This window comes from Halobellus sp., from assembly GCF_042218505.1.
Classification (GTDB): Archaea; Halobacteriota; Halobacteria; order Halobacteriales; family Haloferacaceae; genus Haloquadratum.
Genome location: NZ_JBDGQZ010000003.1, coordinates 1 through 56,417 on the forward strand (window position 1 = coordinate 1; position 56,417 = coordinate 56,417).

General features: G+C 65.3%; 55 protein-coding genes and 1 pseudogene (1 of these 56 running past the window's edge). 20 read left to right on the forward strand and 36 right to left on the reverse strand.

What is annotated here, in order from left to right; all coding sequences use genetic code 11:
- Window positions 1-305: 305 nt before the first annotated feature.
- From ABEI27_RS00500 to ABEI27_RS00530, 7 genes are all read left to right on the forward strand, one after another.
- On the forward strand, window positions 306-467 hold the full coding sequence (locus ABEI27_RS00500; RefSeq protein WP_375797458.1) for a hypothetical protein: 162 nt from the start codon (window positions 306-308) through the stop codon (window positions 465-467).
- A gap of 100 nt (window positions 468-567) precedes the next feature.
- Window positions 568-1,110, forward strand: a complete 543-nt coding sequence (locus ABEI27_RS00505) for a CDP-2,3-bis-(O-geranylgeranyl)-sn-glycerol synthase (protein WP_375797459.1) — start codon at window positions 568-570, stop codon at window positions 1,108-1,110.
- A gap of 351 nt (window positions 1,111-1,461) precedes the next feature.
- Window positions 1,462-1,989, forward strand: a complete 528-nt coding sequence (gene pyrE, locus ABEI27_RS00510; protein WP_375797460.1) for an orotate phosphoribosyltransferase — start codon at window positions 1,462-1,464, stop codon at window positions 1,987-1,989.
- Between the two features lie 108 nt (window positions 1,990-2,097).
- Window positions 2,098-2,817 carry a phosphoribosyltransferase family protein gene (locus tag ABEI27_RS00515; RefSeq protein ID WP_375797461.1) on the forward strand — a complete coding sequence of 240 codons (720 nt, stop codon included), beginning with the start codon at window positions 2,098-2,100 and terminating at the stop codon, window positions 2,815-2,817.
- 72 nt (window positions 2,818-2,889) lie between these two features.
- The gene (locus ABEI27_RS00520) at window positions 2,890-4,302 is read left to right on the forward strand and encodes an NCS2 family permease (protein ID WP_375797462.1); all 1,413 of its coding nucleotides are present in this window, start codon (window positions 2,890-2,892) and stop codon (window positions 4,300-4,302) included.
- Window positions 4,303-4,372: 70 nt separating this feature from the next.
- Window positions 4,373-5,764, forward strand: a complete 1,392-nt coding sequence (locus tag ABEI27_RS00525; RefSeq protein WP_375797463.1) for an aryl-sulfate sulfotransferase — start codon at window positions 4,373-4,375, stop codon at window positions 5,762-5,764.
- Between the two features lie 74 nt (window positions 5,765-5,838).
- Window positions 5,839-6,093, forward strand: a complete 255-nt coding sequence (locus ABEI27_RS00530; RefSeq protein WP_375797464.1) for a glutathione S-transferase N-terminal domain-containing protein — start codon at window positions 5,839-5,841, stop codon at window positions 6,091-6,093.
- Between the two features lie 39 nt (window positions 6,094-6,132).
- On the opposite strand, the gene ABEI27_RS00535 is transcribed toward ABEI27_RS00530, so the two are convergent.
- From ABEI27_RS00535 to ABEI27_RS00550, 4 genes are all read right to left on the reverse strand, one after another.
- Complete coding sequence (locus ABEI27_RS00535) at window positions 6,133-7,110, reverse strand: transcriptional regulator (protein WP_375797465.1); 978 nt, start codon at window positions 7,108-7,110, stop codon at window positions 6,133-6,135.
- 148 nt (window positions 7,111-7,258) lie between these two features.
- Complete coding sequence (locus tag ABEI27_RS00540; protein ID WP_375797466.1) at window positions 7,259-8,794, reverse strand: ATP-binding protein; 1,536 nt, start codon at window positions 8,792-8,794, stop codon at window positions 7,259-7,261.
- A gap of 140 nt (window positions 8,795-8,934) precedes the next feature.
- Window positions 8,935-10,080: a methionine synthase gene (locus ABEI27_RS00545; protein WP_375797467.1), complete on the reverse strand. Its 1,146-nt coding sequence runs from the start codon at window positions 10,078-10,080 to the stop codon at window positions 8,935-8,937.
- 73 nt (window positions 10,081-10,153) lie between these two features.
- Window positions 10,154-11,677 carry a phytoene desaturase family protein gene (locus ABEI27_RS00550; RefSeq protein ID WP_375797468.1) on the reverse strand — a complete coding sequence of 508 codons (1,524 nt, stop codon included), beginning with the start codon at window positions 11,675-11,677 and terminating at the stop codon, window positions 10,154-10,156.
- A 101-nt stretch (window positions 11,678-11,778) separates the two neighbouring features.
- On the opposite strand from ABEI27_RS00550, the gene ABEI27_RS00555 reads away from it, so the two are divergent.
- Together ABEI27_RS00555 and ABEI27_RS00560 are read left to right on the forward strand one after the other, a co-directional pair.
- Window positions 11,779-12,843 carry a Brp/Blh family beta-carotene 15,15'-dioxygenase gene (locus ABEI27_RS00555; protein ID WP_375797469.1) on the forward strand — a complete coding sequence of 355 codons (1,065 nt, stop codon included), beginning with the start codon at window positions 11,779-11,781 and terminating at the stop codon, window positions 12,841-12,843.
- Between the two features lie 64 nt (window positions 12,844-12,907).
- Complete coding sequence (locus ABEI27_RS00560) at window positions 12,908-13,534, forward strand: hypothetical protein (RefSeq protein WP_375797470.1); 627 nt, start codon at window positions 12,908-12,910, stop codon at window positions 13,532-13,534.
- Window positions 13,535-13,631: 97 nt separating this feature from the next.
- Here ABEI27_RS00560 and ABEI27_RS00565 read toward each other — a convergent pair whose 3' ends face one another.
- On the reverse strand, window positions 13,632-14,246 hold the full coding sequence (locus tag ABEI27_RS00565; RefSeq protein ID WP_375797471.1) for a hypothetical protein: 615 nt from the start codon (window positions 14,244-14,246) through the stop codon (window positions 13,632-13,634).
- 143 nt (window positions 14,247-14,389) lie between these two features.
- On the opposite strand from ABEI27_RS00565, the gene ABEI27_RS00570 reads away from it, so the two are divergent.
- Window positions 14,390-15,661 (forward strand): anion permease, encoded by a 1,272-nt coding sequence (locus ABEI27_RS00570; protein ID WP_375797472.1) that lies wholly within the window; start codon window positions 14,390-14,392, stop codon window positions 15,659-15,661.
- On the opposite strand, the pseudogene ABEI27_RS00575 reads toward ABEI27_RS00570, so the two are convergent.
- Window positions 15,643-16,545, reverse strand: a pseudogene (locus ABEI27_RS00575) (hemolysin family protein); the annotation flags it as partial. The gene ABEI27_RS00570 and the pseudogene ABEI27_RS00575 sit on opposite strands and share 19 nt — an antisense overlap.
- A gap of 175 nt (window positions 16,546-16,720) precedes the next feature.
- Between ABEI27_RS00575 and ABEI27_RS00580 the strand changes: the two are divergent.
- A complete protein-coding gene (locus ABEI27_RS00580) occupies window positions 16,721-19,621 on the forward strand; it encodes a PAS domain S-box protein (protein WP_375797473.1) in 2,901 nt (966 codons plus the stop codon).
- A gap of 727 nt (window positions 19,622-20,348) precedes the next feature.
- Window positions 20,349-20,588, forward strand: a complete 240-nt coding sequence (locus ABEI27_RS00585) for a hypothetical protein (RefSeq protein WP_375797474.1) — start codon at window positions 20,349-20,351, stop codon at window positions 20,586-20,588.
- 528 nt (window positions 20,589-21,116) lie between these two features.
- On the opposite strand, the gene ABEI27_RS00590 is transcribed toward ABEI27_RS00585, so the two are convergent.
- The 13 genes from ABEI27_RS00590 to ABEI27_RS00650 all read right to left on the reverse strand — a co-directional run bounded on the left by ABEI27_RS00590 (window position 21,117) and on the right by ABEI27_RS00650 (window position 32,196).
- Window positions 21,117-21,923 (reverse strand): ABC transporter permease, encoded by an 807-nt coding sequence (locus ABEI27_RS00590; RefSeq protein WP_375797475.1) that lies wholly within the window; start codon window positions 21,921-21,923, stop codon window positions 21,117-21,119.
- Window positions 21,907-22,800, reverse strand: coding sequence for an ABC transporter permease (locus ABEI27_RS00595; protein WP_375797476.1), 894 nt, complete (start codon window positions 22,798-22,800; stop codon window positions 21,907-21,909). Before ABEI27_RS00595 ends, ABEI27_RS00590 begins: the two co-directional genes overlap by 17 nt.
- Window positions 22,791-23,900 (reverse strand): ABC transporter ATP-binding protein, encoded by a 1,110-nt coding sequence (locus ABEI27_RS00600; RefSeq protein WP_375797477.1) that lies wholly within the window; start codon window positions 23,898-23,900, stop codon window positions 22,791-22,793. Before ABEI27_RS00600 ends, ABEI27_RS00595 begins: the two co-directional genes overlap by 10 nt.
- Window positions 23,901-24,995, reverse strand: coding sequence for an extracellular solute-binding protein (locus ABEI27_RS00605; RefSeq protein ID WP_375797478.1), 1,095 nt, complete (start codon window positions 24,993-24,995; stop codon window positions 23,901-23,903). It abuts the gene before it with no gap.
- Window positions 24,996-25,191: 196 nt separating this feature from the next.
- A complete protein-coding gene (locus tag ABEI27_RS00610) occupies window positions 25,192-25,800 on the reverse strand; it encodes a translation initiation factor IF-2 subunit beta (RefSeq protein ID WP_375797479.1) in 609 nt (202 codons plus the stop codon).
- Between the two features lie 69 nt (window positions 25,801-25,869).
- Entirely contained in the window at window positions 25,870-26,031 is a 162-nt protein-coding gene (locus tag ABEI27_RS00615; RefSeq protein ID WP_375797480.1) for a hypothetical protein, read from the reverse strand.
- 220 nt (window positions 26,032-26,251) lie between these two features.
- The gene (locus ABEI27_RS00620) at window positions 26,252-27,343 is read right to left on the reverse strand and encodes a deoxyhypusine synthase (protein ID WP_375797481.1); all 1,092 of its coding nucleotides are present in this window, start codon (window positions 27,341-27,343) and stop codon (window positions 26,252-26,254) included.
- A gap of 66 nt (window positions 27,344-27,409) precedes the next feature.
- Window positions 27,410-28,201, reverse strand: coding sequence for a Nif3-like dinuclear metal center hexameric protein (locus ABEI27_RS00625; RefSeq protein WP_375797482.1), 792 nt, complete (start codon window positions 28,199-28,201; stop codon window positions 27,410-27,412).
- Window positions 28,202-28,281: 80 nt separating this feature from the next.
- A complete protein-coding gene (locus ABEI27_RS00630; RefSeq protein WP_375797483.1) occupies window positions 28,282-29,136 on the reverse strand; it encodes an arginase family protein in 855 nt (284 codons plus the stop codon).
- Between the two features lie 6 nt (window positions 29,137-29,142).
- On the reverse strand, window positions 29,143-29,517 hold the full coding sequence (locus ABEI27_RS00635; protein WP_375797484.1) for a translation initiation factor IF-5A: 375 nt from the start codon (window positions 29,515-29,517) through the stop codon (window positions 29,143-29,145).
- 102 nt (window positions 29,518-29,619) lie between these two features.
- The gene (locus tag ABEI27_RS00640) at window positions 29,620-30,054 is read right to left on the reverse strand and encodes a DUF5518 domain-containing protein (RefSeq protein WP_375797485.1); all 435 of its coding nucleotides are present in this window, start codon (window positions 30,052-30,054) and stop codon (window positions 29,620-29,622) included.
- A gap of 83 nt (window positions 30,055-30,137) precedes the next feature.
- On the reverse strand, window positions 30,138-31,820 hold the full coding sequence (locus ABEI27_RS00645; RefSeq protein WP_375797486.1) for an ABC1 kinase family protein: 1,683 nt from the start codon (window positions 31,818-31,820) through the stop codon (window positions 30,138-30,140).
- Between the two features lie 7 nt (window positions 31,821-31,827).
- The gene (locus ABEI27_RS00650; protein ID WP_375797487.1) at window positions 31,828-32,196 is read right to left on the reverse strand and encodes an Hsp20/alpha crystallin family protein; all 369 of its coding nucleotides are present in this window, start codon (window positions 32,194-32,196) and stop codon (window positions 31,828-31,830) included.
- Window positions 32,197-32,385: 189 nt separating this feature from the next.
- Between ABEI27_RS00650 and glp the strand changes: the two genes are divergently transcribed.
- Window positions 32,386-33,669, forward strand: a complete 1,284-nt coding sequence (gene glp, locus ABEI27_RS00655; RefSeq protein ID WP_375797488.1) for a gephyrin-like molybdotransferase Glp — start codon at window positions 32,386-32,388, stop codon at window positions 33,667-33,669.
- The gene (locus ABEI27_RS00660; protein ID WP_375797489.1) at window positions 33,666-35,567 is read left to right on the forward strand and encodes a molybdopterin biosynthesis protein; all 1,902 of its coding nucleotides are present in this window, start codon (window positions 33,666-33,668) and stop codon (window positions 35,565-35,567) included. The genes glp and ABEI27_RS00660 overlap by 4 nt, the downstream gene beginning before the upstream one ends.
- Before the next feature lie 14 nt (window positions 35,568-35,581).
- Here ABEI27_RS00660 and ABEI27_RS00665 read toward each other — a convergent pair whose 3' ends face one another.
- From ABEI27_RS00665 to ABEI27_RS00695, 7 genes are all read right to left on the reverse strand, one after another.
- Window positions 35,582-36,298 carry an HAD family hydrolase gene (locus ABEI27_RS00665; RefSeq protein WP_375797490.1) on the reverse strand — a complete coding sequence of 239 codons (717 nt, stop codon included), beginning with the start codon at window positions 36,296-36,298 and terminating at the stop codon, window positions 35,582-35,584.
- Between the two features lie 247 nt (window positions 36,299-36,545).
- Window positions 36,546-36,917, reverse strand: a complete 372-nt coding sequence (lwrS, locus tag ABEI27_RS00670; protein WP_375797491.1) for an LWR-salt protein — start codon at window positions 36,915-36,917, stop codon at window positions 36,546-36,548.
- A 1-nt stretch (window position 36,918) separates the two neighbouring features.
- Complete coding sequence (locus ABEI27_RS00675; protein WP_375797492.1) at window positions 36,919-37,194, reverse strand: 4a-hydroxytetrahydrobiopterin dehydratase; 276 nt, start codon at window positions 37,192-37,194, stop codon at window positions 36,919-36,921.
- 84 nt (window positions 37,195-37,278) lie between these two features.
- Window positions 37,279-38,634 (reverse strand): glutamyl-tRNA reductase, encoded by a 1,356-nt coding sequence (gene hemA, locus ABEI27_RS00680; protein WP_375797493.1) that lies wholly within the window; start codon window positions 38,632-38,634, stop codon window positions 37,279-37,281.
- Window positions 38,619-39,353 (reverse strand): bifunctional precorrin-2 dehydrogenase/sirohydrochlorin ferrochelatase, encoded by a 735-nt coding sequence (locus tag ABEI27_RS00685; RefSeq protein ID WP_375797494.1) that lies wholly within the window; start codon window positions 39,351-39,353, stop codon window positions 38,619-38,621. The genes hemA and ABEI27_RS00685 overlap by 16 nt, the downstream gene beginning before the upstream one ends.
- Before the next feature lie 33 nt (window positions 39,354-39,386).
- Window positions 39,387-40,457 carry an Lrp/AsnC family transcriptional regulator gene (locus ABEI27_RS00690; RefSeq protein ID WP_375797495.1) on the reverse strand — a complete coding sequence of 357 codons (1,071 nt, stop codon included), beginning with the start codon at window positions 40,455-40,457 and terminating at the stop codon, window positions 39,387-39,389.
- Between the two features lie 209 nt (window positions 40,458-40,666).
- On the reverse strand, window positions 40,667-41,065 hold the full coding sequence (locus tag ABEI27_RS00695; protein ID WP_375797496.1) for a DUF5778 family protein: 399 nt from the start codon (window positions 41,063-41,065) through the stop codon (window positions 40,667-40,669).
- Window positions 41,066-41,167: 102 nt separating this feature from the next.
- Here ABEI27_RS00695 and ABEI27_RS00700 point away from each other — a divergent pair, with 102 nt between their 5' ends.
- The gene (locus tag ABEI27_RS00700) at window positions 41,168-42,076 is read left to right on the forward strand and encodes an MBL fold metallo-hydrolase (protein ID WP_375797497.1); all 909 of its coding nucleotides are present in this window, start codon (window positions 41,168-41,170) and stop codon (window positions 42,074-42,076) included.
- Window positions 42,077-42,253: 177 nt separating this feature from the next.
- Here the strand turns inward: ABEI27_RS00700 and ABEI27_RS00705 are convergent, their stop codons facing one another.
- Window positions 42,254-44,194, reverse strand: coding sequence for an aldehyde ferredoxin oxidoreductase family protein (locus tag ABEI27_RS00705; RefSeq protein WP_375797498.1), 1,941 nt, complete (start codon window positions 44,192-44,194; stop codon window positions 42,254-42,256).
- 220 nt (window positions 44,195-44,414) lie between these two features.
- Between ABEI27_RS00705 and ABEI27_RS00710 the strand changes: the two genes are divergently transcribed.
- Window positions 44,415-45,512, forward strand: a complete 1,098-nt coding sequence (locus tag ABEI27_RS00710) for an archaeosine biosynthesis radical SAM protein RaSEA (RefSeq protein WP_375797499.1) — start codon at window positions 44,415-44,417, stop codon at window positions 45,510-45,512.
- Between the two features lie 345 nt (window positions 45,513-45,857).
- On the opposite strand, the gene ABEI27_RS00715 is transcribed toward ABEI27_RS00710, so the two are convergent.
- The 3 genes from ABEI27_RS00715 to purS all read right to left on the reverse strand — a co-directional run bounded on the left by ABEI27_RS00715 (window position 45,858) and on the right by purS (window position 47,324).
- Window positions 45,858-46,253, reverse strand: a complete 396-nt coding sequence (locus tag ABEI27_RS00715) for a hypothetical protein (protein ID WP_375797500.1) — start codon at window positions 46,251-46,253, stop codon at window positions 45,858-45,860.
- Window positions 46,254-46,342: 89 nt separating this feature from the next.
- Window positions 46,343-47,020, reverse strand: a complete 678-nt coding sequence (purQ, locus tag ABEI27_RS00720; protein ID WP_375797501.1) for a phosphoribosylformylglycinamidine synthase I — start codon at window positions 47,018-47,020, stop codon at window positions 46,343-46,345.
- Window positions 47,021-47,069: 49 nt separating this feature from the next.
- On the reverse strand, window positions 47,070-47,324 hold the full coding sequence (gene purS / locus ABEI27_RS00725) for a phosphoribosylformylglycinamidine synthase subunit PurS (protein WP_375797502.1): 255 nt from the start codon (window positions 47,322-47,324) through the stop codon (window positions 47,070-47,072).
- A gap of 51 nt (window positions 47,325-47,375) precedes the next feature.
- Between purS and ABEI27_RS00730 the strand changes: the two genes are divergently transcribed.
- Window positions 47,376-47,507, forward strand: coding sequence for a hypothetical protein (locus tag ABEI27_RS00730; protein ID WP_375797503.1), 132 nt, complete (start codon window positions 47,376-47,378; stop codon window positions 47,505-47,507).
- Here the strand turns inward: ABEI27_RS00730 and ABEI27_RS00735 are convergent.
- Window positions 47,489-48,547 carry a phosphoribosylaminoimidazolesuccinocarboxamide synthase gene (locus ABEI27_RS00735; protein WP_375797504.1) on the reverse strand — a complete coding sequence of 353 codons (1,059 nt, stop codon included), beginning with the start codon at window positions 48,545-48,547 and terminating at the stop codon, window positions 47,489-47,491. The two genes, ABEI27_RS00730 and ABEI27_RS00735, sit on opposite strands and share 19 nt — an antisense overlap.
- A gap of 172 nt (window positions 48,548-48,719) precedes the next feature.
- Here ABEI27_RS00735 and cofH point away from each other — a divergent pair, with 172 nt between their 5' ends.
- Window positions 48,720-50,138 carry a 7,8-didemethyl-8-hydroxy-5-deazariboflavin synthase subunit CofH gene (gene cofH, locus ABEI27_RS00740; RefSeq protein WP_375797505.1) on the forward strand — a complete coding sequence of 473 codons (1,419 nt, stop codon included), beginning with the start codon at window positions 48,720-48,722 and terminating at the stop codon, window positions 50,136-50,138.
- Between the two features lie 72 nt (window positions 50,139-50,210).
- Window positions 50,211-50,759, forward strand: a complete 549-nt coding sequence (locus tag ABEI27_RS00745; protein ID WP_375797506.1) for a metal-dependent hydrolase — start codon at window positions 50,211-50,213, stop codon at window positions 50,757-50,759.
- A gap of 29 nt (window positions 50,760-50,788) precedes the next feature.
- Here the strand turns inward: ABEI27_RS00745 and cofG are convergent, their stop codons facing one another.
- The 5 genes from cofG to ABEI27_RS00770 form a co-directional block, all read right to left on the reverse strand.
- Complete coding sequence (gene cofG, locus ABEI27_RS00750) at window positions 50,789-51,979, reverse strand: 7,8-didemethyl-8-hydroxy-5-deazariboflavin synthase subunit CofG (RefSeq protein ID WP_375797507.1); 1,191 nt, start codon at window positions 51,977-51,979, stop codon at window positions 50,789-50,791.
- A gap of 209 nt (window positions 51,980-52,188) precedes the next feature.
- Complete coding sequence (gene cofC, locus ABEI27_RS00755; RefSeq protein WP_375797508.1) at window positions 52,189-52,893, reverse strand: 2-phospho-L-lactate guanylyltransferase; 705 nt, start codon at window positions 52,891-52,893, stop codon at window positions 52,189-52,191.
- A 25-nt stretch (window positions 52,894-52,918) separates the two neighbouring features.
- A complete protein-coding gene (locus ABEI27_RS00760; RefSeq protein ID WP_375797509.1) occupies window positions 52,919-53,704 on the reverse strand; it encodes a hypothetical protein in 786 nt (261 codons plus the stop codon).
- On the reverse strand, window positions 53,673-54,854 hold the full coding sequence (locus ABEI27_RS00765) for a tubulin/FtsZ family protein (RefSeq protein WP_375797510.1): 1,182 nt from the start codon (window positions 54,852-54,854) through the stop codon (window positions 53,673-53,675). The genes ABEI27_RS00760 and ABEI27_RS00765 overlap by 32 nt, the downstream gene beginning before the upstream one ends.
- A 218-nt stretch (window positions 54,855-55,072) precedes the next feature.
- Window positions 55,073-56,002 carry a complex I NDUFA9 subunit family protein gene (locus tag ABEI27_RS00770; protein ID WP_375797511.1) on the reverse strand — a complete coding sequence of 310 codons (930 nt, stop codon included), beginning with the start codon at window positions 56,000-56,002 and terminating at the stop codon, window positions 55,073-55,075.
- A 173-nt stretch (window positions 56,003-56,175) separates the two neighbouring features.
- Here ABEI27_RS00770 and tmk point away from each other — a divergent pair, with 173 nt between their 5' ends.
- On the forward strand, window positions 56,176-56,417 hold the start of the coding sequence (tmk, locus tag ABEI27_RS00775) for a dTMP kinase (protein WP_375797512.1). It continues 355 nt past the right edge of the window; 242 of the gene's 597 nt are visible here — the first part of the coding sequence; its start codon is at window positions 56,176-56,178; its stop codon lies off the right edge, out of view.

The window sequence follows — 56,417 nt, forward strand, 5'->3', positions numbered from 1 at the left end:
CGGAACACTCGTCACTCACGAGAAGGCGGGGGTATGCGCTCGTATCTCTATCATCCGGCCTCAGTGAAACTGAACGGAGTGATGCGCTGTACTCGCCGGGCACGAACCTACAGCCCAACCGCCGATCGAGCGTTGGGATATCTACCACGTCGAACCCTCCACCGACGACACGGTGTGGCTATTGGCTAAAACGGGTGGGTTGATTTGGAGTAGCACTACGATCCGCGCCGAGCGTCGCTCGTGGGGTGATTCCAGAGCCGTACCGCGGCCTGAACACTTTTGCGTGACCCCAACCAATCGTCGCTATGCCCGTGATGTCGACCGACGACTTCTCTATCCACACCGACGGGTGCGACCGATACGGCGATGGGATGCCGATATCGGACCTCCCCGACGAGGTCGATACGCTCGACGACCTCGACTGCCAGTGCTGGGACGGCTTCGAGACGCTCGAGGAGGCGACCTGACGTGATTTCCACTTCGATTGCATCGACGATCGACGCAGGACCGGCGGACGCGACGCACGAATCGTAGACACTTTTGTGCCCGCCCACTGGACGCGGTACTATGCTGCTCGAGTTGGTGACCGTTGCATTCTGGGCGATGTTGCCCGCGTACGTTCCTAACAACGTCGCCGTCCTCGCCGGCGGCGGCGCGCCGATCGACGGCGGTCGGACGCTGGGCGGCCGTCGCCTTCTCGGCGATGGGAAGACCTGGCGCGGGACGGCAGTGGGGACCCTTGCGGGCCTCGTCCTCGCGCAGGTGCTGACCGTCTTCGCGCCGGTCATCGTCCGAATGACTGGGGTTGCTCTCCCGACGTTTCCGATCACGGCGGCGCTCGGTCTCGCGTTCGGCGCGATGCTCGGCGACATCACGGCCTCGTTTCTCAAGCGCCGGACCGGTCGTGAACGCGGCGTGTCCTTTCCCGTCGTCGATCAACTCGACTTCGTCGCTGGCGCGCTGGGGTGCGCCGCGCTCTTCGACTTCGCGTGGTTCAGCGCGACTTTCTCGCCCCCCGTGCTCGGTGTCATCGTCGTCCTCACCCCGGTGTTGCACGTCGGCACCAACGTCGTTGCGTACGTGCTCGGGCTGAAGGGGGAGCCTTACTAACCCACTTTTTTTGGAGTCCTCGGCCGCGCTGAGCGCGGCCTCGAACCCCCCGGCAAAAACCTGGAGAGAAAAAGGCCGCTCGGCTCGCGGAGCGAGCCTCACGGTCTGACACCTAGCGACTCCGCCCCGTTTCCGCTACTGCACCGCCCCGCCTCCGCTACCACATCACGACCGGACCGCGGCCGCTCGGTCGTTCAGGCGCGACTACCCGGTCGTTCCGGCCTAACTGCCTGATCATTCAGGCGCGACTGCCTGATCTCTCTGTCGTGGCTTCGTGGTTTGAAGCCCGGCTATCTTCGTCGTCGGGGCAAATCGTCCCGTTTAAACGCCTCCCACGCGCTCTTGTGGCTAATGACGAACGACGAACTCATCGCCGCGCTCCGCGACGCGGACGCCGTCAAGTTCGGGGAGTTCGAACTCTCACACGGAGGCACCTCTGAGTACTACGTGGACAAGTATCTCTTCGAGACCGACCCACATTGCCTCGACCTCATCGCCGAGGCGTTCGCAACGGAGGTCCACGAAGAGAAACTCGCCGGCGTGGCGCTCGGTGCCGTCCCGCTCGTCGCCGTCACGAGCGTCGAGACAGGGAAGCCCTACGTCATCGCGCGGAAGCAGGCCAAAGAGTACGGGACCGGTAACCGCATCGAAGGCCGGCTCGAAGACGGCGAAGAGGTAGTCGTTCTGGAGGACATCGCCACGACCGGAAAGAGCGCGCTCGACGCGGTCGAAGCGCTGCGCGAGGCGGGGGCGGTCGTGAACCGCGCCCTCGTCGTCGTCGATCGACAGGAGGGCGCAGCGGACCGACTCGCCGAGGCTAACGTCGAACTCGACGCGCTCGTCACTGCCGACGACCTGCTTGCCAAGGAGTCGGACTAATTGGCCGGGGGATAGCGTCGATCGGGCGCTATCTGACCACGTTCGTGGTTATTTGCTGGTAAATATGTATCGACATATTCATACTTGCGTACCATCGCACATCGTGATATGAACAGAGCGGAGAAAGCGGCCCTCCAACTGCAGGCGGTCGCCGTCCTTCGGATGCTCAAAGAGACCCGGACGTACGACGAACTCGCCGAGCTCACCGGGCTTCCCTCCGGCGATCTCAATCGGTACGTCAACGGGCACGTCCTTCCGGGCATCGAACGCGCCCGCGAGGTTGTCGACGGTGTCGGCCACGACGCCCTCGCTTCGGAACTGCGTGCCCGCGTCGAGTTCGACGGCGAGGGGTACGTGGACAACTCCGGCATCGTCTTCGATCAGTCCTTTCTCGATCTCGTCGCCCCGGTCGCCGCCAACGCCCTCGGTTTCGAGCGCCCGGACGTCGTTCTGACTGCTGCAACCGACGGCATCACGCTCGGTGCAGCGATGGCCGGCTACTTCGACGCCCGCGTCGCGTACGCGAAGAAGTCGAAGGAGACGGCCGTCGAGGAGTTCGTCGAATCGCGCCAGCGCCTCGCATCCGGGATCGAACTCACCTACTACCTCCCGGGCCGCGCTCTGACCCGCGGAGAGAACGTCCTCGTGGTAGACGACCTCATCCGTTCGGGCGAGACGCAGGAACTGCTTCTCGACATCGCAGCACAGGCGGGAGCCGACGTCACAGGCGTCTTCGCGCTCATTGCTGTTGGCGATAAGGGAATCGATCGAGCGCGTGAACTCACCGACGCCCCGGTGGGTGCGCTCTCGACGTTCGACGCCGAGTGATCGGCGCAGGCCGTCGCCGATCCCAATGGAAACCGTTATCCGTTTCATCGAAGGTATGCTCAGACGTGCATTATGGACCTGTCTGAGTTCCTCAATAACCTCTTTGATGTGCAAGAACACGGATCATCGGTCCGAACCGAGATTCTCGCCGGAGTGACGACGTTCCTGACGATGTCCTACATCGTCGTGGTCAACCCGTCGATCCTGACCGACCAGCCGGGTATCCCCGGTGCCGATGGCATCGCAATCGCCGGGATGTCGCCAGGGGAAATCCAGTCGATGATCGCGGTGGTCACGATCATCGCCGCCGCGACAGCGACGTTCGTGATGGCGTTCTACGCCAACCGGCCGTTCGCCCAGGCACCGGGCCTCGGTCTCAACGCCTTCTTCGCGTTCACCGTCGTCGGCGCACTCGGCGTCCCCTGGCAGACGGCTCTCGCCGCCGTCGTCGTCGAGGGGATACTCTTCATCGTCCTGACCGCCATTGGAGCCCGCGAGTACGTGATCGGCCTGTTCCCCGAGCCAGTCAAGTTTGCCGTCGGAACCGGTATCGGCCTCTTTCTCGCGATCATCGGCCTCCAGGCGATGGGGATCGTCGTCGACGACAGCGCGACGCTCGTGACGCTGGGTTCGGTTGCGTCGAACCCAGTCGCGATTATCTCCGTCCTCGGGCTGTTCTTCACCTTCGCGCTCTACGCTCGGAACGTTCCAGGATCGATCATTATCGGCATTGTCGGCACGACGCTTGTCGGGTGGGCGGTCACCGCGTTCGGTCCGATCGCGCCCGACGCCGGTCTCGTGGCCGGATCGGCGTCGGTCACCTACGACATCACGCCGTTGGCTGGAGCATTCGTCTCAGGACTCAGCCGGGTCGAGGGGTTCACGTTTACCCTCATCGTCTTCACGTTCTTCTTCGTCGACTTCTTCGACACCGCAGGGACGCTCGTGGGGGTCGGGCAGGCGGGCGGCTTCCTGGACGAAGGCGGGAACCTCCCCGACATCGACAAGCCGCTGATGGCCGACGCCATCGGCACCACAGTCGGTGGGATGCTCGGGACCTCGACGGTCACGACGTACATCGAGTCCGCCACCGGCGTCGAAGAAGGCGGCCGGACCGGGTTGACCGCGCTCACCGTTGCCGTGCTGTTCGTCCTCTCGCTGGCCATCGTCCCGCTGGCGGCGGCGATTCCGCTGTACGCCTCCCACATCGCCCTGGTCGTCATCGGCGTCGTGATGCTCAGAAACGTCGTCGACATCGCGTGGAACGACCTCACGCAGGCGATCCCCGCCGGGATGACCATCCTCGTGATGCCCTTCGCGTACTCCATCGCCTACGGCATCGCCGCAGGAATCGTCTCGTACCCACTGATCAAACTCGCCGCCGGCGAGCGCCGTGACGTTCGACTCGGCCACTGGGCGCTGGCGGGTGCGTTCGTCGCCTACTTCGTCGTGCGGACCGGCGGGATCCTCACCGCACGGGTGTGACGGCCGACTGCTCGTTCGCTGCAGACTGCCGACCGCAAGAGATTCATAAGCCTACTCCCCAGTCGGTCGTGTGACCCGGTTCTCGCTCTCTCAGACGACTGTGGTGCGCGGCGTCGCACTGCTGCTCGTTCTCGGACTCCTCGCTCCGTCTGCGGTCTCTGCGCTGACGTACGATCCCGGCGAAGAGACGAGCCTGGAGCAGGGCACAGTCACGAGTCCCGCGAACGGCTCGACCGTCATCAGCACCCAGGGCTACACGTTTCAGGGCAATACCAACCCGAAGAAGCCCGCACGACTGATCTCGGTGGGGCCGCGCGGCGACCTCAAGTGGACTCACGACGACAAGGTCGACGGCAGCGCGTGGTTCTTCGACGTCGATCCGCTGCCGAACGGCAATCTGCTCGTCTCTTCGCCCCGCGCCGGCGACACACTCGTCTTCGAGTTGAACCCCGGGACCCAACAGCGCGTCTGGGAGAAGCGGTTCAATATGACTGACACTCACGACGTGGCTTACATTGGGGAGAACCGCATCGCGATTGCGAATATGCGGGAGTGGAACGAGTCGGCGGACGTGAGCGACGACCGGATCGTCGTCTACAACCGCTCGACCGACGAGATCACCTGGGAGTGGTATTTCAAGAACCACTTCCCCGCGAGCACCGACGGTGGCTACAACGACGACTGGTCGCACGTCAACGACGTCGATCCCGTCGGTGAGAACCGCCTGTTGCTGTCGCCGCGCAACTTCGATCAGGCGATTGTCGTCGACATGCAGAGCAAGGAAATCGTCGAGCGACTCGGCTCGGATGACGAGTACGACGTGATGCGCGAACAGCACAACCCCGACTGGCTCGTGAGCGAGAACGGCACACCGACGATTCTCGTTGCGGACAGCGGCAACAACCGGATCGTCGAGTACGCCAAGGAGAACGGCGAGTGGGTGCGGACCTGGGAGGTCGGGACCGGTTCGCTGAACTGGCCGCGGGACGCCGACCGGCTGCCGAACGGCAACACGCTCGTCACCGACACGCTGAATCACCGCGTGATGGAGATCACCCCGACAGGTGAGGTCGTCTGGGAGTACTACGCCACCTGGGGCCCATACGACGCTGAACGAATCGGGACGGGGCCGGAATCGTCCGGACCGACGATTCGTGACCTGAACGCTAGCGGAACGTACGCGATCACCGGCAGTGCCAATCTCACTGCAGGCGGGGGCGGGGGCGTCGGCTTCGCGGGACGGATCCGTGCTACGTTCGCGGGGACGGCTCTGGAAGGGCCGATGACCGAGTTCGCGACGCGCTGGGCGCACGTGACACCGTGGCTCCGGCCGGTCTGGATGTCGGGCTGGGACTTCGTCTGGGCTATCGGTGCCGGCCTCGTCGGACTCCTCTGGGCTGGTAGCGAACTGATCGTCCGTCGGGACCGGATTGCCGGCGGTGCGAAGCGACTCGTAAGCTGACGGCGGAAACTCACGTGCGTAACCGGCGCACGGGACCGGGCGACTCTTTACTGGGGCTTTCATAAGAGGTATCGATGTCAGATCTCGTCCTGTACGAACTGCAAGGCTGCCCGTACTGCGCGAAAGTGAAGGACAAGCTCGCCGACCTCGACCTCGAATACGAGTCGGTGATGGTGCCTTCGGCGCACGCAGAGCGGACAGAAGTCGAGGAGATCAGCGGCCAGACGGGCGTCCCGGTACTGGTCGACGAGGCCAACGGCGTCGAGGGGATGCCGGAGAGCGACGACATCGTCGCCTATCTGGAGAAGACGTACGGCAGCGCGTCCTGAGCACTACGATCCCGACGCGAAGAATCCCGAAATCAGCCGTCAGGCCTCGCTCGGTTCCTGCGACCGATCGCGGATCAGATCCCGGATTCGTTCGGGATCGTCCATAGCGGCTAGCTCCGTACAACTGACCAGTGCTGTCCCCTCGACGGAGTCGCGCTTGGAGTTGTCCTCGGTGAAGTACACCGACCGCGTCTGGGTAACCTCGCCGAGCGAGGACATAATCCGAGCGCGCTTTTTTGCGCTTCGCGTGAACGACGAGTGACCGGTGAGCATCGGCGTGAAGTCCCGCCGGCGCCCGTCGTCCTCGCTGACAGCTTTGAACGGTGCGCGGGCAGTCGGGTGGACGGTAAACCCCGCCCGCGTCAACACGTGAACGACGTGTTTGTCGTCCGACTCGGGGTCGGGATCGTCCGGCATCGGCTCGGCATCGCGCACTTCCTCGGCTCCGTCCATCACTTCGACGGGACTGGAGAACGGCTGGTCGAACATCTCCTCTAACTGAATAGCCACTTCGATGCTGGCGTTCATTCCGTCCTCGTACTTCGAGACGGTACGCCGCGAGACGCCGAGTTCGGTCGCCAACTGTCCGAGGCTCCACCCGCGCTCTTCGCGCTCGTCGGCGAGAAGGTCCCCGTCGATGTTGACATAGAGGCCGCCCGGTGCGGCATAAATAAGCGGCGGCACGCCCTCGACGAACAGATCGAGCGCGGTGTCGGGGTTTAACACCGGCACGCCGTGGCGGAAGTAGACCACGCCCGGTTCGAGATCCTCGTCGCGGGTGCGGAGGCCGATCACCATCGGCGTCGCCTTGAGATAGGTCCCGAGCCGCCGCATCTCCTCGCCGGTCGTTCCGTCGAACGCGTCGATGTTGCCCAAAATCTTCAGCAGAAGCAGGTCCTCGCCTCGCCTTGCGGCGATGTCGAAACTCTTCGGCCGGATCGCACAGCGGTCGCTCACGAGGAACCCGGCGTCCTCGAGCATCGACATAACGTTTCCGACTAGCGCGGACCGCGACATACCAGTATATAGGTATTTCACCGCATATATACGTTGTGCCGCCGGATGCTGCCGTCTCGTCCGGCGATTCAGGGGCTGACGGAGCGCTCGATTTATATACTGTGTCAGTTCGCTATTAATAACTCCGACGGCTCTCTGTACGCAAGGGTCACCGCGTTCGGATCTCGAACCGGGCGCCGCCGTCGCCATCACCGATACCGATCGACCACCCGTGGGCGTCGACGATTTCGCTCACGATGGCCAGTCCGTACCCCGTTCCCGCCTCGTTCGTCGTGTAGCCCGACTTGAAGACGTCATCACGGTCGGATTCGGGAATCCCCGGCCCGTCGTCTTCGACGTAGAATCCGTCGTCAAGTGAACCGACCGTGATCTGCACAGTCTCTCCACCGTGCTCGACGGCGTTTCGAAGGAGATTCTCGAAGAGCCGCGTGAGTCGCTTTTGCTCAGCCAGTACCGACTGCTCGGTCTCGACCTGGAGTTGTGCCCCGCCGGCCGCGACGTGGTTCCAGGACTCCCTGGCTACCCCTGCCAGATCGACCAACTCGGCCTCTGTCACAGTTTGACCCTCTCGCGCGAGGTCGAGCACGTCGTCGATCAGCGTCTCCATCCGGTCGACTGAATCAGCGATGGGTTCCAAATGCGGGGAGTCGCACTCCGCTTGCGCCAGTTCGAGCCGTCCATCGACGACGTTCAGCGGATTTCGGAGGTCGTGAGCGAGGACGCTCGCAAAGTTCTCGAGTCGCTCGTTCTGTCGTTCGAGTTCGGTGGTCACGTGATCGTGGTCGAGTTCGTAACTCGCCCACTTGCTCATCAGGCGGATCAGCGTCCGCTCGGCGTCGGTGAACGAGGCGTCGCGGGATTCCGTGGACGCGAAGCAGAGCGTGCCGTAGAGTTCGTTGTCGACGAACACCTTCCCGCCGATGTAACTACCGAGTTCGAAGACGTCGTATGCGAGGTCGTCCTCCCACCCGTCCGCGAGGGCATCTGAGACCGCAAGCAATCCGTCACTTTGGATTGTCTTTCGGCAGTACGCCTCCGAGAGCGGACACGACAACCCCGGCTGGAGCAGGTCGTGCTCGCCGTGGGAGAGGACGATCTGCTGCGTGCCGTCGGACTCGTGGCCCTCCTCCGCATCGATCCGCGAGAGGAACCCGTAACTGAGGCCGAGGCGGTCACAACCCAGTTCCAGCAACCGCCTGATTTTCTCTTCGAACGTGAGTTCGATGTCGGTGGTAACCGCGTAGATGTCGCTGAGAAGCCCGATTGTCGCCTGTCCCTCCAACTCGAGGCCGACACTGCCGCGGGTTCCCTCGACGCTCTCCTCGATCCGGTCTGCGAGCGTCCCGTACGTCTCCGGATCCTCGGACTTCGGTAGGTAGCCCGTCGCACCGGCTGCGATGGCCCGGCCCGCGAGGTGTTCTGAGCCATCGTCGGTAAATAGCAGGAACGGCACTCGAGGGTGGGAGTCGCGAACCGCTTCGAGAAACCCCAACCCGTCGTATCCGGGGAGATCGTAGTCGGCGACAACGCAGTCGACCTCCGACGCCGACAGATGTTCGAGTGCGTGCGCCGCCGGCGTAGTCGCCACCTCGAGTTGGTCGCTTGCGCGCGCCAACCGGTCCGGATCACCTGGGTCGGCCCCCAGACCCGCAGTGACGAACAGCGTCCGGATCGGATCGTCCATACCAGATAGAGTTCCAAGGGATTCAAAAAGCTGTTTGCCGCTGGCAGCCCGCTATCGGATGGTGCGGGCGGGACCCGTCCGGCGACTGTGGCCGGGCGAGGAGCCGTCCGACGCACTGCCGGGGAGAGCAGTCAGCGTGTTCAGAAGATTCGGTCGCTCGCGACCTCGGCACCCTCGACGAGCGCGTCGAGTTTCTTCCAGGCGATGTCAGGGTGGACCATCGCGAGGCCCGCTTGCGTGTCGAACCCGCAGTCCGGTGCAGCGACAATTCGCGACGGATCGTCGACCGCGTCGGCGACGCGCTCCAGACGGTCGGCAATCACCTGCGGGTGCTCGACGACGTTGGTCTTCACGTCGATGACACCGGGGATGAGCGTCCAGTCCTCGGGGAGCGGGTGTTCGCGGAAGACGCGGTACTCGTGCTGGTGGCGAGGGTTGGCCTCTTCGATGGAGAATCCGCCGATGTTCATATCGTAGAGAATCGGGAGGACTGCCTCGAGCGGCTTGTCGCGGTGGTGCGGTCCTTCGTAACTTCCCCAGCAGGTGTGAACCCGGATCTGCTCGTCGGGGATTGATTCAGTGGCCTCGTTGAGTGCGTCGACGTGCATCCGCACCACGGGCTTGAGTTTCTCGACGGGTCGGTCGCCGAAGCCGCGGTGCCCGGTCGTCAGCAGATCGGGCGCGTCGAGTTGAAGCGTCGCGCCGGTCTCAGCGATGAGTTCGTACTCCTGCTTGAGCGCGTCGCCGACGACCGAGAGGAACTCCTCGTGAGAGCCATAGTGATCGTCGACGAGCGTCGCCGCCGCGACGCCGGGTGAGGCGGCGGTGATGAACGTCCCCTCGAAGTCGGCCTCGGACTCCGCCAGGAGGTCGTAGAACGTGTCGATCTCCTCGCGGGCGGCGGCCTCGCCGTCGTACTCGACGGGGCCGACGACCGACGGTTGCTTCGTGAGATCGATTCCCTCGGCGGAGAAGGCGTCCTCGGCGTAGTCGGGGAAGTCAGCGAGGTCGTCCCACAGGGGGGCGTCGCGTTCGTTCCCGATACCCGTCAGGCGGTTGGCGACGTACCAGTTGAACGAGACGCGCGGCTGTTCGCCGTTGTTCACGATGTCGAGGCCGATGTCGGCCTGTTTCTGGATGACGTGTTCGGTGGCCTCGACGACCGTCCCGTGCCACTGGTCCTCGTCGACGGCTTCGCCCTCCTGGCGGTGCTTCAGCAGTTCGAGCAGTTCCGGGGCTCGCGGGAGACTTCCAATGTGTGTCGTCAGAATGCGGTCCTCAGTCATCAGGTGTCTCTATGGTCGGCGGCAGCCCTAATATGAATTATGGTAGTAAATTCTCATAATATATGCCCTTTAGTTATTTCGCGGTCGGCTGCGGACGGGCCGCGACCTGCGGGTACTCATCGAAGAGCGCCTCCGCGGCGTGTTCACCGCTGATGAGACACATCGGCATCCCGATACCCGGTGCGGTATAAGCGCCAGTGTAGAAGAGGCCGTCCAGTTCGGCCCGGTGATCGGGGCGGAACGGCCCGGTCTGTGTGAGAGTGTGCGCCAGTCCCATCGCCGTGCCGCGCGGGTCGTCGAACCGGGCTGCGAAGTCGCTGACACAGGCCGACTCCTCGACGACGATTCGGTCACGAATGTCGACCCCGGTGTTCTCTGCGAGGTCGGCGAGCACCGCGTCACGGAAGCGCTGGCGTCTCGCTGGTCCATCGTCCAGTCCGGGAGCGATGGGGACAAGGATGACGACGGCGTGGTGACCGGCCGGTGCGACGTCATCGTCGGTCTGAGAGGCCACAGAGAGGTAGTACGCCGGATCTTTGGGCCACCGCGGCTCCTCGAAGATGGCCTCGAAGTGGTCGTCCCAATCAGGCGGGAAAACGAGCGTGTGGTGTGCGAGCGGATCGACGTCGCCCTCGACGCCGAGATATAGGAGATACGCCGAGGGCGCGTACGTCCGGGACTCCCAGTAGTCGACGTCGTGGGACCGCGCCGTCGGCGGGAGTAACTCCTGCTCCGTGTAGGCCGGGTTCGCGTTGCTGACGACGAGGTCGGATTCGCGGGATCCCGCGTCCGTCTGGAGCACGAAGTCGCCGGCGGCGCCGGTGATTTCTTCGACCGCGACTCCGGTCTCGATCGCGACGCCCTGCTCCCGCGCGAGGTCGGCGAGGGCGTCGACCACGCCCGCGATGCCGCCCTGGGGGTAGAAGACGTTCAGATTCAGATCCACGTGGCTCATAATGCTGTACAGCGCCGGCGTGTTGTGTGGCGACCCGCCCAAGAAGACGAGCGTGTATTCGAGGAGTTGCCGGAGTTTCGGATGCTCGACGTATCGGGAGACGTAGTCGTCCATCGTGCCGAACAGCCGAAATCGGGGAGCCAGCGGGAGCAGGTCGGGGTCAACGAAATCGCAGAGTCGCTCGCGACGCTCGTAGACGACCCGGTCCATCGCCAGTTCGTAGTTCCGTTCGGCCCGGTCGAGATACTTTACCAGCGCATCACCAGCCCCTGACTCGTACGATTCGAACACCTCGTGAACGTGCTCGCAGTTCGGGCGGATGGTCACCCGATCGTCGTCCTTCCAAAAAACGCGGTACTGCGGGTCCAGCCGTTCGAGGTCGTAGTAGTCCGTCGGGTCGCTGTCGAAGTGTCCGAAGAAGCGCTCGAAGACGTCCGGCATCAGATACCAGGAGGGCCCGGTATCGAACCGGAATCCCTCGCATTCGAGGGTGCCAGCGTGCCCACCAAGGTGATCGTGGCGCTCGAGGAGTTGGACGTCGGCCCCGCCTGCAGCGAGGTACGCGGCCGCTGAGAGCCCCCCGAAGCCGCCGCCGACGATAGTGACCGTCGTGTCTTCCGAAAGTCGGGTCGACGTAGCCATACATAGATCGACGGACGCGACGGCCTTCGGCTTCACCGCGGTTCTCAGTGACTTAGATTCTCTTCGATTGTTTATATGCTAAAGGTCCTAACGGCCCCCCGATGAGCGCGATCGGACTCGGTGCGATACGTCGACAGTTGGTGCACAGTGACGCACATCCCTCCCTCGGTCTCTCCCGGATGGCGCTCTTCGTCCTGCTCACCGGATTCGCGACGACGACCGCGGCCGGCATCACGGTTCCCTTCAGGGCCCAGATGATCGTGTATCTGGTAGGGATGGTGGCGCTGAACCTCCCGCACGGCGGCTACGAGCACTTCGAGAACCTTCGGCGACGGCGACCGTCGTTCCGCTGGCGGTACGTCGCCGCTTATCTGGCTGCTGTCGCGGTGTTCGTCGGCCTCCTGCTCGTGGCACCGATTGCGGGCGTCGCGCTCGCTATCGCCGTTGCGATGGCGAAGGGAGGCCTCGGCGGACTGAACGTTCTGGAGGCTACATCCGGAACAGAGCACCTCCAGACGCGAACGCAGCGCCTCCTGGCGATTGTCGTCCGAGGCGGGGCGGTGATGCTCGTTCCGCTGATATTCCATCCGGACACCTTCCACACGTTCAGTTCGCTGATGGTCGGGGTGGTCGAACCCGGGGCACTCGAACCATACGCCGCGCACTTCGAGACGACCCGGATGCTCGCCGCGGGAGGGTACGGACTCGCGCTGGCGGCTCACGTCGGCCTCGGATACGTCTGCGGCGGCGGTCGCTCGTGGTTGATCGACGCCGGCGAGAGCCTCCTGCTGGCGGCGTACTTCGCCGTCGTGCCGGTCCTCGTCGCGGTCGGCCTCTATTTCCCGTTCTGGTACTCGACCCGACAGGTGGCGCGGACGGTGACTGTCGACGACGACGGCGTGGGTGACCCTGAGTGGGACATCGTCGGCAGCGGGTCCGCGTCGCGGGTGGCGCTCCGGGCCTGGGGAATCCTCGTTGCCGGAGCGTTCGCGACCTTCGCGGTGCTCGCGGTGGTCTACTGGGCCGTCCCGAATCCACTGGCGAACGCCGGAATCCTGCCGGGTGCGGTGGCGTTCTGGAGCATTTTCATCAGCGTCGTCGCCCTCCCGCACGTCGTCATCGGATCGATTTTCGACACCGAGCGGGGCATCTGGTACGTGCCCTGAACGGACCCGTCTCTCATCGGGGGACGGCCGTTGCGTTCAGTACCGTTCGGTCGCAAGTAGAACCGTGCCCGATCCGCCGGCTATCGACGCCGATCCCTGGACCCAAACGGAAGCGTGGACCGAGACGGCGTTCCAGAACCGCTTCGTCACTGTCGAGGCGACGAACGTCGTCTACGAGGACCCCGAGTTTCTCCACGCGGTCGAAGCACTCGTGCCCGCGGACATCGATCAGACGCCCCGGGCGATGTTCACCACCGGGCTCTCCTTCGACCCGCCACTGCCGGGAGATAAAACACCCGAGCGCTTGCTGCCGGTCGCGGCAAAATACGCCAGCCGCGAGTTCGAGCGAAGCCTGGCCGAGGACGGCCTCCAGAACGTCCGGCAGGCGGATTCACAGGAGCTTCGGCTCCGCAGTCGACGAACGGCGAGTGCCTTCCAGTACGACGCGAGCTACCCGCTCGACGGTGACGCCGTGGGTGCTCCGGACGCCACCCCCACGCTCGCCGTGCGCGTGTGGGCAGCCATCTGGCCGACTGCAGACTCCTTCGAGATGGCCGGCGGGATCTATCCGCTGGAGAATCTCGCGACGGCACTCGAGCGGGTCGGCGGCACGACTGATGTGACAATCGAGGCCCGTCCCGGCGGCGACAGACGGACCGTCCTAAACCGGATCAGGGACGCCGCTCGGTAGCGGTCGAATACGACTGAGCGAGTCACAGCGTCCGGGTTCGTCGCCAGGGCGACAGTCTCGTCCCGGAGGTTGCATCGCGCTTCAGTCTTCGACACGCCTACGTCGTCGTCTCGACGTCGTCTACGTCCCCGTCAGTGTCTCGTTCTCCGTCATCGTCGTGGTCTTCGTCGCCGTCGTGATTGAGGTTGGCGGCGGCGGCGGCAGATCCGTCGTCCATTTCGTCTGCGACGTCGTCACCGGCGTTCTCGCTCTCGTCTCGCATTGCTCCCTCGATTTCCTGGCTGACGGTCTCCTCGACGGTCTCGGTTACTTCCTCAGTAACTTCTTCGCTGACGCTCTCACCAACCTTCTCGGCGACCTGCTCGACCTCCTTGCTCACGGTGTCTTCGACGGTCTTCTCGACCTCTTCGCTCACTGTCTCGCCGACTGTCTTCTCGACCTCTTCGCTCACAGTGTCTTTCACTGTCTTTTCGACTTCCTCGCTCACTGTCTCGCCGACGGTGTCCTCGAGTTTCTCCGCCACCTCGCGCGTCATCCAGTCGGGATCGAATCGGGACATCTTCCACCCGATGTGGATGATGTACGAGAGTAGCACACCGAGACCGAAGGCGATGCCGACGGCCGTCTCGACGAGGAGAATGAGGCCGATTGCGATGAAAATCGTGATTCCGTAGGCGAGATCAACGATGAAATCGACCCGAGCCGGCGTCATCGATGCCTCAACGCTGTCAGTTCGTAATACTGGTTCCTGACGTCTATACCCAGTATTCGGTCCCAAGACCGGTATACCGTGCGCTCCCCGTACGGCCAGCCGTCGGTCCGGTTTCTTAAGCGAATGCGCCGCGTTATTTTCGTATGGTTGAATTTCTTCTTCTCGTTGGGATTGGGGTCGCGCTCTTCGTCGGATTCAACATCGGCGGATCGACCACTGGTCCGGCGTTTGGCCCGGCGGTTGGGTCTGACGCGATCTCGATGACGGGTGCGGCGGCGCTGATGGCGGGTTTCTTTCTCATCGGTGCGTGGACGATCGGGCGACGCGTCGTCGACGCGCTCGGGACGGAATTAGTCACTGACCCCGGTGTGTTCAGTATCGAATCCAGCATCGTCGTGCTCTTTTTTATCGGCGGAGCCCTGTTCGTGGGGAACTACTACGGTGTCCCCGCATCGACATCGATGACCGCTGTCGGTGCGATTGCGGGCCTCGGAGTCGCGTCCGGGGAACTCGACTGGGCGGTGATGGGCGAGATCGCGATCTGGTGGATCGTCGCCCCGATCGTCGGCTTCTGGGTCTCGGGAATGATCGGACGGTATCTTTATCCGCGGATCAACCGCTGGGTCGCAATCGTCAACACGTCTGGGCCGTTGCTCGAAGTCGACAGTTCCGGGGTCGTCCCCCGACCGTCGGCCGGGCCGAACACCACGCGCAGAGAGTTGGTGGGGGCGGCCGTCGTCGTCGGCATCGGCTGTCTGATGGCCTTCTCTTCGGGAACCTCAAACATCGCGAACGCCATCGCGCCGCTCGTGAGCGTCGGCGTCGATATCAACCTGCTGATCCTACTCGGGTGCGCCGCGGTCGCCGTCGGCGCGTTCACCATCGCCCGCCTTGACACCCTCGGGAGCGACATCACTGATCTCCCGCTCACGGCCGCTATCATCGTCGCCATCGTCTCGTCGGTGATCGTCGTTGGTCTCTCGGCGATCGGCATCCCTGCCTCGTTCGTCATCATCGCCACGACGTCCATCGTCGGCCTCGGGTGGGGGCGAGCCACCCGGACCGCCACGCTCGCAGAGGTCGCTCGGGGCGATCAGTCGCCGAACGTCTCCGTCGGCGCGCTGACTGCCGAGGACCCGGGCGAGGAAGCCCCGCCGATCGGCCAGGAGGACGACGACGCGATCCCTTCGAGGGAGCCCCACTCGTCGATGACAGCAGCCATCTGCCGCCGCTCATCGCTGAACTGCAACAGAAGCGTGTCGGTCACCGTCGTTTCCGGGACGACCAGGATCTCGTGGGCGATGTCGCCTGCGGTCGTCGCACCGCTTCGATCCTCGTGGCTCGCTCTGAGTACGTCTTTGACGTCGATGAACCCGACCACTTGGTTGCTGTCATCGGCGTCGAGCACCGGATAGCGCGTGTGGCCCGACTCGAAGACGACCGATCTGATGTCGGCGAGCGACGCGTCGGCAGGAACGCTCACGACGTCCGGCCGCGGGACCATCACTTCCCGCACGAGCGTGTCGTCGAGGTCGAAGACCCGCTCGATCATCGCGACCTCTGACGCGTCGATGGCACCTTCTTCGCCGGACTGTGCGAGCACCCGGCGGATCTCTCGCTCGCCGAGCGTCTCGTCGCTCTCGGAGGCGGGGGGAACGCCGATCAACTGCGTGAACGCGTTCGCTGTCCCGTTGAACACGACGATTCCGGGGTAAAACAGGTAATAAAAGAGTTTCATCGGCGGTGCCAGCAGCAGCGAGATTCGCTCGGTTCTGGCGATTGCGAACGTCTTCGGCGCGAGTTCGCCGAAGACCACGTGGAGGAAGGTGATGATACCGAATCCGACGGCGAACGCGACGACGTGGATGAGGCTCGGCGGGAGGATCGGCGCTAACGCCGGTTCGAGAAGCGACGCCACGGCAGGTTCCCCGACCCATCCCAGCCCCAGAGAGGCGAGCGTGATGCCGAGTTGCGTCACCGCGAGGTAGTTGTCCAGATCCGTCATCACCGCTTGCAGCGACCCGGCCCCCGGTCGTCCCTCGTCGACGAGTTGGTCGACTGACGTCCCCCGAACCCTGACGAACGCGAACTCGGCGGCGACGAACAGCCCGTTCAGGGCGACGAGCAGCAGGGCGATGACGAGTTGTCCGACAGAGAGAGCGACGTTCACCATCGCCACAGACGAGCGGTGTGAGCGTCCCTTCGTACTGAATCCATACGCCCACCTGACGATGCATCTACAAAAATGGTATACTACTTCAGGTATCCTCGGTTCGGGGTCCGTCGCGGATTCCGTCATCGCCCGGAGTTACCGGATTTTCCGTGGCATCCGACAGATCTCAGTCGGCCGAAAACACGTGAAGACGTGAAGTTGTGGAGGGGAAAAACACTGGGTGTATTGTATATGATAATTGGACCCGAACAATCAATAGTGGCTGAGCCGCTTGAAATAATGTCTTAGGAGAAACCGCACAGTGAGCACCGATCAGTTCTTCTCAAACACGCGCCCCGAAGCGATACTGCAAAGCCTGGACGAACCGCTGTTTGCGCTCGATGACGAGTGGACCGTCGCGTACATCAATGAGCCCGCAGCGACGCTACTACACGCAGATCGCGCGTCACTCGGCGGTCAGCCACTCTTCGAGCGGGTGGGCGAGCAGTTAGGGTCGCACGTTCGTGACCGACTCGGCCAGGCGATGGCGGCCGGAGAAGAGACCGAATTCGAGGCGTACGCCGACCCAATCGGGTCGTGGCTGCGAATTACGGCGTTCCCGTTCCGTGACGGCCTGACGGTTCGGGTGTCCGAGCGTTCCGAAGAGGCGGCGGGTATCCCGCCGGAGGCGGTCGTAGAGGCAACGGATGGGATTGCGCTGCTCGACGGCGACGAATTCGTGTACGCGAATCGCGCCTATGCGGAGCCCTTCGGCGTCGATCCAAACGAACTGGTGGGCCGCAGTTGGCGGGAGTTGTTTGGCGAGTCGACGGTCGCACGCATCGAGCGCGACGTCCTGCCGACGGCCACCCGGCGAGGTCGATGGCGAGGTGAGATAACGATCGAGGATCTGAACGGCGACGCCGTCGATCAGGAGGTGACCGTCTCGCAGATGGACGACGGCCGCCTGATCTGGGACAGTCGGGAGATAACCGACCGGAGGCAAGCCGAACGCGAACTGGAACGGCAGCGCACTCGGCTCCGGGCGCTGTTCGACAAATCGCCCGACGGCATCATCGTTCACGATGCCGACGGGGCTGTGTTGGATGCGAACGAGACGGAGTGTGAGATGCTCGGCGTCGACAGAGAGACGCTGCTTTCGATGAACGTCGCGGAGTTCGAGGCCAACTTCGACCGCGAGGCACTCAAAGCGATGTGGACCGAGATGGAGGAAGGCGACCTGCTCAAAGTCGAGGGAGCGCATCGCCGTGATAACGGGGAGGTGTTTCCCGTCGAAGTCTGGGTCAACAAGGCAGTGGTGAACGGGAATGAGCGGTACATCGCGCTTGATCGCGACGTGACAGAGCGGAGAACGCGCGAGCGAGAACTCAAACGGAGCCGGGAGTTCGTCGAAAAGGCGCAAGAGACCGCGTCGATCGGCGGGTGGGAGGTCGACCTGCACGACGACACGCTCCGCTGGACAGACGAGGTCTACCGGATCCATGGGTTGTCGCCGGATACCGACGTCTCGGTTGAGGACGGGTTCGGGTTCTACCATCCGAACGACCGACAGGAGATGGCGGAGGCGTTCGAGCGACTGCGGACCAAGGGCGAACCGTACGATCTGGAACTTCGGATCGAAACCGCGAGCGATCAGATCCGCTGGGTCCGGGCCGTGGGCGAGCCCCAGTTCGACGAGGACGATGCGGTGGTCGGCGCTATCGGGATCTTTCAGGACGTGACCGAGCGCAAGAACCGCGAACGGGAGTTACACGAGACGAAAGAGCGCCTCAATCTCGCGGTCGAAGGAGCGAATCTCGGGATCTGGGACTGGAACATCGAGACTGACGCCGTCAGGTTCAACGACCAGTGGGCGACGATGCTCGGGGTGTCGCCCGACGAGATCGAACCGCACCTCGACACGTGGGAGGAGCGGGTCCACCCGGAAGATATCGATCGCGTCGAAGCGCGTCTGTCGGCGCATCTGGAAGGCGACGCCGAACTGTACGACTGCGAACACCGGATGCGGACCGGCGATGGCCGGTGGAAGTGGATCAGAGACGTCGGGCGGGTCGTCGAGCGCGATGCGGCTGGAAATCCCCGTCGAGCCGTCGGCATCCATCTCGACATCGACCAGCGCAAGCAGTACGAGCGGACCCTCGAACAGACCCGAATGGAACTGCGACAGATCATCGATCTCGTTCCCGACCTGATCTTCGCGAAGGACGAGGAGGGAGTCTACCTGCTCGCCAACGAAACTACGGCCGAGGCGTACGGGTTGACGCCGGAGGCCGTCGAAGGGAAAACTGAAGCGGAGATCATCCCCAACGTCGACGAGTCGGCTGACTCCCGCGAGGACGACCGCCGAGTGATCGAATCCGGCGAACCACTGGAAGTCCCGCAGGAAGAACTGACGAGAGCCGATGGGGAGACGCGCCTCTTCCGGACGACGAAAATCCCCTATACAGTGGCGGGAAGCGACACTGACGCCGTGCTCGGATACGCCCGCGATATCACGGATCTCAAATCGTACGAGCGCCGACTCGAAACGCAACGGGACAACCTCAAGATACTCAATCAGATCGTTCGGCACGACATCCGAAACAGCCTCAACGTCGTCGTCGGCTACGCCGAGTATCTCGAGGAGTACGTCGACGAGGCCGGGGCCGAGTACCTCGAACCGGTGTTGAACGCCGCGCAGGAGGCAATCGAGATCACGGCCTCGGCGCGGGAGGTGACGGAACTGCTGCTGCAGGCCGAAACGGAGCGAACGAGCGAGGATCTGCGCCGCATCCTTCAGCATCGGATCGACGACGTGCAGGCCGGAGAGCACAACGCCTTGATAACGACGGTCGGACGGATCCCGGAGGCGTCGGTGCTAGCCGACGATATGCTGGGTTCTATCTTCCGGAATCTCCTCCAGAACGCGATTCTTCACAACGACGCCGACGTCCCGGAGGTCCGGATCTCGACGTCGGGGTCGGCGGATACTGTCACCGTGTCCGTCGCGGACAACGGGCCCGGCATCCCCGACGACCGGAAGAAGGAGATCCTCGACGAGGGAGAGCGAGGCATCGACAGCAATGGGACCGGGTTGGGACTCTACCTCGTCAGAACGTTGGTCGATCGGTACGAGGGGGACGTCTGGGTGGAGGACAACGAATACGGCGGGGCGACGTTCGTCGTCGAACTCCCCCGCGCCGACGGAATAGCGGGCGCGTAGTATCGGGGCCTGTTCGGCTGGGCCTCGGCGCTCACAGCTCGAAACCTATCAATATCACCGTGGATCTCGCTCCTGATCCGAACGATATCGCTGACCGGCACTCGATGCGAGGGGGGTGCCCCGTCACAGTCAGGAGGAACGGTCTATATGCCGAAACGTTCGGACAGGACCGTTGTGCGGCGTACTCGGTGACCCGTATCGATCCGCGACGCGATTACGCGTCTCGCGAATTCTTCCAAGACAGATAGAGTTCAACGGCGGCGATGAGACTAATCACAACGCCGGCGGCGACCATCGTGGTGTCCGAGTCGATGTCGTCCATACAGATACAGAGCGTCGTAGATACGAAACAGTTTGGCATACCTGGAGGGTGGTATGAATGCCGACGCTCGACGACGCAGTCGCGTGTTGACAGCACTCGGGCGTGTGGCCGTCGAACAAAGCGATATGTGTACTCGGTCCGAATCGGCCCGTAAGTGATGGTGACGACGAGAGATCGAAACAACGACAGCAGCGAGATGCTGTTTGCCGTCTGTATGATCGTCCTGTCCGTGGTAATATTTCTCGCGGTCCGCAACAATGAAAAAGCGAGTTCGTAGCCCCCTATCGCTGGTGTTGGAGCGACCCCAGTGAGAAGTCGTTCGCCCCGAGAGGTCGATGCTAACGGGTGAGAGAGCATCTCACGGGGTATGCGAAGTGATTTACCTCCTTAGGCCAATTAATCGGTGTGAGCGAAACAACTGAAGAGACGACGACAGCGGCCGCAGACGGAATAAATGCTGACGGTCTCACCCCCGCCGTACTGGCATCGGTCGGTTCAGTCGCCCTGGCACTGTACTTCTACTACGTACGCGGCGACAAACAGCGCGGCCAATTCGTCGGCTTCTGGCCCGTCACGATACTCGGCCTCGCGTCGTACTTCAAACTGGAAGAAATCAAGCAGATGCTGGCAGAGCAGGACGAGTAACCCACCGAACCGACCACGCGGGCGAACGAGTTTGACCACGGAGTCGAGGCTGGTCGGTTTGTCGGCCGGCTGTTCTGATTGGCCGTTCTTCGCGGGGCGTGTAGTGATCAGATGGATACGTGCGTCGATGAAATCGACGCCGACCCTCCGGTATGGAATGTCACGCCGCTCGGATAGAAGAGAAGCCGTCTACAGTGTGCTGAAGCCGTCTCCGACGGTGGTCACGGGGTGCCGCCATTGAGTATCCGAGCGTCGTCTCCATCACCGACAGAAATGCTCCTTTTAGAAAGCTGGAGACGCGGCTCGCGGACGGACAGTCCCGGGTTCGCTACCAGGCGGGTCGAGAACTGGCCTCGGCACTCACGACTCACAATCCATCCATAGTGAATGTGTTTAGCGGTGCTATAGACGCTGCTCAATCCGTAATCCGACGAGAAGTACGCGGCCTCGACGGCGGAGTAGTCGGCGACAGGCTATCGAGGTGCCGCGAGCGACCGGGAGCCTCGCCGCTCGTCCGCTCGTCCCGACTCAGGTGTCCGCCGCGAGCCGGTCGAGTCCCGCGAGCGCGGCCGCGAGGACGACCACGGCGAGGACGGTGACGAGCAGGATGGTCGAGACGACGCTCACGAGCGGGTCGAGGCTCTGGCGGAGGGAGTTCCAGGCCTGCACCGGGACGGTCCGGGTCTCAGGGCCGGAGAGGAACAGCGCCATCACGAACTCCTGGAGGCTGACGATGAACGCCACCAGCCCCGCGACCACGAGGCCCGCGCGTATCTCGGGGACGACGACGGTCAGGAACGCCCGCGACCGGGAGGCCCCGAGGTCCAGCGCCGCCTCGTGGAGTCGCCAGTCGAACCGCGCGAACGCCGACTGGACGACCGAGAACGACAGCGGCGTCGCCCACAGCGAGTGGGCCAGCACGAGCGCGCCGTAGCTCTGCTGGAGGCCGAAGCGGCTGAAGAAGGTCAGCAGCGTGACGCCGATGATGACACCCGGCACCAGCAGCGGCAGGACCGCAAGGCCGACCAGTCCCGTCCGGAACCGGCCGCCGGTGGAACGCACTCCGAGTGCGGCGGTGACGCCCACGACGAGTGCGACGACGGTCGTGCCGGCAGCCACGAGCAGGCTGTTCACCATCGACCGGAGCCACGTCGGCGAGGCGAGCAGTTCCCCGAACCACCGCAGCGACAGCTCCGTGGGCGGGAACACGACGGCACTCGAGGCGTCGAAGGCCGTCGCCACGACGATACCGAGCGGCAGGACGAGGAACCCGAACAGGACCGCGACGACGACCCACAGCAGGACCCCCCGGAACCGCTCAGCCAAGGAGCTCACCTCCGTCGTCGAGCCGCCAGAGCCCGACCAGCAGTGTCACGAGGACGACAGAGACGGTGACGACCGCCAGCGCCGCGGCTGCCGGCCAGTCGAAGTCCGTCAACAGGAGCTGTGAGACGAGGATGGCCGCCGTCTGTTCGCTCCCGGACCCGACCAGCAGCGGCGCGGGGTAGGCTCCCACCGACCACGTGAAGCTGATGATGCCCGCCACCGCCACGCCCGGGCGGACGTGCGGGACGACCACCTCGCGGAACACCCGCGTCCGGTCGGCGCCGAGGTCCAGAGCCGCCTCGACGAGCCGGTCGTCGAGCGTCGACAGCACCGCGTATACCGCCAGCACCGCGTAGGGGACGACGATGTACAGCTGTGCCAGGACCGCGCCAGTGAGGTTGTCCACGAGCAGGAGTGGCTCGGCGAGCAACCCGACCGCCCCCAGAGCGTCGTTGACGACACCGCGGGGCGAGAACACGAGCACGACCGCGAACAGCTTGACGACGGTGGTGGTGAAAAGCGAACAGACCGCGCCGGCGAGCAGGAGCCGGCGAGTCCATCCCGTCGCCCGCCAGGCGGCGTAGGCGTAGACGACGGCGACGGCGACCGCCAGCACGGTCACGAGCACGCCGAAGACGAGCGTGAACCCGAGTATCTCGTGGACCAGCGGCGTCTCCGCGACGTAGCGGTACCCGTCCAGCGACCAGGTCCCCTCGACGAACGCGCCGCCGTCGCTCCGCGCGGTGAGGCTCACCCGCACGAGGTAGGCCATCGGCACGAGGAAGACGAGCACGTCCAGTGCCAGCAGCGGCACCAGCAGTGCCGCCGTCCGCCACCGTGTCGGGAGGCCGGACAGTCCCACCGCCCGCGCGTCGGTCAGCGACACCGTGCCCCCGTCGCGTCGAAGTAGACCGCCCTCGCCGGGTCCCAGGACACGACAACCCGGTCACCCGCCGTCCCGGTCCACTCGCCGGCCGGCCGCTCAACGAACAGCGTCGTCTCGCCGACGTCGAGTCGCACCCGCACGTCCGCCCCGCGGTGGACCACCTCGGTGACCGTCCCGGCGACGGTGACGGTGTCGGTCGCCGTCCCCCCGTCCTCGACCCGCTGTGTCGCCGCCGGTTCCGGCCTGACCGTCAGCCGCTCCGGCCTGAGCGAGACCGTCACGCTGTCGCCGGGCGCGAGTCCAGCCCCGTCGACGGGCGCGCGGGCCTCGACACCCAGCGGTGTCTCGAGCACCGGCGACCCCTCGACGGCGGCCACCCGGCACTCGACGAAGTTCGTCGTCCCGAGGAACCCCTCGACGAAGCGGTCGGCCGGGTCGTCGTACACCGTCGACGGCTCGCCGACCTGCACGAGTTCGCCGTCGGCCATCACGCCCATCCGGTCCGCCAGCGTGAACGTCTCGTTCTGGTCGTGAGTGACGTACAGCATCGTCGTCCCGACCTGCTCGTGGATGCGCTTCAGTTCGAGTTGCATCGTCTCCCGGAGCTTCCGGTCGAGGTTCGACAGCGGTTCGTCCAGCAGGAGGAGGTCCGGGTCGACCGCGAGCGACCGCGCCAGCGCGACCCGCTGTTTCTGGCCGCCGCTCAGCTGGTCCGGCGTCGCGTCCTCGTAGCCCGCCATCTCGACCAGGTCGAGCATCTCGCGGGCGCGCTCGTGGCGCTCGGTCCTGCCGACGCCGGCCATCTTCGGGCCGAAGGCGACGTTGCCGAGCACCGTCTCGCTGGGGAACAGCGCCCAGTCCTGGAACACCATCGAGCAGTCCCGATCGTAGGGCTCGGCGTCGGTCACCTCCACGCCCCCGAGTTCGACCCGTCCAGTGGTGGGGTCCTCGAAGCCGGCGATGGTGCGCAGGACCGTCGACTTACCCGAGCCGCTGGGGCCGAGGAGACAGAACAGTTCCCCCTCGGCGACCGACAGCGAGACGTCGTCGACGGCCGTGAGGTCCCCGTACGCGACGGTCGCCCCCGAGAGCTCAAGCATCTAGTTGTCCTGGACGAACGCGCGGAACCGCTCGTTCATCTCGCCCGAGAACTCCGCGACGCGAGCGAAGTTCTGGAAGGCCACCTCCTGGAGGCCTTCGTTCGTCGTCGGCAGGTTCTCCGCGGTCGTCTCCGGGTACTCCGTCTCCTCGTGGGAGAACCCGAGGTTGAACTCCGCGGCGTAGGCGCTCTGTGTCTCGGGGTCCAGTAGGAAGTCGATGAACTCCCGGGCCTGCTCCCGCCTGTCGGTCCCGCGGACGACCTGGTAGTAGTCGATGTACCCCGTCGTCGGCTCCGGGACGGTCACGCCGATGTCGAACTCGTCCGTCGTCCGTGCCTTCTGGAGGCCGTAGGCGAAGAAGTAGTGCCCCACGTCGGCGAGTCCCTCGTTGAGCGCGGTCCAGAGCTGCTGGGTCCCCTGGTAGAACGTCGACACCGGCAGACCCTCGATGGTCTCCAGCAGGCCGTCGAGGTACTGCCGGTCGTACACCTCGTCGGCCAGCGGTTCGTCGTCCGACAACAGCGCCGCCATCATGAACAGCTTCAGCCAGAAGTCACTCGGGAGCGCGAGGTTCTCGGCCTCGGGGGACTGCACGTCGCTCCAGGACTCCGGGTCCCACGTGGCCGTCGCCTCGTTGTAGACGTAGGCGTGGACGCCGTAGGCCACGGGCACGCCCGTCTCTGCCATCTGGTACTCCCGGAGGTTCGGCTTGATACCGCCCGCGTTCGAGAGGTCGTCGTAGTTCACCGGCTCCCAGAGGTCGTCCTGCTGGCCGCGGTAGTTGGTCCGCCCGACCCCGACGGTCACGTCGAACGGCGGGTCGTCCGCCGGGGACTGGCGTATCTTCGAGAGGATTCCCTGCCAGTTGCCGGTCACCTCCAGCGTGTTCCCGGTCTGGTCCTCGTACCGCGGCTTGATGACCTCGCGGAACACCGTCTCGTTGGTGCCACTCCAGGCCGAGACCCGGAGCGTGTCACCACCGGTGGACCCTGTCCCACCCGTACAGCCACTCAGCGCGGTGGTGGCCGCGCCCCCCGCGGCCAGCAGTCCTCGACGTGTGATACGGCTTGAGACGTCCGTCTCGCGGTCCGTCATCGGTATTTAGTTGGGCGTATCGAAGAAAAGTTCACGGATTCTGCGGCACGGCGAGCGCGACCGTACTCGGAGGTGACCTCGGCACTCATAGGGCTCGTCGTCGCCGGGCGCCACCCCGGCTCTGAGTGGTGCCATCGTCATCGGCCGAGTGGTAGTACGGTCGCGGACAAAAAGAAGGTTCGGCGCGGTCGTCGACTCAGACGACTCGGGCGAACGCGAGTGTGCCGCTGGTTCGCTCGATGATTGCGCGGACGGTCTGGCCCTCACGCGCGCCGGAGACGAAGATCGTGAATTTGCCTTTCTCGGCGACGCCGTCGCCCTTCCGCCCGGTGCCGGTGATCTCGAGCTCGTAGGTCGTCCCCTCCTCGACGGCGGGGCCGGACGACGACTGCGTTTGTGCCGAGCGCTTCGTGACGGGGCGGAACGCCCCACAGGCCTCACAGCGGAGCATATCGACGCCGTCCTCGGTGACGAGGCGGGTGTCGGGCAGGCCACACTCGCTGCAGGTAACGTACTCGGCGATGTACTCGTCGAGCGCCGCCTGGAAGTCCGCGACGGTGAACGAGCCGTTGTACCGCGCACGGTCGCCGTGGAACTGGCCGTTCGTACCGAGTTCGCGCTGAACGTTGCTATGGACCTGTTCGGCCTCGCGGCCGAGCGCGTCGGCGATTTCGCCGAGGTTCGTCAGGCGTGTGAACGCGCCGTCTGTCTCGCCGGCGGGGTCCGGTACGTCGAGTCGAGACTGTTCCTCGTTCCGCTCTGGGAGCGCCTCAAGCGCTCGGTCCAGCGAATCAGCGTAGTTCATACACGTCAAAATGGGCGGGGCCGTATAGCCATTCCGTGAGTCGCATTCGCGTACGACTGGGGCCTGCGTTCAGTCGTCGCCGGGCGATATGCTCACCAGGTTCGCCTCGTCAGCGAGATTCGTCAGGCGGTCTGTTGCCGAGGCGTCGAACTGGCGCTGACAGCGTCGCGTCCAAGCGTCGGTTGCGGCCGCCGAGGACGGGTCGGTGGCGACCTCAGTGTCGGCCCTCACTGTCGGGTCCGCAGGTGCCGCCGGCGTCTCGTCGGTGGTTGTCGAGTTCGGTCGGTCGGTGCGAGTCTGGCGTGTGTGACTGGGGGTAGTGCTCACGGGAAATCGGGTCGTGGGAAGTCGCAGACGGTCGTACGGCGGTACACGTGGTAGAGGAGTAAATCGAGCGCGTACGCGTGTGACTAACATATGGTCGATCAACGACCCCAATTATCATAAATATTTATTTGTGACTCTCGCCGGCTCGTTCCCGAGCGGCGGCGACCACCAGCGGCAGCGTGATGGTGGCGTCGCCGACGACCGTGACGTTCCGTGCCGATTTCTCGAGTTTACCCCACGAGCGCGCCTCGTCGAGCGTCGCACCCGAGAGCCCGCCGGTGGTGTGTGAGTCCGTCGTCAACTGGACCGCGTAGTCGTAGGCGTCGGGGATGGTCAACATCGTCTGCAGTACGTAGTTCTTCGGAACGCCACCGCCGACGAGCATCGCCCCGGCCCGCTCAGCATCGAACGCGAGGTCCGAGAGGTGTGTCATATCGCCGAGCGCGTTCAGTCCGAAGTCGGAGGTCTGTGAGTAGATCCACGCCTGGATTCCGAGCACGGAGTCTTGGATCGCCGGGCAGTAGATCGGCACGTCATTCCCGTGTGCGGCGGCGGCGATGCCAGCATCCTCCGCGACGTCGCGCTTGCGGTTCTGCTCGGCGTTCGCCCGGCCGAGTTCGGCGGTGAACTCCTGGATTGGGACGCGGCGCTCGACCGTCGGAAAGACGTTGTCGCGGAGGTGGGACTCGAACAGCGAGAAGTGCTCTTGGGGGAGATAGACGTTGTAGATGCGATCGATACCCTCGTCGCGGAGATTTTCGTCGTGATCACGCAGCGTCTCGCCCGTCGGTTCGGCGTCGGGGTTCGCCGGGTGCGGATCGTCCGGTTCCGCGCGGCCGTGATGATGCTTCCCGCCGATGGCCTCGATTGCGTCGTGGGTAAGATTCGCGCCGGTGGTCACCAGCGCGTCGATGTGACCGTCGCGGATCAGATCGGCAACGACCTGGCGCATCCCCGTCGGCACCATCGCCCCCGCCAGTCCGAAGAAGTTGGTCACGTCGTCGGCGCGGAGCATCTCCGCGTAGACGTCCACGGCGTTTTCGACGCTGGCCGCCCCGATGCCGGCCTTCCCGTACTCCGTGGCCAGTTCCCCGACGGACATCCCGCCGCGGACCTGGGCGTGTCCGATCGGTGCCTCGTGGAACTCCTCGCGGGCCGGATCGTGTTCGTGTGTCGATCCGCCGCCCGACTCGGACTCTGATGACTCGTCGCTCATACCGCGTGGTGGGCGATCCGACCGGTTATGTCCCGCGATCCGTCGGCGAGCGGGGTTGGTACTGAATTACAGCCCCGTGGGGTGCGACAGGATCGTCGTCTCGATTCCCCACTCCGAAGTCAGTTCCGCGAGGCGTTCGACGCCGAACGTCTCGGTGGCGTAGTGGCCGGCGAGGAACACGTGCATCCCGGCCTCGCGGGCCTCGTGGTACACCTGTTGCTTCCCCTCTCCCGTGATGAGAGCATCGACGCCCGCGTCGGCGGCCTCACCGAGCCAGTCGACGCCCGATCCGGTGACGATGGCGACGTCGCGGATCTCCGTTGGGCCGAATTCGAGCACCTGCGGCGCTCGCCCGTGGTTGTCGAGGTCGGCGAGTAGCGCCTCGAGATCCGAAACGTCGTACGCCTCGGGCGCACGGCCACGACGACCGATAGTCACCGGACCGAGGTGGCCGAACACCTCCTGTTCCGCCAGGTCCAGATAATCGGCGAGGCCGGCGGCGTTCCCGAGTGAGGGATGGCCGTCCAGCGGAAGGTGTGAGACGTACAGCGCGAGGTCGTGTTCGATGAGCGACGCGACGTTGGCGTACTCGCGCCCGGTGACGCGGTCGAGTCCGCCCCAGATGAGGCCGTGATGCGTTAGCAGGAGGTCCGCGCCCGCGTCGGCGGCGGCCTCGATTGTCGCCGCCGCTGCGTCGACAGCGACAGCGACGTGCTCGATCTCCGGTGGCGACTCCCGGGCGGTGCGCGCCACGTCGCCGGGACCCACCTGCAGGCCGTTCGCACTGGCATCGACGTCGGCGTACTCGTCGGTCGCGAGGCGGTCGTCGAGGCGGTCGGTGAGCGTCCTCAGGTCCATATCCGGCTTCTCGGCCTTCCGGCCGATAGGTCTTGCTTCACGGCCGCGAGAACCGGCGTCGGGCGACGGACCGCCGAGGCTCACTCGCGCCCTGCGGCGTGCGAGTAGACGAACTCGCGACAGAGTTTGGCCGCAAGCGACGCCGCCTGCCCATCGTCGCGGTCGTTCACCTCGACGACGTCGAACCCCGCCGCGTTCGGAGCGACGGTCCGGACGACGCTGCAGAGCGCCCGGGGGTCGAGGCCGAAGGGCTCCGGCGTTCCGGTGCCGGGGGCGAAGCCGGGGTCTGCGGCGTCGATGTCGACACTCAGGTACGCCGTGCGGCCGTCGAGCCACGACCGAAGGTCGAATTCGGCGACGTCCTCGGGTGCGACGACGGTCACGTCGGCGGCGTCAGCGCGGTCCCACTCCTCCGGGGACCCGGTCCGTGCACCGATAACGGCCGCCTCCTCGACGCCGGACGTCGAATCACCGCCGACCGGGTCCGTTGCATCGTCACTGTCGAGGATGCGCCGCGTGACCGTCGCGTGGCTGTATTCGTTCCCATCGAGGTCCCGTCGGAGATCCAGGTGGGCGTCGAGACAGACGAACACCTCCGGGGAGACGGCATCGACGGCAGCAGCTGAGACAGTGTGTTCGCCGCCCAAGACGAGGGGGACGGCGTCGTCGGCCACGACGTCTCGGAGTTCGCCCGCGAGCCACGCGAGGTACTCCGGGGCATCGTCCCACGCGCGGACGTCGCCGTGGTCGTGGACGGAACAGTCGGAGAAGTGCAGGTCGGTTCGCCGATCGTAGTCGTCGAACGGGCGGGCGAACCGCCGGATTCTCTCGGGACCGAAACGGGTCCCGGGTCGGAACGAGGTGGAGCGGTCCAGCGGGGCGCCCACAACGGCGTACGCGGCGTCCTCACGCGACGCAGTCGCCCCGGGGAACATCTCCGATCAGACGATCTTCCGCTGGCCTTCGTACTCGAGGTACTCGATCTCGTCGTCGGGGGAGAGTTCTTCCGTCTCGGGGATGCGCATCGTGAAGGTCTCGTAGGTCTCGAGGTCCATAATCTGAGCGTCTTCGCCGGTGACAGAGACGACCTGGCCCTGCTTGCGCTCGATGATCGGCACCCACACCTTCGCGTCGACCGGCTGGCTCAGCGATCGCTTCCTGCCGTCGAAGACACCCCGTCCCTCGACGCGCGCTTTCGCGCTTCCGTGTTTTCCGGGCTTGGCTGTGCTGTAGGCGTTGATTTTGCACGGCGACTCCTCCATCATCACGTAACTGCCCTCTTGGAGTTCACGGACCTGCTTCTGCTCTTTCGGCATACCTCGGGATTGTTGTGTGGCCGGTATAAACGGTTTGGATACCGGTCGGACACGTGACGCGCCCGAATCGGGGCCACTCGACGGTGGCGTCTCGACCGCCGACTACGCCTCCTCAACGTCGCTGCTCGACGTCCGGGACGACCGGTCCTCGCGGTTCGACCGATCGTCCTGACGGCGTGCGTGGCTGCCAACTGCGCCGGCGACGACGTTCGGGAGGCTCGCACACAAAAGAATGATCACTGTGGCCTCGCCCGCGGTTTCGAGATACGGGAGAAGGAACTCCATCGGGAACGGTAGCGGTGCATCGGTGAGAACCGAGAGCACGACCAATCCGGGGATCAACACGATCCCCCACGCCATCGCCGTGAGCAGGCCGTACCACGCGCCGTCGGCAGGCTCACCGCCGGCGAGATAGCCGGCCAATGCGCTCCCCGCGAGCCCCCCGACCAGCGTGACGCGACCAGTCCACACGAACACGAGCGCCTCGCTGCAGACTGCGAGGACGAAACCCGCAACGACGGCGCGCCAGCGAGTCATACGCACCCGTTCTGCGGCTCTTTGAATAAAACTACGTGTCAAGCGATCAACTGTGATAACTAGAGCCGGGGCCGAATGCGGGGTTACTCCCGGCCCTCGCGACGCTCACGCATACTCTGCCGGGTGAACTGCGGCTTCGCGCGGATCCCGCGCTGTCGGCGGAACGACCGGTACAGCGCTATGAGCGGCGGGAGGGTCAGCGCAGCGGCGATGGCGGCCGGGATGACGGTCGCTCCCTCGAACGCGTAGAGAATCGACGTCGAGAGCGCACCGACGGCGACGAACAGGCCGTAGACGATGCGCTGGGCGAGTTGCGAGAGCACGTCGTTCTCGTCTTCGAGCCGGACGTTGACGGTGAGGTTCTCGTTTTCTACCCGGTCGAGCGCGCTGTCCAGTTTCGGCGGTACCTGGAAGAGCGCCCGCGTGGTCTCCTGAAGTTGTTCGCTGCCGCGTTCGATGAACTCGCGGGCGGTCTCCTCGTAGTATCCCTCGTCCTGGAGGTAGTCCGTCGCAACCGAGATGAAGTCGAACTCGGAGTCCAGCGTGACACAGACGCCCTCGACGACCGTCGCGACTCGCAGGACCAGCGCGAGATTTCGCGGGAGCCGAAGCGGGAACTCGTAGATCGTCGATTCGACCTGTTCGATGATCTGCTGGACGCGGTACTGTTCGATGTCCTCGCCGCGGGCGTCCGCGATGGCCAGTTCCATCACGTCGCCCATCACCTGCCGGTCGGCTTCCGGCGAGAGCGTCCCCATCTCGATCAGCGTGTCGAGAATCGCATCGATGTTCTGGTTCGCGACCGCGACGTAGAAGTCGATGATCCGGTCCTGAATGAACGGATCGACCGTCCCCGACATCCCGAAGTCGTAGAAGATGATCCGCCCGTCGTCGTCGACGGCCAGATTTCCGGGGTGGGGATCGGCGTGAAACACGCCGTCGTCGATGATCATCTGCAGGTAGACCCGCTGCAGCGTCGTCGCCAACTCGGTGCGGTCGATACCCTTGCGGTCCAGTTCCTCGAGATCGTTGATCTTCGTTCCCGGGAGGTACTCCATCGTGAGCACCCGGGGTCCCGAGCGCTCGTCGATCGGGGCGGGGATCCGGATCTCGCGGTTGTCGGCGAAGTTGTCACGAATCTCGGCCAGGATCCGCTTCTCTCGGGTGTAGTTCATCTCCTGGCGGATCGTCTTCGCGAACTCATCGGCGAGGTTCTCCAAGGAGAACGCACGCCCCTCCCCAATGAACCGGCGGACAATCGGCAGCGACCACCGGATCACCCGCAAGTCGGCCTCGACCAGGTCCTCGATTCCGGGCCGGCGGGTCTTGACGGCGACGGGGTCGCCATCGTGTTCGGCGGTGTACACCTGGCCGAGGCTCGCACCGCTGATGGGGTCGCGGTCGAAGTCGTCGAAGGCCTCGTCGACGGGGCCGAGTTCGTCTTCGATGACTGTCTTCGACTCCTCCCAGGGAGCCGGTGGCACGTTGTCCTGAAGACTCGAGAGGACGTCGATGTACTCCGCCGGGAGGATGTCCGGCCGGGTCGAGAGCAGTTGCCCGAGTTTGATGAACGTCGGACCCAGGGTCAAAAGCGAGTCGAGGAGGATTTCCGCCCGACGGGATCTGGTTGCCGGATCGACCTGTCGGCTCCCGCCGAAGAGAAGGTACGTTCGACGGTCACGGCTGTAGGCGACGATCAACGGGAAGAACTGTCGAACGACGACGAAAAACCGCCAGTACGCACGGAGATTCACTAGCGTGACCACCCGGCGGTTACGCGTCGTCCCCAGCCGACGTGATCGGAATCGTCTGCTCCGGTGTGGCGTCGCGCTTCGGCACGCGAACAGTGAAGACCCCGCTATCGGCCTCAGCCGACGCGCCCGCACCCGTCGCGTCCGGGGGAAGCGGCAGTTCGGCGTCGACGAACAGCGGCCGGTCCTCGCTGACGTAGCGGAACTCCGGCGGCACTGCCTTCTCGCGACGGGCCTCGACGATGAGTCGCCCGCGCTCAACGCGGAGTTCAGCAGTATCGGCCGTCACGCCAGGAAGATCGAGCACGATCAGATAGGCGTCGTCGGACTCCAGCAGGTCGGCGAACACCGACTCCGGAAGCTCCTGTAGCGCGTCCCGCAGTGCTGTCATACTCGCAACTTGGAGCGGCGGATCGAAAAAGGCCGCGGTTGTCGTCGACAACGCAGCCACAAGGGCTATGTGACAGTACAAGCCCCCTCGCTTGACGAATCGGTCTGCCCGCTGGGACGAGACTGAGCGACCTGCGTTGGCGCCGTTCGTGCCGCGGCTCTTTTTGTACTCGCGCGCGCATCATACAGTATGACTTCCCCCGATACTGACGAGTCGCCCCCCGATCGCAAATCGGCGGGGTTCAAAGATCGCACGAGGCTGGCCGCCGCGCGGGAGCGGTTGCTCTCGGCAGTGACGCCACACGAGCGGACCGAACGGCTGTCGCTCGTCCCCGCGGACCGTCGTGCGCTCGCCGAGACAGTCACCTCGCCGACCGCAGTGCCGGACTACGAACGGGCGGCGATGGACGGCTGGGCAGTCCGCGCCCGCGACACCTTCGGTTCGTCGGACCGCTCGCCCGGGCTCCTCAGGGTCGCCGACGGCGAGCCACAGACGTCACCCGAGACGGCTGTCGGCCCCGACTCGGCCGTCCGTGTCCATACCGGGAGCGAACTCCCGGAGGGTGCCGACGCGGTCGTGATGATCGAACACGCCGACCAGGTCGGCAGCGACCTCGAGGTGTTCGATGCGGTGACCGAAGGCGAGAACGTCGCGCCCGTCGGTGAGGACGTGTCCGAGGGCCAGCAACTCTTCGAACCGGGCCACCGCCTCCGACCCTCTGATCTGGGGCTGCTGAAGTCCGTCGGCATCGACCGTGTGACAACCTACGAGCGACCGACGGTCGGGGTCATTCCGACCGGCGAGGAACTCGTGCAGGAAGATCCGGGCCCGGGCGAAGTGATCGAGACCAACGGGCTCACCGTCTCGAAACTGGTCGAACGCTGGGGCGGACTCCCGACGTACCGAAACGTCGTCACCGACGACGAGGCCGCGCTGCGGGCGGCGATCCAGCGCGATCTGACCAAAGACGTCGTCGTGACCACTGGCGGCTCCTCGGTCGGCGAGCGGGATCTCATCCCCGAGGTGGTCGACGAACTCGGCGAGGTGCTGGTTCACGGCGTCGCGCTCAAGCCCGGCCACCCCGTCGCGCTCGGCGTCGTTGAGGAGACGCCCGTCGTGATGCTCCCGGGCTACCCCGTCGCGGCGATTATCAACGCCGTGCAGTTCCTCCGTCCGGTTCTGAAGCACGTCGGGCATCTCCCGGACGACGCGCCGCCGACCACCGAGGCCGTCCTGTCGCGGAAGATCCCGAGCGAGCCCGGAGTGCGGACGTTCGCCCGCGTGAAACTCGGTGACGACGACGTCGACGAGACCGACGACGATCGCGAGACGGCGACGCCGACCCGTGCGTCCGGCTCGGGCGTCCTCTCCTCGGTCGCCCTCGCTGACGGCTGGGTCGCGGTCCCCGAAGAGCGCGAGGGCTTCGACGGCGGCGAGACGGTCTCCGTCGAGCACTGGGAGTGGTCGGCGTGAGCGACCGCAAGCAGTTCCGCGACCTCGTCGATCCAGCGGTCGCTCACGACGCCATCGACGGACTGGATCTCGCGCCCGACCCAGAGACTGTCCCGCTTGCAGACGCTCGCGGGCGCGTCCTCGCAGAGCGGGTCGATGCGGACCTCGACGTCCCCGGATTCGATCGCGCGTCGGTGGACGGATACGCCGTTCGCGGACGAGACACCTTCGGGGCCGACGAGGCGGACCCCACCACGCTGGCTCTGATCGGCGACGTGCACGCGGGCGTCGAACCCGATGTCGTCGTCGGCGACGGCGAGGCCGCAGAGATCTCGACCGGCGCGGTGATGCCCGACGGTGCGGACGCGGTCGTGATGGTCGAGCGAACCGAAACCGTCGGCGACAGCGGCGATCGCCCCGACGGGGTCGCCGTCCGTACCGCCGTCGCACCCGGAGACAACGTGATGCTTGCCGGCAGCGACATCGCCGCTGGCTCGCGGGCGCTCGGTCCGGGGACGCGGCTCACTGCCCGCGATATCGGCCTCCTCTCGGCGCTTGGCCGCGACGCGGTCCCGGTTCGTGGCCAGCCGACGGTCGGCATCGTCTCGACAGGTGACGAACTGGTCCGCCCCGGTGGGGAACTCGAAAGCGCGCGCGGGCAGATCTACGACGTCAACAGTTACACCATCGCCGCGGGCGTCGAGGAAGCAGGCGGCGAAGCACGACTCTACCCCCACGCCGGCGACGACTACGACGAGATGGAGCGCCTGCTGCTCGAAGCCGCCGCGGAGTGCGATCTGGTCCTCTCATCGGGGTCGACGTCGGCCTCGGCAGTCGACGTGATCTATCGCGTCGTCGAAGAGCGCGGCGAACTCCTGCTGCACGGCGTCGCGGTCAAGCCCGGAAAGCCGATGCTGATCGGCGAACTCGGCGACAGCGCGTACGTCGGCCTGCCGGGCTACCCGGTTTCGGCGCTCACCATTTTCCGGACGTTCGTGGCGCCGGCGATCCGCGATGCTGCGGGTCTCCCCGAGCCACAGACTGCGACCGTGACCGGACGGATGGCCGTCCGGGAACGCTACAGCGAAGGCCGGTTGCGTCTGATGCCGGCGGGCCTCGTCACTGGCGCTGACGGCGAGACGCTCGTCTATCCGGTCGACAAAGGCTCGGGCGCGACGACCTCCCTCGTCGAAGCCGACGGGGTCGTCGCGGTCGATCCCGACACCGAGTACCTCGATGCGGGCGAGGAGGTCGAGGTCCGGTTGTTCTCCCCGGACGTCCGCGCGCCGACGCTGCTCGCCGCCGGCGAGGACGATCCTGCGCTCTCGCGGTTGTTGGACCGACTCGAACGACCGCGGTTCCTTCCGGTTGGAAGCCGTGAGGGGCTCCGCCGCCTCTCGAACGCGGTCCCGGACGTGGCGATCGTCGCGGGAGCGGTCGAACGCGACGTTGATAGCGTCGAGATCGGCCGCTGGGAGCGCGAGTGGGGGCTCGTCGTTCCCGAGGGCAACCCCGCGGGGATCGACGGCCTCGTCGGTCTCGTCGACCGCGACCTCGCGTTCGTCAACCGCGGCCGCGACGCGGGGTTGCGGGGGACGCTCGACACCGCGCTCTCGGCGGTCGCCACAGACCGAGGTGTCGAACGGCGGGAGCTCGTCGAATCGATCCGCGGCTACGAGATCGGCACAAAAGGGTTCGAGAGTCCGGCTCGGACGGTCGCTCGCGGCGACGCCGACGCGGGGATCGGACTTCGGGTCACGGCTGAGGCGCTGGGGCTCGGGTTCGTCTCGCAAGGCACTGAGTCGGTGCGCGTGCTGGCGAATCCGGAGCGGACAGACAAGGCGGGCGTCGAAGAACTGCGGGACCTGATAGCGGAGACGGACGTGTTCGAGTCGCTGGCGGGCTACGAGCAGGCGTAATCGCCGATCGGTCGTCAGTCGCGAACAGTGCCGCCGTCGGCGGCGACGTCGCGGTCGAACGGGTCACCGGGGAGCGACAGTTCCACGAACGACGAGACGCGGTAGTCGGCGAGGACGCACCGGCCCCGTCGCGTCGGCGAGTGGCGCTCGACGTGGATGCCATCGAGGCCGGCGTTCCAGGCCGCCCCGACGTCGCTCGCACCGTCGCCCGCGAGGACGCCGCGGCCCGGCCGGTCGGGATCGAGACCGAGCCCCTCGATTGCGCGTCGAACCGGCGTCGGGTCCGGCTTCCAGCCGGTCTCGTGGGTGCAAGAGACGAACGAGTCGAACCAGTCGCCGACGTCGAGGTGGTCGATCACCGGTTCGGCGAGGAACTCTTGGCAGTGCGTCACGACGCCCACCGGCCGGTCGGCGGAGACGAGTCCGGAGACCAGCGCTGCGGCGTCGTCGTGGAGATACGTCGCTTCCGCGCGGGCCCACGGATCCTCGAGGTCGTGAAACGCCGTCCAGAACGCGTCGGCGTCGATTCCCCATTCACGGAGTTGCGAGTCTCGTGCGCCCCCGAGGCCGTGCCAGATAATCTCGGCCTCGCGGTCGGTGAACTCCCGGCCAAGTCGGTCCCCAACTCGGTCGAACATCTCCCGAGTGTAGGACCACTCGACGTCGACGAGCGTCCCATCGAGGTCGAACAGCCAAAAGTCGTAGGCGGCGGTAGACTCGTCGGCAACCATCGAACCAGTAGTACGGGACATCTGGGTAAGTGGGTTTCGGCACCAGTGGGGCGAACGTTCATATAGGAAGCCGGGACCAGCGACCGTGTGCGTTGAGCGATGCCTTGCGTCGGACAGCGGTTGTTCGGCACACCGGCGCGGGGGCGGCCCCGAGCGCGGTTTCGGGGACGGCGGTTGCCGACTGTTCGCAGTGAACGAGAGCGTACGCTGTCTCGACAGCGCGGCCGACGGCCTGTCGCTGCCGTCATCACTCGTCCACGACGTGGATGCTGGAGCCGAGGTGCCGGTGGAGCACGTCCTGCGGGTGGTCGCCGCAGAACGACGACGGGTTCGCCGCGATCGCCGATTGCAGGGCGTCGCGGTAGGCCTCATCGAGATGGAGTTCGCTGAAGGAGATGTCGACGACGGGCGCAGTCACCCACGACGCCGCGAGGTCGCGAGCGTGACGCTCGTCGGCGACGTCGCCGCGCCAGAGGGCGTCGCGGAACAGGAGCCACCCGTCCTCGCCGGGCGGGGCGGCGTCGACCTCGACGACAGTCTCGACGGTATCTGGCGTGACGGTCACAGCACTGTCGGCGCCGAGGCGAACCTCGGCACGGAAGACGTACGCCGCTTGCACGTCAGAACTCGGCGTCGAAGAGGTTCGCGAGACGGATGTCCTGGTCGGTGATCCCGCCCTCCTCGTGGCTGGTCAGCCGAACTTCGACGTCTTTGTACCCCACAATGATCTCGGGGTGGTGGAACTCCTCTTCGGCGACTTCACCGACCTGCGTGACGAAAGAGATGCCCGAGAGGTAGTCGTCGAACTGGTACGTCCGGACGATTTCGTCGCCGTCACGTTCCCAGTCGCTCGGCAGTTGTGTGCTGATCTCGTCGTCAGAGAGTAACTCGGCCATACCGGAAGGTGTCTCTCGGCGAGGGGTTAACGTTTCGCCTCGAGATTCAGTCACACACCGGTAAGAACATACTACGGCGACCGGTCAATCGTCGGAGACGCTCTCGAGGACGTAGTTGGGGATGCCGTCGACGGCCTCCTCGGGGATCGCCTCGACGTCGTCGTTCGACCGGGGTGCACGCCCGGGCCCTCGTGAGCGTCCGCTGAAGTTGGGGTCGAACAGCGTCATCGCCGTCTGGATCGTCGACCAGTCGTCCTCGACGGCCGCCTCGCGGAGGCTCTTCGTCGGGGCCGAGAGCAACTGTCCCACGAGAGCGTCGGCCATCGATTCGATGGTCTCGCGCTGTTCGTCGGTCAGGTCGCCCTGTGATTCGAGCCGCGAGATCGCGGTCTCGACTTCGCGGGCCTTCACCTGCTCTGCGGCCTCGTACATCGTGCTGATCGCCTCGTCGGCCTGCCGTCGCTTGTAGGCGTCGAGAAGCCGGTCGAACTCAGTGTCGATCATCGCCTCGACCTCCTCGGCGGCGCGCTCTCGGACCTCTTTGGTCGCTTCGGTCACCGATTCGAGCGCGTCGATGTCGTGGACGGCGATCTGATCGACTGTCCCCGCCTCAGGATCGACATCCCGCGGCTGGGCGAGGTCGATCACGAGCGTCTCGCCCGCGCCGTCGACGTCGTCCGGGAGGAGAAGGTACTCAGAGTAACTTGTCGCAGTCACGACGACAGACGCCGAAGCGAGCATATCTTTGACAGATTCGAGTGGGATCGCCTGTGCGTCCACCGCGACTGACTCCACAAGTCGCTCTGCGCGAGCGAGCGTTCGGTTCGCGACGAGTAGTTCGCCCACGCCGGCGTCGGCGAGCGCTTCGGCAGCGAGTTCGCCCATCTCGCCCGCGCCGACCACGAGCGCAGTCGTCCCCACGAGATCGATCTCCGTCTCGGCGAGTCGCGCAGCGGCCGAGCCAATCGAGATCGCTCCCTCGTTGACTCGCGTCTCGGTGCGGGCACGCTCACCGACGTGGACCGCCTTTGTCAGCCCGGTCTCGAGCGTCGATCCGAGCGCGCCAGCGCTGCGTGCGACCTCGACGGCCCGCTTGAACTGGCCGAGGATCTGATCCTCACCCAGAACGAGTGACTCCAGCCCCGTCGCGACGCGCATCAGGTGTCTGAGACTCTCTTCGTGTCCCATCTCGACGACGACGCTATCGTCGACTTCGGCTCCGAAGGAACTCAGCGCCCGGCGGGCCTCCGCGCGACTGGCCGCGACGACGTACGCCTCGGCGCGGTTGCACGTCTGAATAGCGAACGCCTCTGTAACGCCGTCGGATGCCAGGAGTTCCTCGATAACCGTACGGGTGTCGCTGCCCGCCGCGGCCTCGATCTCGTCGACGGTAGCGAGACGGTGCGACACCCGAGCGCCACAGATCACTCCAGTGTCCATCGGTCACCCCCCGCCGTATTCCGTATCACGCGTGTCGCCTCTTGGCGGGGATTAGATTCCCCCGTACGTAAAGCCTTCCAAACTTCTGAGTCTCTAACAACCGCACGAATCGCATCACGACGCGTCGACGGATCGAGATCTGACTCTCGAAACGCCGCCCTGAGCTCTGCGGTCAGCGCCGCCATCGCCTCTGCACCTTCGAGTTCACTCTCGAGTCGCTCTCTGAGGTACTTCGCCAGCGCGGGGCTCCGCCCGCCCGTCGAGATCGCGATGCGAACGTCGCCGTCTTCGACCGTCGCGGGGACGACGACATCGTGATGCGGGGCGAGCGCACCGTCGTCGGTGTCCGTTGTGGCATCCGTACCAGCCGTTTCGGTCCCGTCGTCCGCGTCTGACTCGGTGCTCGCACTCCGATCGGCGTGATTGACGAGGAGGCCGCGCTCGGCCCCCACGGCGGCGACTTCGTCGTTCACCGCTTGGGCGTCGGTCGCGGCCACGACGAGCGCCGGCTCAATCCAATCGATCCAGGTGGCCACATCCGACGGCGTCGGCCGCGCCCGTACCAGTTCCGCGCTCCCGAAGTCGGCGTCGGCGAACTCGGGGCTGACGACGACGACCCGGCCCTCGCCCGCGAACCGACGGGCCTTTCGCGCACCGACCGGACCGCCACCGAACACCAGGACCGTCTCACCAGTGAAGTCGTGATACAGTGGGATCATCGGGTTCGCTCGCTGTAGTTGCTCACGCCGCAGTCACTCGGTGTTCGCCGTGGCCCGCTCGTCGAGCCTGATTCCGGTCTTCTTCAGGATCTGCGTCGAAAACAACGAGTCCCAGTCGTCGTCGCCGACGTCCCAGTACTCGGCCATCCGCTCGCGCACCTGCTCGATGCGGCGTTCGCTCTCGGCCTCCGAGCGGCCGTGCGTCATCGCGAAGAAGTTGTATGGCCAGACGCCCCCGTGGCGCGGCCGCTGATAGCAGTGGGTGACAAACGGCAGCGACGCGACAGCCGGGCCGACCTCATCGACGCGCTCATCGGGGACGTTCCAGACGGTCATCCCGTTTTCTGTGTACCCGAGCGCGTAGTGGTTCGGCACGACGCCGACGCGACGGATCTTCCCCTCGCGCTCGAAGCGCTTGATCGTCTCCACGACCCACGAGGTCGGCTGGTCGATCGCCGCCGCGACGTCGGCGTACGGCGTCGGTGAGATCGGCAACCCGCCCTGGATTTCGACCACCAGATCGCGCTCGGCCGGCGAGAGCGTCTGCGCGTCCGTCGGCGTCACGTCGGGACCGAGGCCCGAGAGGTCGACGTCGCCCTCGGATATCGGCCCGTCGACCAGGAACTTGGCCTCGACGCGGAACTCCTGCTGTTTCGGGAGATTATAGGTCGGCTGGCCCGTCTCGGCTTCGATCTCCTCGAGTACCGCCTCGACGCGGTCCTCGTCGGCGACACTCACGACGAACCACATATTCAGGTGGGGGTGCTCCCGCTCGTAGTTGTGTGCGACCTCGCGGTGGGCGTTGACGGTCTCGGCGACCTCGTCGAACCGCTCCTCCGGCGCGTGCATCGCAACCAGCGTCGCGCTTCCGCCGATCTCCTCGGCGTTCACCAGCGCACCGAAGCGGCTCAGCGTGCCTTCCTCGTCCAGTTCTCGAACGCACGCGAGGAGTTCCGAAGCGGTCACCTCGATACCGCGCTCACGGAGGGCGGCCGCGGCCGGCTCGAACGGTCGTTCGAGCACCGGGAACCCACCCTGGAACGCGTTGATCGCGACGCGGTCGAGATCCGAGAGCGCCGCGTCGTCACCGGCTGTCTCGCTCATACCCGGCTGTGGGAGTTACGGGAGGATAAGCGTCTCGAACGGTCTGGAGGAGTTCAATTGGTTCCGTCGTCTCGGTACGCGAGGCAGTTACAGGCTAATTCCGGCGGACGTTTGTGACGGTGATCGACGGTGAGTCCGCTGACTACCAGCCGGTGGGGATGTTCCAACGAGCCAACAAGTGAGCGAGCCAGCGAGTTCTGCCGATGGAGTCACGGAACGGCCGTCACGTGGTTCACCCGGTCGAGCGCTTCCAGATCCGCGATCAGCGGTTCTTGATCGGGGCCGGCTTCGTAGTAGAAGACGATGTCGAACGTTCCGTCGCGGAGCAGTTGCTGGCACTCCCAGACGAACGATTCGTCATCGAGCGTCAGGCCCTGGAACTGGTTCGAGGCGAATTCGTCAGTGTCGTTGCCGGCGTAGATGTACGTCTCGCCTTTCTCGGCGTGCTCAGCGATAACCTCGTTCGCGCTCACGGTGAGTTCGTGCATCTCAAGGTCCTCTTCGCTCTCGAGATCCGTGTGGACGATTGCGCCCAGAAGTTCGATTTCGCCGGGTTCTAAGAACTGCAGCGTCCGCTGATAGAGGTCGTCGTCGAGTGTCTCGCTCATACGGAACGGTCGGAGCGGCCGAATAAACGGATGGCGATTTCCGTCGCGGGGGCGTTCCTATGGGGACGGAACGTTTTTTTCGCCGCGTGACGCGGATCCGCTATGGCTATCGGTGATCTGAGGCCGGTCGAGGCTGCGGAGGATGTCCACTACGTCGACGTGGGGACCCACGGAGTGCCCAACTACGGGTCGGTTTACCTGATCGACGCCGACGAACCCGCGTTCGTCGACACCGGTCTTGGCCGTAACCGCGAGTCCCTTCTCGACGCCCTCGGCGAACTGGGGATCGACCGGGCGGCCGTCCGGCACATACTTGCGACCCACGTGCATTTAGACCACGCCGGCGGGGCGGGCGATCTCGCCGAGGCGTGTCCCAACGCGACCGTCCGGACTCACGAGGTCGGCGCGCCGCACCTCGTCGATCCCGAGCGACTCGTCGCCGGCACCAGGGAGGCCGTCGGCGAGATGTGGGAGTACTACGCCGACCCGGAGCCCGTTCCGGAAGATCGGATCGACGAGGTAGCGGGCGGTGACGAGATCGACCTGGGTGACCGCACGCTGTCGGTGATCCACCTGCCCGGGCACGCGCCCCACCAGACGGCGTTTCTCGACTCCCGCGACGGATTGCTGTTCACGGGCGACGCGGCCGGCGTCTACGTTCCGGAGCGGGACCAGATCAAAGAGACCACGCCGCCGCCGCAGTTCGACCTGGAGGGCTGTCTCGCTGACGTGCGAACGATCGACGAACACGAACCGGAGACGCTCTGCTTCGGTCACTTCGGGCCGCGAGAGTACGATCCGGAGTTGTTGTCGGCGTACAAGCGATCCCTCGTGGAGTTCGTCGAGGCGGTCAGACAGAGGCGCGCCGAGTGTGGAGACGACGACGCGGTGATCGAACACTTCGCGGACCACGCCGAGATGGTCGAAGTGTGGGGCGAGCGCAAGGCGCGCGCCGAGGAGCGACTGAACGTTCGGGGGGTGCTCGCCGCACTCGAACGCGGCAACGCGTAGCGCGTGCTGTGGGCGTAACGTCCGGAAAAGCGGGTTCGCGTGGTTCGATCCCGCCGCTGGCGTCTGCGTCCCGGGTCGGCGGTCCGAGCGCGTCCGCACGTCGCCGTCAGGACCCGACTGTGATGAAACTTTGCCGTCGGAGGCGTCCGGAGGGCGTGAGACCGGGGCGCGCCCCGGTCAGTCGTCGGCCGGTGCCGGGCTGTCACCGGTGGAGACGCCCGTGCCGGGGCCGACCTCGATACCGAGTTCTTCGAGGCGATCGTCGGGGACGACGCCGTCGACCCACTCGCGGCGCTCGTAGTACTCGTCTTTCATCTTTTCGAGTTCACACAGTTCGCCCTCTATGCCACCCTGGCCGGGGATTGCCTCGTCGTCTCCTTCGAGGAACCGCCCGGGCAGGGAGTCGTCCTCGCCGTCGAAGCCGGCGAGGTTGTTGTAGTACCGTTCGAGGGTGTAGATGCGATCGCCCGCTTCCATCAGTTCGTCCTCCGAGAGGTCGCGGCCGGTCATCCCGTTGTACTGATCGACGTACTCGTCGATGCCCTCGGCGAAGGCGTTGAATTTGCAGATGTCGAACGAGTCCGAGATGGCGTGGAGGTCCTGGAACAGGGCACACAGTTCGCCCTTACCCTCCCACTCGGTCGGATCGACCTTCTCCGGGATCCCGAGGATCTCCGCGGAGGGAGTGTACCCGCGGAGGTGACACGCGCCGCGGTTCGAGGTGGCGTAACCGATGCCCATCCCCTTCATCGCACGCGGGTCGTACGCCGGAATCGTCTGGCCCTTGACCGCGAGGGAGTTGTCGTGAGCGTTGCGCTCTTCGGCAACCCGGCGGGCGCCCTTCGAGAGGAGTTCGCCGAGATCGGAGCTCTGGTGGGCAATCTCGTCGAGGAGATCGATCATATGCTCGGTGTCGCCCCACTCGAGGTGGTCGTCGAGGTCGTCGAGTTTACCCTCCTCGGTCATCTCCATCGCCATCGCAAGCATATTACCGGCTTCGATGGTGTCGACGCCGAGGTCGTTGCATTTGTTGATCATCACGGCGATGGAGTCGCGGTCGTCGTTCATCGAGTTCGGGCCGAGCGCGAACGCCGACTCGTACTCGTATGACTCGCCGCGGACGTTCATCTCCTCGCCCTTGTGCTCGTAGGTGACTTCGGTCTCCTTCTTGCAAGCGACGGGGCAGGAGTGACACGTTGGCTCGTTGACGAGAATGTTCTCCCGGACGTTCTCACCGGAGACCAGCTCCGCGTCGATGTTCGGGTCGTCCGGTTCCGCCTCCGCCTCGGAGTGCGTTGAGGTGTACTTCGCATTACGGGTCGGAAGCCCGTCCATCTCCTCGGTGAGGTTCATCAGGACGTTGGTACCGTACAGCGAGAGTCCGCCCTCGTTGGGACCGGTGACGTCGGACTCGCGGATGAGTTTCATCGCCTCCTGGTAGCCCTCGGTGAACGTCTCTGCGTCCGCGGGCTTGGGCATCCTCGTGCCCGATTTGATGACGACCGCTTTCAGATTCTTCGAGCCCATCACGCATCCGGTCCCGCCGCGGCCCGAGGCGCGGTCGTCCTCGTTGACGATGCAGGCGTACTTGGTGCCGTTCTCGCCACCCGGTCCGATGGCCATCGCCGAGAGGTTCTTGCCGAACTGACCGTCGTGGTTCGCCTCGATCTCGTCCATCGCGTCGTGCACGCCGAGGCCCCACAGATCGGAAGCGTCTCGAAGTTCGACTTCGCCGTCCTCAATGTAGGCGTAGACCGGTTCCTCGGCCCGTCCCTCGAAGAGGAGACCATCGAAGCCCGACCACTTGAGTCGGGCCCCGGACCAGCCACCGTGGTGGGAGTCCGTAACCGTTCCCGTAAGCGGCGATTTCGTACAGACAGCGATTCGGCCACTCATCGGGGCCTGCGTGCCCGTGAGCGGACCGTTCATAAAGGCGAGGAGGTTCTCCGGTCCTTCGGGGTCGACGTCGACACCCTGGTCGAAGACGTACTTGACACCCAGACCCCGTCCGCCGATATACTTCTCTGCGTCTTCCTCGTCGATGCTTTCGTACTGCACGTCATCCTCCGAGAGGTCGACGCGCGCTACGTGATCGTTGAATCCGCCTAGGTTGGTCATAGTTAATTCTCATATTTACATTAGAACTGAACTCTGTTAGTCGTTACCGTAGTAAAGTAATGAAAATCCATTACGTCTCGACGTGCGGTGATCTGTGAAGTGTCGGTACCGCCAGCCGAAAATCGCGCGGGACCGACATCGATGCACTCGGCCGCGACGTGCCCTCAGTGTGACCGCACAGACGACGGAGATATACCGGGTCGTCGGCTACAGGTACGTAATGAGTCAACCGAGCCCCGAGGTCTACGAGCGCGGAAAGGGGATGGACGCCCACAATCAGGTGATGCGCGAGATCCGGGCCAAGAAAGACAAGCAGTACGACCCCCACGAGCCGACCCGGGTCTGGCTCGATGAGGACAACACCCCCGACGGTGTGGTCCAGTCGCTGACAATCATCCTCAACACCGGCGGATGCCGGTGGGCCCGCGCCGGCGGGTGTACGATGTGCGGGTACGTCGCCGAGTCGGTCGAGGGCGGGAGCGTCACCCACGACGCGCTGATGGACCAAATCGACGTCTGCCTCGAACACGAGGCCGAAAACGCCGATGAGCCGGCGGACCTGATCAAGATCTACACCTCGGGATCGTTCCTCGACGAGCGCGAAGTCGGTGCCAAGACGCGGAAAGCGATCGCCGAGACGTTCGCAGACCGCGAGCGCATCGTCGTCGAGTCCCTCCCTGACTTCGTCGAACGCGAGAAGATCGCCGACTTCACCGACGAGGAGATCTCGACCGACGTCGCAATCGGCTTGGAGACGGCCACGGATCGCGTCCGCCACGACTGCGTGAACAAGTACTTCGACTTCGCGGATTTCGAGGCCGCCTGCGCCGAGGCCCGCGACGCCGACATCGAGGCCAGCGGCTGCGACGTCGGCGTGAAAGCGTATCTCCTGATGAAGCCGCCCTTCCTCTCGGAGTCGGAAGCGATCGACGATATGGTCTCCTCCGTCCGGCGGTGCGCCGGCGTCGACGGGTGCCACACCGTCTCGATGAATCCGACGAACGTCCAGCGGTACACGATGGTCGACGACCTCTTTTTCGGTGGCGGATACCGTCCGCCGTGGCTCTGGTCGGTCGCTGCAGTGCTCGAACGGACGGCCGACATCGACGCCATCATCGTCTCCGACCCCGTCGGTCACGGCTCCGACCGCGGGCCGCACAACTGCGGCGAGTGCGACGATCGAGTACAGAAGGCAATAAAGGACTTCGACAAGCGCCAGGATCCGTCGGTGTTCGAGCAGGTCTCCTGTGAGTGTGAGACTACCTGGGAGTACGTCGTTGAGGCCGAAACGAGCTACGGGATGCCGCTAACTCGCTGACCCACTCAGTCGAGACGACACGATGGACACCGTTCGGAGCGACGACGGAGGGCCCGAGGCAGCGGACGTCACCCAGAGGAGCAATCGCGTGAGGGGCGCGTCTACGTCGTCGCCGTGCAGTCGGACGCCTTCGAGCGCTGTCGGAACGGATTCCACCCGGCACCGTGTTCGTACGATCGGACGCGGGAGCCGATCGAATGTCTCGCGCTGTACCGAACCGCACGCATCTCGGCGATCACGTATTTGCCCCGTGACTGACCGCACGGAGCGGACCCGGGGCGGTCCCGGTCCGATGAGTGAAGCCGACGCGCTCGACAGCCTCCCGGACGTCGCAATCGCACCCGATCACCACCGGCGAGCGCGCGAGACCAGGAACCCGGCCCCGGCGATAACCAGAACGACGGCCCCGACGACAAGAGTCCCGCTCCCAAGGGCGGTCCCGGCAGCCACGCCGGCCCACGCCACCCCGAAGATGCCGTGGGCGATTCCGAACAGCCGGCGACCCCGCCGGAGGAAAACCGGGGCTCCGAGACAGAAGCCGGCCGCCAGGACCACCGACGAGAGGGCGACGGGACGGGCCTCGAGGGAACCGACGGCGATCGGCCCCACCAGCGGTTCGACAAGAAAGAGCGCGCCACCCGCGGCGACGAGGAGGCCGACGACGGCGGGCCACCGTTCGATGTCGAGTTCGAGCGGGGATATGCTGGTCACGGGACCCTCCGGATCGGACTCGCCGCTCACGAGGGATCGTCCTCCAAGCGGCGCTGGTGACGGTGCATACCGGGGATTCGACCCGAGCGGATTGAACCTTTGGACCGGGGGGTGTCCCCTCAGGCGAAGGCTGATAGGATCCCCTGGCCGTCGGTGCTCCGGCCGAGGTCGGGGAGCGTCGCGCGCTCGGGGTGCGGCATCAGGACCGCCACGTTCGGGCGCTCACCGGTGATGCCGGCAACGTTCCCGCGCGAGCCGTTGGGGTTCGCCGTGTCGGTGACGTTCCCCGCCGGATCGCAGTACCGAAACAGGATTCGATCGTCGGCGACGAGGTCGTCGTACCGATCTTCGCCGATCTCGAAGCGACCCTCGCCGTGGGCGATCGGGATCTCGATCACGTCGCCCTCGTCGTAGGCGGCGGTCCACGGCGTCGCCGCGTTCTCGACGCGGAGGTGGACGGTCTCACACTGGAAGCGCGCGCTGGCGTTGGTCGTGAACGCGCCCGGGATCAGTTCCGATTCGCAGCCGACCTGTGCGCCGTTGCAGACGCCCAGAACGGGGACGCCGTCTTCGGCCGCCTCGCGGACGTCGTCCATAATCGGCGAGCGAGCGGCCATCGCTCCCGCGCGGAGGTAATCTCCGTAGGAGAATCCGCCCGGGAGAAGAACGCCGTCGACGTCAGACGGGAGGCCGCCCTCGTGCCAGACGCGCTCGGCGTCGACGCCCAGGTGTGAGAACGCGCGGACGGCGTCGCGGTCGCAGTTAGAGCCGCCGAACTGGACAACAGCGACTGTCACGGCGACCACCTCTCGTGGGGAGCAGCGAGAGGCGCTGTCGAGACGACGGTCATTCCGCCTCCCTCACCTCGACGTCGTAGTCGTGGATGGTCGGGTTCGCGAGGAGGCGCTCGGCCATCTCGTCGGCCCGGTCGGCCGCCGCGTCGGGGGAGTCGGCGTCGAGGTCGACCTCGAACTGGTCCGCCGAGCGAAGCGACTCCAGTTCGAATCCCAGGCGCTCGAGCGCGCGCTCTGTCGTCTCGGCCTCGGGGTCCAGCACGCCCCGCTTGAGGCGGACGGTCACCGTCGCGGTGTAGCTCGTCATTGCTCCGACGTGCGCGGTCGTGTGTAAAAGTCGTTTTGGACTCCCACGGGTGTGCACGAACGTGAATGTGCGCTCGTCCTCGGGGTCGTCTTCGATTGTACGGCGACGATCGGGGCGGCCGACGAGCGACGGCTCGTCCGAGGAGTCTTCGACGACACCGCCGATCAGAGGTCGCGGACGTGATCGACCGCGGTTTCGACCGCCGGCGCGTCGAACCAGTCGGTCCCGGTGTACGCGTTCGTTCCGGCAGCGTAGAGATCCGAGACGGCGTCGAGGACCTCGGCGGGCAGCGGGTCGGGCGAACGCTCACAGAGGTCCCGCCAGTCGGCGACGCCCGCCTCACGGGCCTGCGACTTTGCCGCGGAGACCGCCTCGATCCACTCGGGATCCGTGCGCTTGTAATACTGCCTGACGACCTCCTTCGAGACTTCCTGGCCCTGGTACGAAAACCGGTTCTCGTCGAACGTCCCGACTACGTCGGCGACCGCGACCTCGCCTCCCTGGTAGAGGCACTCGATCTTGCCGTCCTCGTGGACGAACCCGCGCGCGTCGGCCTCGCGGTTCAGCACGTCGTTGACGGCGAGTGCGAGGGATTCGAGTTCGTCGAGATCGGCTGTCCCGGCGATCCGGTCCGCCTCCTCGCAGTCCAGGTATCGGTCCTGTTCCTCGTACTTCGTCGAGAACTCGACGACCGGTTCGGGGAGGGCGACGACGCCGTCGGGCCACGACTCGCGGTCGAGGCCGTAATCCGCGGGTGTCCCGCGCGAGCGAAGGCTCGACCCCTCGGGGACAGTGTTGCGGAAGACAACCTCCAAGGGGATCAGGTAGTTCTCGCCCGCGGCGTCGTGGTACGCGTCGTAGTCGTAGTCATCGTCGCCGAGGTAGGGGAGGGCCGGAACCTGTGTGAGTTCGATTGCCATCTCCGTCGGCGGGGCGTCGCACTCGTCGAGTAGCAGAGGGTCGGTGGCGGGATCGGCGTCGTCGGCCGCGTCGTCACTCCCCGGATCGACGACGCCGAGGTAATGCGTCGGAATCTCCTCGGCTTCGAGTCGCTCGAAATTGTACGCACCCATCGTACACAGCGACGCGCCCTTCTCGGGCACGTGATCGGGCATCTTCCCCCAGTCGAAAACGGAGTACTGGTCGGTGAAGACGAACCGCCCGCGGCCCACCGCAGTCGCCGTCGGCTCCGTCTCGACGCGGAACTCCTTGACGCTCGTCATACGCCGAACTGGCGTCGCCATCGCACAAGAAGCCTTCCACTCCCGGGCGGGCCCTGTGAGTCAGTCGCCTATTCCGTGTACTACCGATTCCGGACGTGACGGAGCAGTACCGGTTGGCGGGATGTTCCGGTATCTCGCAGTTTTTTATCCACTGACGCGTTATATAAATCATATGCGCGAGCGACCGGCACCATCGGAGGCCCCTCTCGGTGCCGACTCCGACGCCGACTTCCACTTCGACATCGTTCCGGAGACCGACCAGTCGTTCGAGAACGCGCTGGCGAAAGCGCGAGCGGGCGGGCGTCTGACTGTCGACGACGGAATCGAGCTCATCGCGACCGGGACCGAGCACAGGGGGATCGATCCCGTCCGAAAAGAACAGGTACTCGAAGCCGCCGACCGCCGGCGCGCCTCGGTCGTCGGCGAGGACGTGACGTTCGTCGCGAACCTGAACAACAACGTCACGACCGCCTGCAACACGGGTTGTCTGTTCTGCAATTTCAAGGACACCGCCCACCAGTTCGAGTCCGCGAACGACGGTGAGCACGCGGGTTTCACGAAGACGCCCGCGGAGTCGCGGTCGATTGTCACCGACGCGCTCGAGATGGGGATCTACGAGGTGACGTCGGTTTCGGGACTCCACCCCGCGTTCGCCCTGAGCGACGAGCACCACGAGATCCTCAAGTCGTTCGACGACCCCGCCCGCGAGGTCGACTACAAACCGCCCGCCGTCTACGACACCGATCCGGGGACTTACCTCGACCAGATGCGTGCAATGTCCGTCGGCGACGTCCACCTGCACTCGATGACGCCCGAGGAGGCCGCCCACGCTCGCCGGGGGACCGACTGGTCCTACGAGGCGGTCTACCGGGAGTTGAAAGCGGCGGGACTGGACTCCGCGCCGGGAACAGCCGCAGAGATCCTCGTCGAGGAAGTCCGGGACGTGATCTGTCCGGGGAAGATCTCCAGCGACGAGTGGATCGCGGGGATGGAAGGCGCGATGGCGGCCGGCCTCGACGTGACCGCGACGATGATGTACGGGCACGTCGAGAACGCCGCCCATCGGATCCACCACCTGAAAACGGTCCGCGACCTCCAGGACCGACTCGGCGGCATCACGGAGTTCGTCCCGTTGTCGTTCGTGCACCAGAACACCCCGCTCTACGAGCGCGGCGTCGTCGGCGGGGGCGCGAGCGACGCCGAGGATGAACTGGTCATCGCAGTGTCGCGGCTCTTCCTCGACAACATCGAGAACGTGCAGGCTTCGTGGGTCAAATTCGGCAACGCGAAGGGACTGAAACTGCTCAACTGCGGCGCGAACGATTTTATGGGAACGATCCTCTCCGAGGAGATCACGACGCGCGCCGGCGGCACCTACGGGGAGTTCCGCTCGGTCGCGGACTACGTGGAGATGGCCGCAGCCATCGGGCGGCCCGCGGTCGAACGCTCGACTGACTACCGGACTCAGCGCGTCGTCGACCCCGACGACAACCCACTCGGGCCGCGCCTCGGACCGCGTGCGGACGGCACGCCGTTGCTCGACGGGCGCGGCGGCGCCGATAGAATCGAACCGACGCCCGCCGACGACTGAGTTCGGAGTGAGCGTCGCCCACGCGACAGCCTGCGGTCAGACTCAAGTCTGTCGGACTCCTTCAATCGGGTGATGATGGTCACCACACACGTGGCCGCCGGACTCCTCCTGGCCGCGCCGGTGGCGGTAGTCGCGCCCGCGTTCGCACTCCCCGCGGCCGTCGGGGCCGTCCTCGGCGGTATCCTCCCCGACGTGGACCTGTTCGTCGGCGTCCATCGCAAGACGCTGCACTTTCCGATCTACTACTCGCTCGCGGGTGCCGTCACCGCCGTAGTAGCGGTCCTCTATCCCGGTCCGTTCGCCGTTGGGGCCGCCCTGTTCTTCCTCGCCGCCGGCCTCCACTCGGCGTCGGACTGGCTGGGGGCGGGCGACGAACTCCGCCCGTGGAAGCGGACCTCCCAGCGCGCCGTCTACCTCCATCCGCGCCGCACCTGGCTCCGGCCGCGCTATCTGATCCGCTACGACGGTGCCCCGGAGGACTTCGCGCTCACGCTCGTCCTCGCAGTTCCGGCCGCTGTCGCCTTCGACGGCCTGATCCGCGCACTCGTCGTCGGTGGAGTCCTCGTCGCGTTCGGCTACACGCTCGTCCGAAAACGAGTGCCCGAGTGGCTCGGAATCTGAGCGGGGCCACCGCCCGTCGGAGCCCCCGGTCAGTCGGCTGATCCGCTCGACGTCGCCGGTACCTCGACCGACAGGGGCCCATCGCGCTGTGCGACCCCTCGGTAGCGTGCGCCGTGGACGTCGTCGGCGGTAATCGCGGCGACAATCGGCTCCGAGAGCCAGGATCCCGCAGCGCCCGCGCCCCCGAAGTCCGTTCGCCTGAGTTCGGACGGGAGGTAGCGGTCGTACACCGGGAGCCGTTCGTACAGCGGCACGTCGGCCGACGCGGCGATATCAGTCAGTTCGCGGAGGGCGGGCCAGTCGTAGTCGGGATTGACGTAATCCTCGGTCACTGGAGAGACCCCACCCAAATCGTCGACGCCGCAGTCAAGCAGTTCTCGCGTCGGCGAGAGATTCGGCGGGACTTGCACCGAAATCTCTGCTGGCAACGCGGCCCGGGCCATCGCCACAGTGCGGCGCATCGTCTCTACGCTGGGACGCTGGAAGTCCGAGCGCTCGTTGGGGACGACGTTCTGGACAATCACTTCCTGCACGTGATCGTAGCGCTCGTGCAGCGCCCGGATCGCCAGCAGGCTCTTGGCGCGGTCACGCCAGGTCTCGCCGATGCCGACGAGCAGTCCGGTCGTGAATGGGACGCCGATCTCACCGGCCGCGCGGATGGTGTTGAGCCGCTGGCCGGGCGTCTTCCGCCGGCCACCAGCGTGTGCGTCGACGTCCGCCGTCGTCTCCAGCATCACGCCCATACTGGCGTTCACCGGCCCGAGTCGCTCGAAATCTGGTTCGGTGATATCTCCCGGGTTCGAGTGCGGGAGGAGTCCCTCTTCGAGCGCGATCTCACAGCAGTCCCGGAGGTACTCGAGGATGTCGTCGTAGCCCCATTCAGCCAACTGGTCGTGGATCTGCGTGTACCGGTCGTCCGGCGCGTCGCCGAAGGTGAAGAGCGCCTCCGTACACCCGGCGTCGGAACCGACGCGGAGTTGCGATCTGACATCCTCGGGCGAGAGCAGCGTGGCTTCGCCCGGGACGTCGTAGTACGTGCAGTACGTGCAGGTGTAGCGGCAGGCGGTCGTCAACGGGAGAAAGACGTTTCGCGCGAAGGTGAGTTCCGAGGCCGCCGCGACGTCGTCGGGCGTCACCGCGAGCAGGCGCTCAACGGCGGACTCCCGGATCGAAATCTCGGCAGCGAGCTCACCCTGATACGCGTCGGCCCCTGAGAACATCGTAGCCGTTTCTCGTGCGGGGAGACACAAAACTGTCGTGCTCCGGCCGCGGCCACGAAGATTCATATACCGAGACGAGGCCAGCGTCCGTATGCGCTGAGAGATGCCCCGCGTCGGGTCGCGGTTGCTCGGCACGTCGGCGCGGGACGAGTGTGAACTTCGGGTGCCGACTGTACGCCCACTTCCCGACGGAGCCAGCAGACGCCAGTCTACTCAGTCCCGCGTTGGACTCCCACCCGGCTCTCGCTGTCGTCGACCTCGAACCCCGCCTCGCGGAGCCACGCTGCCGACCGGCCGTCGGTGTGGAGGAGGACTTCGACGAGGTCTGCCGGTTCGTCGACGTCGCTTGCGAGCCGCATCGAGTCGACGACGCCGACCGCGAGACCGGCTTCGGCGGCCGCGCGGTGGTGATCCCGGTACGAAGTCCCGTGGTAATCGACCGCGAAGCCGGGATCACGGACGACGAGGGCGTTCGTGCCGCCGCCGCGTCCCGGAGCGATTGCGACGTCCCCCCCCGCGCTGAATAGTCGGTGGAGCGCTGTCGGCGTTGCGAGCGCGAGGTCGGCCATCACGATGGCGACCGCCGCGGTGTCGCCGTCCGCGACCCGGGACAGGACGCCGTTCACCGCCGGCGTCAGCGGCCGATCGTCGACGATTGTCGGGCGATCGGCGACCGACTCCGGAACAGCGTCGTCTTCGGCCGCCTCGGACGCCTTCGCGGCGGTATCGGCCGCGCTCTCGGCCACGTCCAGCGGTCGCGGCACGAGCAGTTCTGGCTCGTGACCGGTGGCTTCGATTGTCGTCACGACGTCCTGAAGCATCGCGAACGCGAACTTGCGTCGCTCTGCGGCGCCCAGAACTGGTTTCAGGCGGCTTTTGGGGTCGCGATCAGTGAAGGGAACGATCACGTCCATCTGAGAGAAGGGGGCGAGGGAACGCTCAGCCGAGTTTGTCTTGCCCCTGCTGCTGGGAGCGCCAGTAGAGGAACCCACCGACGGCTAGGCCGATTACGACCAGTCCGCCGACGCCGTACAGCGCGAGTTGCATCAGTTGATTCGACTGCTGGGCCTGCTGGGCTCGCTCTTGAGCCTGCTCAGCAAGGTCGATGGCGAGTCCGAACTCGCCGCCGTTGTACGCGTCGATGGCGTTCCCCAGCGATCGCTCGGCCTCCTGAGAGTTCACCGAAGAGACGCTGGCGGAGGCGTCGTCGATCGCGTTTCGGGCCTCACGGCTCTGCTCCGTGTAGTGGACCGCCGTCCACTCGTCGATCGCGTTGTTTGAGCCGCCCTCACGGGTCTGTTCGAGCGAGAGGACGGTGAACGACTGCGCAGGGTCGTACGAGTAACCTCCGACTTCCGGGACGACACCGGTGACGCGAACGCGGACCTCGCTGGTCCCGTCAGCGGTGGCGATTTCCGCCCCCGAGAACGACTGGCCGTCGAAAGACTCCTGATCGACCCGCGCTCCGGTCTGGTCGAAGTACATCACGGTCCAGGTCACCTCGGTCAACTCCGTGGTACCCGCGAGCGTCCACGATTCCAGTGTCGGGTTCTGATACAAGTTTGTTAGTGTCACAGTCGCGTTGACCTGACTACCGACCTCTGCGTCGTCGGTCACATCCGTGTCACCGACCGAGACGCCGGCGGCGGGGACCGTCGCAACGGAGAGGACGAAGAGACAGGCCAGCGCGAGCTTAGAAAAGCGACTCCAACTCGTCTTCGTCATCGTTGATTAGATTCTCGAGATTGTCTGCACTCTCCTCTCTGATGTCGTCGATGTTGTCTTGGGCTTCGATAGCGACCTGCTGGAGTTCCTTGATCCGGGGCACGTTCGTCACGCCGGAGAGGAGAATGACGGACGCGACGCGGTTGGAGTCCCGTATCGGGTAGTCGCCGCCGCGGACCTCCATACTGCCGGTCTGCTCTTCGATCCACTTGCGGCCGCGCTCGATTCCTTTCCGATTGAGGTGCCTCGGCGGGCCGGCCAGCACGAGGAGGGCGCGTTCGGAACCTTCGATCTCACAGGGGAGCGTTAGTCGGCCGAGGGCTGCCTTCCGGACGAGAGAGGTAATGCGGTTGGTGGTGTGAGCGGTGTCGAGGCTCTTTTCTTCGTTGCCGCCGGTGATTCGCGAGAGGAGCCCGCTGCTCGACGATTCGTTCTCGACCGTTTCGGAGGCGTACCCCACCGTAGAGACGCCGCCACAAGCCAGGGTGTTGATGATCTCCGAGGAGTCGACGACGCTCTCGGCGACCTCGCCGCCGTGGCCGATCTCGCCGGCCCCGAAGAGGACGCCGAAGCGCGTAACGATCTCTTCGTTGATCTCGTCGTATCCGCCTTGGACGGATTCGCCGGTCTTTCGCCAGGCGTCATTATCGAAGACGAGCAGATTATCCACCTCGCGGACGAACGTCTGGAACGACCGGGCCGCGTTCAGCGTGTAGATGCCGCCCTCGTCACTCCCGGGCAGGATCCCCAGCCCGTAGACGGGCTCGGTGTAGATTCGCTGGAGGTGCTTCGAGAGCACGGGTGCGCCGCCGCTTCCGGTGCCGCCGCCGAGTCCGGCGACGACGAGGAACGCGCCGACCTCGTGGACCGGGATGCTGTCGATGGCGCCCTGGACTTCGTCGATGTCTTCTTCGGCGACCTCGGCCCCGAGTTCGTTGTCGGCACCGACGCCGTGACCCTTCACGCGCGACTGTCCGATGAGGACCCGCTGGCCCTCCGGGATGTGTTCGAGTCCCATCAGGTCCGCCTTCGCCGTGTTGACGGCCACGGCCGACCGAACGATGTTCGAGTCGTGACGTTTGTCGTACTCGACGAACTTGTCGACGACTTTTCCCCCAGCCTGCCCGAATCCAATCATTGCAAGCTTCATATATCAGCTCCCCTCGCCATTGGATATATTACAGTGCGAACGCGGACATAAACCTTGTGATGGTCTAAAACCGATGGGAGCAGCGATTAGTCGGAAAAATCGCATCACAGCGTCGGGGTGTTAACGAGCCGTTAGGATTCGTTCCGATCGAGTACCGGCTGTATTTCTCAGTATTTATATTTGATAGCCCTGCGATCGGGGTCGAATCGGACCCGAAATCATCCCGACGTCGCTGCGGTCGCTCCTGCGGCAGCGTCGCCCATCTGGTCGTTGAGGTACGCTCGCAACGTGGTGAGTTCCCCGGTTCCGACGTCGAACGCGCCGATGTCGTTGTCGTCGGTGACGTTGTCGAACTGCAAGGAGCGGTACTGGTCTTTCCCCATCGGGAACCCGGGAATCGCGTCGCCGAGGGTGAGACCGATCTTCGCCAGACCCATCGGGACCGGCACGATGGTCGTCGAGCGGCCGTCGGACTCGTGGATCAGTCGCGCGATCTCGGCGAGGGTGAGTTTGTCGGGACCACCGATCTCGTAGGTCTGGCCGACGTGTTCGTCGGATTCGGCGGCGTCGGCGAGCATCGGGACCAGATCCCCGACCCAGATGGGCTGGAATCGGGTCTTGCCACCACCGGGCAGCGCGCTCACGTACGGCGGCGCAAGCAGTTTAGTGAACGAGACGAACTCGCCGCCGTCACCGAAGACCACGGAAGGACGGAAGATCGTGTAGTCCACCGCGGACTCGGCCACGATCTCCTCGGCCTCGCCTTTCGAGCGGATGTAGGCGGTCGGGCCGTTGGGATCGGCACCCAGCGCGCTCATCTGGACGAGGTGATCGACGTCGTGCTCTTCTGCTGCGCGAACGACGTGTTCGGTTCCCTGCCGGTGGATCAGGTCGTGCATCTCGTCGCCGCCGCTCGGTTTGAACAGCGGCGAGAGCGCAACGAGGTTGTAGACGACGTCGTTATTTTTGAACGCCTCTTTGATCGATCCGTACTCGCGGACGTTTCCCATAACCCGGTTGACGCCGGCAGGGAGGTCTTTGCTGCTGGGCCTTCGGGAGAGGGCCGTCACTTCGTGGCCCCGCTCTTTCAGTTCCCGGCAGAGTGTGGTACCGATAAACCCGCTGCCACCGACGACGAGTGCTTTCATCGTTCGTACGTCTTCGTCGTCCGGTGTAAAGGTAACTGCCGATTCGAGGGACAGAGCCGGGACCCCGAGCCGTGCTGACAGCAGGACAGTGGGTGTCCGGGGCAGACTCCCAACAGACATCATCCGGTCCGAAACCCGGGTGAGTTTTACCTCGGCACCCGCGAGGGCAACGTATGCTCGTTACGCTGGAGGGTCTCGACGGAAGCGGGAAAACCAGTGCCTGGGAGGCGCTGCGAGAGGAGTTTCCGGAGGCGGTCTTCACCTGCGAGCCGACTGAGTCGTGGTACGGTGAGTCCGTCGCGCGGTCGATGGGCGACGACGACGCCAACCCCCTCGCCGAACTCTTTCTCTTCACCGCCGACCACGCTGATCACCTCTCGCGCGTCGTCCGACCCGCGCTCGCGGACGGATCACT

Bases quoted from the DNA above. Each gene is read 5' to 3' on its own strand.
- ABEI27_RS00500 (WP_375797458.1), top strand. From the start codon at position 306: ATGCCCGTGATGTCGACCGACGACTTCTCTATCCACACCGACGGGTGC.
- ABEI27_RS00505 (WP_375797459.1), top strand. From the start codon at position 568: ATGCTGCTCGAGTTGGTGACCGTTGCATTCTGGGCGATGTTGCCCGCG.
- pyrE (WP_375797460.1), top strand. From the start codon at position 1,462: ATGACGAACGACGAACTCATCGCCGCGCTCCGCGACGCGGACGCCGTC.
- ABEI27_RS00515 (WP_375797461.1), top strand. From the start codon at position 2,098: ATGAACAGAGCGGAGAAAGCGGCCCTCCAACTGCAGGCGGTCGCCGTC.
- ABEI27_RS00520 (WP_375797462.1), top strand. From the start codon at position 2,890: ATGGACCTGTCTGAGTTCCTCAATAACCTCTTTGATGTGCAAGAACAC.
- ABEI27_RS00530 (WP_375797464.1), top strand. From the start codon at position 5,839: ATGTCAGATCTCGTCCTGTACGAACTGCAAGGCTGCCCGTACTGCGCG.
- ABEI27_RS00535 (WP_375797465.1), bottom strand. From the start codon at position 7,110: ATGTCGCGGTCCGCGCTAGTCGGAAACGTTATGTCGATGCTCGAGGAC.
- ABEI27_RS00540 (WP_375797466.1), bottom strand. From the start codon at position 8,794: ATGGACGATCCGATCCGGACGCTGTTCGTCACTGCGGGTCTGGGGGCC.
- ABEI27_RS00545 (WP_375797467.1), bottom strand. From the start codon at position 10,080: ATGACTGAGGACCGCATTCTGACGACACACATTGGAAGTCTCCCGCGA.
- ABEI27_RS00550 (WP_375797468.1), bottom strand. From the start codon at position 11,677: ATGGCTACGTCGACCCGACTTTCGGAAGACACGACGGTCACTATCGTC.
- ABEI27_RS00555 (WP_375797469.1), top strand. From the start codon at position 11,779: ATGAGCGCGATCGGACTCGGTGCGATACGTCGACAGTTGGTGCACAGT.
- ABEI27_RS00565 (WP_375797471.1), bottom strand. From the start codon at position 14,246: ATGACGCCGGCTCGGGTCGATTTCATCGTTGATCTCGCCTACGGAATC.
- ABEI27_RS00570 (WP_375797472.1), top strand. From the start codon at position 14,390: ATGGTTGAATTTCTTCTTCTCGTTGGGATTGGGGTCGCGCTCTTCGTC.
- ABEI27_RS00600 (WP_375797477.1), bottom strand. From the start codon at position 23,900: ATGCTTGAGCTCTCGGGGGCGACCGTCGCGTACGGGGACCTCACGGCC.
- ABEI27_RS00605 (WP_375797478.1), bottom strand. From the start codon at position 24,995: ATGACGGACCGCGAGACGGACGTCTCAAGCCGTATCACACGTCGAGGA.
- ABEI27_RS00610 (WP_375797479.1), bottom strand. From the start codon at position 25,800: ATGAACTACGCTGATTCGCTGGACCGAGCGCTTGAGGCGCTCCCAGAG.
- ABEI27_RS00620 (WP_375797481.1), bottom strand. From the start codon at position 27,343: ATGAGCGACGAGTCATCAGAGTCCGAGTCGGGCGGCGGATCGACACAC.
- ABEI27_RS00625 (WP_375797482.1), bottom strand. From the start codon at position 28,201: ATGGACCTGAGGACGCTCACCGACCGCCTCGACGACCGCCTCGCGACC.
- ABEI27_RS00630 (WP_375797483.1), bottom strand. From the start codon at position 29,136: ATGTTCCCCGGGGCGACTGCGTCGCGTGAGGACGCCGCGTACGCCGTT.
- ABEI27_RS00635 (WP_375797484.1), bottom strand. From the start codon at position 29,517: ATGCCGAAAGAGCAGAAGCAGGTCCGTGAACTCCAAGAGGGCAGTTAC.
- ABEI27_RS00640 (WP_375797485.1), bottom strand. From the start codon at position 30,054: ATGACTCGCTGGCGCGCCGTCGTTGCGGGTTTCGTCCTCGCAGTCTGC.
- ABEI27_RS00650 (WP_375797487.1), bottom strand. From the start codon at position 32,196: ATGACAGCACTGCGGGACGCGCTACAGGAGCTTCCGGAGTCGGTGTTC.
- glp (WP_375797488.1), top strand. From the start codon at position 32,386: ATGACTTCCCCCGATACTGACGAGTCGCCCCCCGATCGCAAATCGGCG.
- ABEI27_RS00665 (WP_375797490.1), bottom strand. From the start codon at position 36,298: ATGGTTGCCGACGAGTCTACCGCCGCCTACGACTTTTGGCTGTTCGAC.
- ABEI27_RS00675 (WP_375797492.1), bottom strand. From the start codon at position 37,194: ATGGCCGAGTTACTCTCTGACGACGAGATCAGCACACAACTGCCGAGC.
- hemA (WP_375797493.1), bottom strand. From the start codon at position 38,634: ATGGACACTGGAGTGATCTGTGGCGCTCGGGTGTCGCACCGTCTCGCT.
- ABEI27_RS00685 (WP_375797494.1), bottom strand. From the start codon at position 39,353: ATGATCCCACTGTATCACGACTTCACTGGTGAGACGGTCCTGGTGTTC.
- ABEI27_RS00690 (WP_375797495.1), bottom strand. From the start codon at position 40,457: ATGAGCGAGACAGCCGGTGACGACGCGGCGCTCTCGGATCTCGACCGC.
- ABEI27_RS00695 (WP_375797496.1), bottom strand. From the start codon at position 41,065: ATGAGCGAGACACTCGACGACGACCTCTATCAGCGGACGCTGCAGTTC.
- ABEI27_RS00700 (WP_375797497.1), top strand. From the start codon at position 41,168: ATGGCTATCGGTGATCTGAGGCCGGTCGAGGCTGCGGAGGATGTCCAC.
- ABEI27_RS00705 (WP_375797498.1), bottom strand. From the start codon at position 44,194: ATGACCAACCTAGGCGGATTCAACGATCACGTAGCGCGCGTCGACCTC.
- ABEI27_RS00710 (WP_375797499.1), top strand. From the start codon at position 44,415: ATGAGTCAACCGAGCCCCGAGGTCTACGAGCGCGGAAAGGGGATGGAC.
- purS (WP_375797502.1), bottom strand. From the start codon at position 47,324: ATGACGAGCTACACCGCGACGGTGACCGTCCGCCTCAAGCGGGGCGTG.
- ABEI27_RS00735 (WP_375797504.1), bottom strand. From the start codon at position 48,547: ATGACGAGCGTCAAGGAGTTCCGCGTCGAGACGGAGCCGACGGCGACT.
- cofH (WP_375797505.1), top strand. From the start codon at position 48,720: ATGCGCGAGCGACCGGCACCATCGGAGGCCCCTCTCGGTGCCGACTCC.
- ABEI27_RS00745 (WP_375797506.1), top strand. From the start codon at position 50,211: ATGATGGTCACCACACACGTGGCCGCCGGACTCCTCCTGGCCGCGCCG.
- cofG (WP_375797507.1), bottom strand. From the start codon at position 51,979: ATGTTCTCAGGGGCCGACGCGTATCAGGGTGAGCTCGCTGCCGAGATT.
- cofC (WP_375797508.1), bottom strand. From the start codon at position 52,893: ATGGACGTGATCGTTCCCTTCACTGATCGCGACCCCAAAAGCCGCCTG.
- ABEI27_RS00760 (WP_375797509.1), bottom strand. From the start codon at position 53,704: ATGACGAAGACGAGTTGGAGTCGCTTTTCTAAGCTCGCGCTGGCCTGT.
- ABEI27_RS00765 (WP_375797510.1), bottom strand. From the start codon at position 54,854: ATGAAGCTTGCAATGATTGGATTCGGGCAGGCTGGGGGAAAAGTCGTC.
- ABEI27_RS00770 (WP_375797511.1), bottom strand. From the start codon at position 56,002: ATGAAAGCACTCGTCGTCGGTGGCAGCGGGTTTATCGGTACCACACTC.